This is a genomic window from Shinella sp. R2-11, from assembly GCF_055330205.1.
Genome location: NZ_JBVAPC010000014.1, coordinates 1 through 52,708 on the forward strand (window position 1 = coordinate 1; position 52,708 = coordinate 52,708).

Annotated in this window: 48 protein-coding genes and 2 pseudogenes; 19 read left to right on the top strand and 31 right to left on the bottom strand. The window is 62.9% G+C overall.

What is annotated here, in order from left to right; genetic code table 11:
* From ACZ1A1_RS23735 to ACZ1A1_RS23790, 12 genes are all read right to left on the bottom strand, one after another.
* Positions 1–252, bottom strand: a 252-nt coding sequence (locus ACZ1A1_RS23735) for an electron transfer flavoprotein subunit beta/FixA family protein (RefSeq protein WP_463621860.1), incomplete at its 3' end; no start/stop codon positions are given.
* Between the two features lie 10 nt (positions 253–262).
* A complete protein-coding gene (locus ACZ1A1_RS23740) occupies positions 263–1,693 on the bottom strand; it encodes an aldehyde dehydrogenase family protein (protein ID WP_463621861.1) in 1,431 nt (476 codons plus the stop codon).
* A gap of 12 nt (positions 1,694–1,705) precedes the next feature.
* Positions 1,706–2,425 carry an ABC transporter ATP-binding protein gene (locus ACZ1A1_RS23745; protein WP_415214980.1) on the bottom strand — a complete coding sequence of 240 codons (720 nt, stop codon included), beginning with the start codon at positions 2,423–2,425 and terminating at the stop codon, positions 1,706–1,708.
* A complete protein-coding gene (locus ACZ1A1_RS23750; protein ID WP_463621862.1) occupies positions 2,422–3,240 on the bottom strand; it encodes an ABC transporter ATP-binding protein in 819 nt (272 codons plus the stop codon). Before ACZ1A1_RS23750 ends, ACZ1A1_RS23745 begins: the two co-directional genes overlap by 4 nt.
* Positions 3,237–4,544 (bottom strand): high-affinity branched-chain amino acid ABC transporter permease LivM, encoded by a 1,308-nt coding sequence (gene livM / locus ACZ1A1_RS23755; protein ID WP_463621863.1) that lies wholly within the window; start codon positions 4,542–4,544, stop codon positions 3,237–3,239. The genes ACZ1A1_RS23750 and livM overlap by 4 nt, the downstream gene beginning before the upstream one ends.
* 8 nt (positions 4,545–4,552) lie before the next feature.
* A complete protein-coding gene (locus ACZ1A1_RS23760) occupies positions 4,553–5,470 on the bottom strand; it encodes an ABC transporter permease subunit (protein WP_463621864.1) in 918 nt (305 codons plus the stop codon).
* Between the two features lie 71 nt (positions 5,471–5,541).
* Entirely contained in the window at positions 5,542–6,657 is a 1,116-nt protein-coding gene (locus tag ACZ1A1_RS23765) for a branched-chain amino acid ABC transporter substrate-binding protein (RefSeq protein WP_463621865.1), read from the bottom strand.
* Between the two features lie 318 nt (positions 6,658–6,975).
* Entirely contained in the window at positions 6,976–7,737 is a 762-nt protein-coding gene (gene surE, locus ACZ1A1_RS23770; RefSeq protein WP_463621866.1) for a 5'/3'-nucleotidase SurE, read from the bottom strand.
* Between the two features lie 39 nt (positions 7,738–7,776).
* On the bottom strand, positions 7,777–9,453 hold the full coding sequence (locus ACZ1A1_RS23775; RefSeq protein ID WP_463621867.1) for an ABC transporter permease subunit: 1,677 nt from the start codon (positions 9,451–9,453) through the stop codon (positions 7,777–7,779).
* Entirely contained in the window at positions 9,450–10,457 is a 1,008-nt protein-coding gene (locus ACZ1A1_RS23780) for an ABC transporter ATP-binding protein (protein ID WP_463621868.1), read from the bottom strand. The genes ACZ1A1_RS23775 and ACZ1A1_RS23780 overlap by 4 nt, the downstream gene beginning before the upstream one ends.
* Positions 10,458–10,551: 94 nt before the next feature.
* Positions 10,552–11,571 carry an ABC transporter substrate-binding protein gene (locus tag ACZ1A1_RS23785; RefSeq protein ID WP_463621869.1) on the bottom strand — a complete coding sequence of 340 codons (1,020 nt, stop codon included), beginning with the start codon at positions 11,569–11,571 and terminating at the stop codon, positions 10,552–10,554.
* Between the two features lie 58 nt (positions 11,572–11,629).
* A complete protein-coding gene (locus ACZ1A1_RS23790) occupies positions 11,630–12,439 on the bottom strand; it encodes an inositol monophosphatase family protein (protein WP_463621870.1) in 810 nt (269 codons plus the stop codon).
* A 253-nt stretch (positions 12,440–12,692) separates the two neighbouring features.
* On the opposite strand from ACZ1A1_RS23790, the gene ACZ1A1_RS23795 reads away from it, so the two are divergent.
* Positions 12,693–13,478, top strand: a complete 786-nt coding sequence (locus ACZ1A1_RS23795) for a DeoR/GlpR family DNA-binding transcription regulator (RefSeq protein ID WP_415214990.1) — start codon at positions 12,693–12,695, stop codon at positions 13,476–13,478.
* A 34-nt stretch (positions 13,479–13,512) separates the two neighbouring features.
* On the opposite strand, the gene ACZ1A1_RS23800 is transcribed toward ACZ1A1_RS23795, so the two are convergent.
* Positions 13,513–14,244 (bottom strand): FadR/GntR family transcriptional regulator, encoded by a 732-nt coding sequence (locus ACZ1A1_RS23800; protein ID WP_463621871.1) that lies wholly within the window; start codon positions 14,242–14,244, stop codon positions 13,513–13,515.
* Between the two features lie 35 nt (positions 14,245–14,279).
* Complete coding sequence (ydiJ, locus tag ACZ1A1_RS23805; RefSeq protein ID WP_463621872.1) at positions 14,280–17,336, bottom strand: D-2-hydroxyglutarate dehydrogenase YdiJ; 3,057 nt, start codon at positions 17,334–17,336, stop codon at positions 14,280–14,282.
* Between the two features lie 97 nt (positions 17,337–17,433).
* On the opposite strand from ydiJ, the gene ACZ1A1_RS23810 reads away from it, so the two are divergent.
* The 4 genes from ACZ1A1_RS23810 (at position 17,434) to ACZ1A1_RS23825 (ending at position 19,415) form a co-directional block, all read left to right on the top strand.
* Entirely contained in the window at positions 17,434–18,183 is a 750-nt protein-coding gene (locus tag ACZ1A1_RS23810; protein WP_463621873.1) for an SDR family NAD(P)-dependent oxidoreductase, read from the top strand.
* Positions 18,176–18,919, top strand: coding sequence for an SDR family oxidoreductase (locus ACZ1A1_RS23815; RefSeq protein WP_463621874.1), 744 nt, complete (start codon positions 18,176–18,178; stop codon positions 18,917–18,919). The genes ACZ1A1_RS23810 and ACZ1A1_RS23815 overlap by 8 nt, the downstream gene beginning before the upstream one ends.
* 21 nt (positions 18,920–18,940) lie before the next feature.
* Positions 18,941–19,132 (top strand): hypothetical protein, encoded by a 192-nt coding sequence (locus ACZ1A1_RS23820; RefSeq protein ID WP_463621875.1) that lies wholly within the window; start codon positions 18,941–18,943, stop codon positions 19,130–19,132.
* Positions 19,133–19,244: 112 nt separating this feature from the next.
* Complete coding sequence (locus tag ACZ1A1_RS23825) at positions 19,245–19,415, top strand: NAD(P)-binding domain-containing protein (RefSeq protein ID WP_463621900.1); 171 nt, start codon at positions 19,245–19,247, stop codon at positions 19,413–19,415.
* Positions 19,416–19,805: 390 nt separating this feature from the next.
* On the opposite strand, the gene ACZ1A1_RS23830 is transcribed toward ACZ1A1_RS23825, so the two are convergent.
* The 6 genes from ACZ1A1_RS23830 to ACZ1A1_RS23855 form a co-directional block, all read right to left on the bottom strand.
* Positions 19,806–20,876 (bottom strand): ABC transporter ATP-binding protein, encoded by a 1,071-nt coding sequence (locus tag ACZ1A1_RS23830; protein WP_415214996.1) that lies wholly within the window; start codon positions 20,874–20,876, stop codon positions 19,806–19,808.
* Between the two features lie 55 nt (positions 20,877–20,931).
* The gene (locus ACZ1A1_RS23835) at positions 20,932–21,891 is read right to left on the bottom strand and encodes a hypothetical protein (RefSeq protein WP_463621877.1); all 960 of its coding nucleotides are present in this window, start codon (positions 21,889–21,891) and stop codon (positions 20,932–20,934) included.
* Positions 21,892–21,903: 12 nt separating this feature from the next.
* Positions 21,904–22,782: a carbohydrate ABC transporter permease gene (locus tag ACZ1A1_RS23840; RefSeq protein WP_463621878.1), complete on the bottom strand. Its 879-nt coding sequence runs from the start codon at positions 22,780–22,782 to the stop codon at positions 21,904–21,906.
* Positions 22,782–23,858 carry a carbohydrate ABC transporter permease gene (locus ACZ1A1_RS23845; RefSeq protein ID WP_463621879.1) on the bottom strand — a complete coding sequence of 359 codons (1,077 nt, stop codon included), beginning with the start codon at positions 23,856–23,858 and terminating at the stop codon, positions 22,782–22,784. Before ACZ1A1_RS23845 ends, ACZ1A1_RS23840 begins: the two co-directional genes overlap by 1 nt.
* A 134-nt stretch (positions 23,859–23,992) precedes the next feature.
* Positions 23,993–25,255: a sugar ABC transporter substrate-binding protein gene (locus tag ACZ1A1_RS23850; protein WP_463621880.1), complete on the bottom strand. Its 1,263-nt coding sequence runs from the start codon at positions 25,253–25,255 to the stop codon at positions 23,993–23,995.
* A gap of 26 nt (positions 25,256–25,281) precedes the next feature.
* Positions 25,282–26,328 (bottom strand): LacI family DNA-binding transcriptional regulator, encoded by a 1,047-nt coding sequence (locus ACZ1A1_RS23855; RefSeq protein ID WP_463621881.1) that lies wholly within the window; start codon positions 26,326–26,328, stop codon positions 25,282–25,284.
* Positions 26,329–26,410: 82 nt separating this feature from the next.
* On the opposite strand from ACZ1A1_RS23855, the pseudogene ACZ1A1_RS23860 reads away from it, so the two are divergent.
* Positions 26,411–26,764 (top strand): annotated as a pseudogene (locus ACZ1A1_RS23860) (molybdopterin cofactor-binding domain-containing protein); the annotation flags it as partial.
* Positions 26,759–27,029: pseudogene (locus ACZ1A1_RS23865) on the top strand (IS66 family transposase); the annotation flags it as partial. The pseudogenes ACZ1A1_RS23860 and ACZ1A1_RS23865, both read left to right, overlap by 6 nt.
* 112 nt (positions 27,030–27,141) lie before the next feature.
* Here ACZ1A1_RS23865 and hisD read toward each other — a convergent pair.
* The 8 genes from hisD to ACZ1A1_RS23905 all read right to left on the bottom strand — a co-directional run bounded on the left by hisD (position 27,142) and on the right by ACZ1A1_RS23905 (position 36,905).
* Positions 27,142–28,485 (bottom strand): histidinol dehydrogenase, encoded by a 1,344-nt coding sequence (hisD, locus tag ACZ1A1_RS23870; protein WP_463621882.1) that lies wholly within the window; start codon positions 28,483–28,485, stop codon positions 27,142–27,144.
* Positions 28,486–28,495: 10 nt separating this feature from the next.
* Positions 28,496–29,779 (bottom strand): NAD(P)/FAD-dependent oxidoreductase, encoded by a 1,284-nt coding sequence (locus tag ACZ1A1_RS23875; RefSeq protein ID WP_463621883.1) that lies wholly within the window; start codon positions 29,777–29,779, stop codon positions 28,496–28,498.
* A 3-nt stretch (positions 29,780–29,782) separates the two neighbouring features.
* A complete protein-coding gene (gene ggt / locus ACZ1A1_RS23880) occupies positions 29,783–31,363 on the bottom strand; it encodes a gamma-glutamyltransferase (protein WP_463621884.1) in 1,581 nt (526 codons plus the stop codon).
* Positions 31,360–32,136: an ABC transporter ATP-binding protein gene (locus tag ACZ1A1_RS23885; RefSeq protein ID WP_463621885.1), complete on the bottom strand. Its 777-nt coding sequence runs from the start codon at positions 32,134–32,136 to the stop codon at positions 31,360–31,362. The genes ggt and ACZ1A1_RS23885 overlap by 4 nt, the downstream gene beginning before the upstream one ends.
* A complete protein-coding gene (locus ACZ1A1_RS23890; protein ID WP_463621886.1) occupies positions 32,136–32,939 on the bottom strand; it encodes an ABC transporter permease in 804 nt (267 codons plus the stop codon). The genes ACZ1A1_RS23885 and ACZ1A1_RS23890 overlap by 1 nt, the downstream gene beginning before the upstream one ends.
* A gap of 107 nt (positions 32,940–33,046) precedes the next feature.
* A complete protein-coding gene (locus tag ACZ1A1_RS23895) occupies positions 33,047–33,775 on the bottom strand; it encodes a UTRA domain-containing protein (RefSeq protein WP_463621887.1) in 729 nt (242 codons plus the stop codon).
* A 52-nt stretch (positions 33,776–33,827) separates the two neighbouring features.
* The gene (locus ACZ1A1_RS23900; protein ID WP_415215008.1) at positions 33,828–34,823 is read right to left on the bottom strand and encodes an ABC transporter substrate-binding protein; all 996 of its coding nucleotides are present in this window, start codon (positions 34,821–34,823) and stop codon (positions 33,828–33,830) included.
* A 54-nt stretch (positions 34,824–34,877) separates the two neighbouring features.
* Positions 34,878–36,905 carry a N,N-dimethylformamidase beta subunit family domain-containing protein gene (locus ACZ1A1_RS23905; protein ID WP_463621888.1) on the bottom strand — a complete coding sequence of 676 codons (2,028 nt, stop codon included), beginning with the start codon at positions 36,903–36,905 and terminating at the stop codon, positions 34,878–34,880.
* Between the two features lie 212 nt (positions 36,906–37,117).
* On the opposite strand from ACZ1A1_RS23905, the gene ACZ1A1_RS23910 reads away from it, so the two are divergent.
* Positions 37,118–37,930, top strand: coding sequence for a helix-turn-helix transcriptional regulator (locus ACZ1A1_RS23910; RefSeq protein WP_463621889.1), 813 nt, complete (start codon positions 37,118–37,120; stop codon positions 37,928–37,930).
* A 179-nt stretch (positions 37,931–38,109) separates the two neighbouring features.
* On the opposite strand, the gene ACZ1A1_RS23915 is transcribed toward ACZ1A1_RS23910, so the two are convergent.
* On the bottom strand, positions 38,110–39,183 hold the full coding sequence (locus ACZ1A1_RS23915; protein WP_463621901.1) for an ROK family transcriptional regulator: 1,074 nt from the start codon (positions 39,181–39,183) through the stop codon (positions 38,110–38,112).
* 53 nt (positions 39,184–39,236) lie between these two features.
* The gene (locus ACZ1A1_RS23920) at positions 39,237–39,887 is read right to left on the bottom strand and encodes an SGNH/GDSL hydrolase family protein (RefSeq protein WP_313527643.1); all 651 of its coding nucleotides are present in this window, start codon (positions 39,885–39,887) and stop codon (positions 39,237–39,239) included.
* 264 nt (positions 39,888–40,151) lie between these two features.
* Here ACZ1A1_RS23920 and ACZ1A1_RS23925 point away from each other — a divergent pair, with 264 nt between their 5' ends.
* From ACZ1A1_RS23925 to ACZ1A1_RS23945, 5 genes are read left to right on the top strand one after another with little or no spacing between them, the layout of a single operon-like run.
* A complete protein-coding gene (locus tag ACZ1A1_RS23925) occupies positions 40,152–41,228 on the top strand; it encodes a substrate-binding domain-containing protein (RefSeq protein ID WP_463621890.1) in 1,077 nt (358 codons plus the stop codon).
* 58 nt (positions 41,229–41,286) lie between these two features.
* Complete coding sequence (locus tag ACZ1A1_RS23930; RefSeq protein WP_463621891.1) at positions 41,287–42,780, top strand: sugar ABC transporter ATP-binding protein; 1,494 nt, start codon at positions 41,287–41,289, stop codon at positions 42,778–42,780.
* A 16-nt stretch (positions 42,781–42,796) separates the two neighbouring features.
* Positions 42,797–43,768 (top strand): ABC transporter permease, encoded by a 972-nt coding sequence (locus ACZ1A1_RS23935; RefSeq protein WP_463621892.1) that lies wholly within the window; start codon positions 42,797–42,799, stop codon positions 43,766–43,768.
* A gap of 2 nt (positions 43,769–43,770) precedes the next feature.
* Entirely contained in the window at positions 43,771–44,721 is a 951-nt protein-coding gene (locus tag ACZ1A1_RS23940) for an ABC transporter permease (RefSeq protein ID WP_463621893.1), read from the top strand.
* A gap of 28 nt (positions 44,722–44,749) precedes the next feature.
* Positions 44,750–45,406 carry an SGNH/GDSL hydrolase family protein gene (locus ACZ1A1_RS23945; RefSeq protein WP_463621894.1) on the top strand — a complete coding sequence of 219 codons (657 nt, stop codon included), beginning with the start codon at positions 44,750–44,752 and terminating at the stop codon, positions 45,404–45,406.
* 429 nt (positions 45,407–45,835) lie between these two features.
* On the opposite strand, the gene ACZ1A1_RS23950 is transcribed toward ACZ1A1_RS23945, so the two are convergent.
* Entirely contained in the window at positions 45,836–46,531 is a 696-nt protein-coding gene (locus tag ACZ1A1_RS23950) for a GntR family transcriptional regulator (RefSeq protein ID WP_463621895.1), read from the bottom strand.
* Positions 46,532–46,665: 134 nt separating this feature from the next.
* Here ACZ1A1_RS23950 and ACZ1A1_RS23955 point away from each other — a divergent pair, with 134 nt between their 5' ends.
* The 6 genes from ACZ1A1_RS23955 (at position 46,666) to ACZ1A1_RS23980 (ending at position 52,600) form a co-directional block, all read left to right on the top strand.
* Positions 46,666–47,445: an SDR family NAD(P)-dependent oxidoreductase gene (locus ACZ1A1_RS23955; RefSeq protein ID WP_463621896.1), complete on the top strand. Its 780-nt coding sequence runs from the start codon at positions 46,666–46,668 to the stop codon at positions 47,443–47,445.
* Between the two features lie 10 nt (positions 47,446–47,455).
* Positions 47,456–48,655: an AGE family epimerase/isomerase gene (locus ACZ1A1_RS23960; protein WP_463621897.1), complete on the top strand. Its 1,200-nt coding sequence runs from the start codon at positions 47,456–47,458 to the stop codon at positions 48,653–48,655.
* Positions 48,656–48,662: 7 nt separating this feature from the next.
* The gene (gene dgoD, locus ACZ1A1_RS23965) at positions 48,663–49,802 is read left to right on the top strand and encodes a galactonate dehydratase (protein WP_463621898.1); all 1,140 of its coding nucleotides are present in this window, start codon (positions 48,663–48,665) and stop codon (positions 49,800–49,802) included.
* A 20-nt stretch (positions 49,803–49,822) separates the two neighbouring features.
* On the top strand, positions 49,823–50,593 hold the full coding sequence (locus ACZ1A1_RS23970; RefSeq protein ID WP_415215015.1) for an ATP-binding cassette domain-containing protein: 771 nt from the start codon (positions 49,823–49,825) through the stop codon (positions 50,591–50,593).
* Complete coding sequence (locus ACZ1A1_RS23975) at positions 50,590–51,573, top strand: ABC transporter permease (protein WP_415215016.1); 984 nt, start codon at positions 50,590–50,592, stop codon at positions 51,571–51,573. Before ACZ1A1_RS23970 ends, ACZ1A1_RS23975 begins: the two co-directional genes overlap by 4 nt.
* Positions 51,574–51,640: 67 nt before the next feature.
* A complete protein-coding gene (locus ACZ1A1_RS23980) occupies positions 51,641–52,600 on the top strand; it encodes an ABC transporter substrate-binding protein (RefSeq protein ID WP_463621899.1) in 960 nt (319 codons plus the stop codon).
* The last annotated feature ends 108 nt before the right edge of the window (positions 52,601–52,708 follow it).

Here is a 52,708-nt window from a genome sequence, read left to right on the forward strand (position 1 = left end):
TACCGCCCGGTCGGCGCCCATGGCAAGGGCCGTGCGCAGCGTCTCCTCGGCCTTCGCGGGACCGATCGACACCACCACCACTTCCTCCGCCTTGCCGGCTTCCTTCAGCCGCAGCGCCTCTTCCACCGAAATCTCGTCGAACGGGTTCATCGACATCTTCACATTCGCAAGCTCGACACCCGAGCCGTCAGACTTCACACGGATCTTAACGTTGTAGTCGACGACACGCTTGATAGGCACAAGCAATTTCATGGATCGATCCTCAGGCGAGCGTATAGGCGGTCTTGACGGTGGTGTAGAATTCGGCGGCGTAGCGGCCCTGTTCACGCGGGCCGTAGGACGAGCCCTTGCGGCCGCCGAACGGCACATGGAAATCGACGCCGGCGGTTGGCAGGTTGACCATGACCATGCCGGCTTCCGAGTTGCGCTTGAAATGGGTGGCGTGCTTGAGGCTCGTCGTGGCGATGCCGGAGGAGAGGCCGAAGCTGGTATCATTGGCGACGGCCAAGGCTTCGTCATAGTCCCTGACGCGGATGACGGCGGCGACGGGGCCGAAGATTTCTTCGCGGGCGATGCGCATGTCGTTCGTCGCCTGGGTAAAGAGGGCGGGCGCGAGATAGAAGCCGGGGGTGTCCCGCTCCAGCCGTTCGCCACCGAAGGCGAGCTTAGCACCTTCCGCGCGGCCGATATCGATATAGTCGGCATCCTGCTTCAACTGGCTTTCGTCGACGACGGGGCCGATATGGGTGCCTGCCTTCAGCGCGTCATCGACGACGAGGCCCTTCAGGCGCTCCGTCAGCGCGGCGACGAAACGGTCGTGGATGCCCTCGGTGACGATCAGGCGCGAGGAGGCGGTGCAGCGCTGGCCGGTCGAGAAGAAGGACGAATTGGCGGCGGCCTCGACGGCGACGGCGAGATCGGCATCGTCGAGCACGACGAAGGGGTTCTTGCCGCCCATTTCGAGCTGGAATTTGCGGTTATGCTCGATGGAGGCGAGCGCGACACGCTTGCCGGTGCCGGTAGAGCCGGTGAAAGTCAGGGCATCCACATCCGGGCTGTCGAGCAGCGCCTGGCCGACGATGCTGCCGCGGCCCATGACAAGGTTGACGACCCCGGCCGGCGCGCCAGCGCGGTGCAGGATATCGACGAGCGCCCAGGCGGAGCCCGGTACGAGATCGGCGGGTTTCAGGACGACCGTGTTGCCGTAGGCGAGCGCGGGCGCGATCTTCCAGGCGGGAATGGCGATCGGGAAGTTCCAGGGCGTGATGATGCCGACGACGCCGACGGCCTCGCGGGTGATCTCGACACCGATATTGGGACGCACGGACGGCAGGACCTCGCCGGAAAGACGCAAGGTTTCACCGGCGAAGAAATCGAAGATCTGGCCGGCGCGCGTCACCTCGCCGATTGCTTCAGGCAAGGTCTTGCCCTCTTCGCGGGCAAGCAAGCGGCCGAGTTCTTCCTTGCGCGCCATGATCTCGTCGCCGGCCTTCTTCAGGATGGCATGGCGTTCGAGGATGCTGGAGCGCGACCAGGCCGGCAGGGCGGTCTTGGCGGCGGCGATGGCGGCCTTCGTATCCTCGGCGCTGGCGCGGGCATAATCGCCGACGACGTCGTTGATGTTGGAGGGGTTGATGTTCGCCGAAGCGTCGCCGGAGACCCATTCGCCGGCAATCAGGTTCTTGTGCAGCATTGTCTTTTCCGTTCAGTGCAGGCCGAGATAGGCTTTGCGGACGTCCTCATTGTCGAGAAGGGCGGCGCTTTCGCCGGAGAGATGGATACGGCCATTGACCATGACATAGGCGCGCTTCGACAGTTTTAGCGCGTGGTTGGCGTTCTGCTCGACGAGGAAGATCGTCTTGCCCATGGCGGCGATCTCGCGCAGTACCTCGAAGACGCGCTTGACGACGAGCGGCGCAAGCCCGAGCGAGGGTTCGTCGAACAGGATCAGCTCCGGCCGGGCCATCATGGCACGGGCGATGGCCAGCATCTGCTGCTCGCCGCCCGACATGGTGCCGGCGGTCTGGTTACGCCTTTCCTTCAGGCGGGGAAAGAGGTCGAACATGGTGACCCGGTCCTCCTCGAAATGCGCCATGCCGATGGGTGTCGTGCCCATCATCATGTTCTCCTCGACGCTCATGTCCTGGTAGATCTGCCGGCCCTCCGGCACGAGCGCGATGCCGCGCCGCGAAATCCGGTTGGTGGGAAGCCTGGAAATGTCCTCGCCCTTGTGCAGGACCTTCCCGGCCGAGGCGCGGGGCGCGCCAAAAATCGAGGAAAGCAGCGTCGTCTTGCCGGCGCCGTTTGCGCCGATCAGGCTGACGATTTCGCCTTTGAAGATATGGACGTTCACATCCTTCAGCGCCTCGACAGGCCCGTAGTGGGCGTGAACGCCGGAAAACTCCAGCAGGGGGGCCTCGCTCATGCATCAACCTCTTCTTCGCTGACGCCGAGATAGGCGGCGATAACGGCGGGATCGTTTGCCACATGCTCCGGCACGCCGTCGGAAATCACCTCGCCGTGGTCGAGCACGACGACGTGGTCGGAAATGCGCATCACCAGTCCCATGTCGTGCTCGATGACGAGCACGGTCTGGCCATGCTCCTTGCAGAGCCGCTGGATGACCTCGGAAAGCTCACGCGTTTCCGACGGATTGAGGCCGGCGGCCGGTTCGTCGAGGCAGATGAGTTTCGGCCCGGTGCACATGGCGCGGGCGATCTCGAGGCGGCGCTGGCGGCCATAGGGCAGTTCGCCTGCCAGCCGGTTGGCGTCGTCGGTGAGGTTCATCTCGCCCAGCCAGTGATAGGCGCGGTCGACGGCCTCGCGCTCGGCCCGGCGGAAGGCGGGCGTGCGGAACACGCCGCTGACGAGATTGTTGGCCGTCACCAGATGCTGGGCGACCAGCAGATTTTCGACGACCGACATTTCCTTGAACAGGCGGATGTTCTGGAAGGTCCGGGCGATGCCGGCGCGCGTGACGAGGTGCGAGCCTCCGGTGACCGGCCTGGTGATCAGCATGCCGATATCCTGCGGCCCATCGGGACCGTTGAGCAGGATCTGGCCGCCGCTGGCGCGGTAGAAGCCGGTGATGCAGTTGAACATCGTCGTCTTGCCGGCGCCGTTCGGGCCGATCAGGGCCGTGACGCCGCCGGGCTCGACGGCGAAGCTCACATTGCGGTTCGCAACGATGCCGCCGAAGCGCATGGTCACATTTCGGACCTCGAGGAGGGGCGCGTTCATCGAGCTGCCTCCGGGCTTGCGGAAAGCGGCGCCGTATCGCTGCCCTTGGGCGCGGCGCTTGGGAAGAAGGCCGGGCGCTGGATGCGCACGAGACCACGGGGCTTCCAGATCATCATCACCACCATCAGCACGCCGAATATCAGCACGCGGTACTCGGCGAAATCGCGCAGCAGTTCCGGCAGGACGGTCAGAACGAGGGCGGCGGCGATCACGCCGACGGTCGAGCCGAGGCCGCCGAGTACGACGATTGCAAGGATCAGGGCGGACTCGAAGAAGGTGAAGGATGTGGGATTCACGAAACCCTGGTGGACGGCGAAGAACACGCCGGCAAGACCACCGGTGGAAGCACCGAGCATGAAGGCGGTGAGCTTGGTGAAGACATGATTTACGCCGAGCGAGCGGCAGGCAATCTCGTCTTCGCGCAGGGCTTCCCACATGCGGCCGAGCGGCATCACGCGCAGTCGCTCGACGGCGTAGACGACTAGGCAGACGACGAGGAACAGGACGAGATAGATGAACCAGAACTTGTAGTTCGCGCTGTAGGCGATGCCGAAATAATCATGCAGCGGCACGCCGCCCTGCTTGGCCGTGCGGGTGAATTCGAGGCCGAAGAGCGTCGGAGGCGGGACGGAGGCGCCATTCGGCCCGCCGGTGAATTCTAGCCAGTTGTTGAGGACGAGGCGGATGATCTCGCCGAAGCCGAGGGTGACGATGGCAAGGTAATCGCCGTGCATCTTCAGGACCGGGAAGGCCAGGATCATGCCGCAGAGGCCGGCGAGGAAGGGGGCGATGATCAGCGCGCTCCAGAAGCCGAGGCCGAGATATTGCGCGCCGAGTGCGAGGAGATAGGCGCCGACCGCATAGAAGGCGACGAAGCCGAGATCGAGCAGGCCGGCAAGGCCGACGACGATATTGAGCCCGAGGCCAAGCAGGCAGTAGATCAGCGCCAGGATCGCGATGCCGAGGAAATACTTGTCGGCGAAGAAGGGCAGCGCGAGGCCGGCGAGAAAGATCAGGCCGAGGATCAGGGCGGGCGATTTCTCCTTGCCGGTCATGACCGTGACGCCGCTGCCATTGCTGGCGGCCTTGCCCGCGATCTTCCGGCCAATCGCCGTCATGCCGACCAGCGACAGCGCGACCCGTCCGGCTGCGACAAGTGCGGCGAGCAGCACGGCGCGCGTCAGTTCGTTGCGGAACGAGAAGCCTTCCAGCACGAGGCCGGAAATCGGCGCAAAGAGGATCAGCGAGACGGTAAAGGTGAGCAGCGCCTGCTTGGCGAGCGTGAGGAGGCGGTTCGTTTCCATGTCTCGCCTCACACTTTCTGGATTTCCGGTCGGCCGAGCAGGCCATAGGGGCGGAAGAACAAGAGGGTGATGAGCAGTGCGAAGGCGAAGACGTCCTTGTAGTCGGTGCTGACATAGCCGGCGAACAGCGCCTCCGTCAGGCCGAGCAGCACGCCGCCGAGGACGGCGCCGGGCAGCGAGCCGATGCCGCCGAGAACGGCCGCGGTGAAGGCCTTGATGCCCATGACGAAGCCGATGAAGAAATTGAACGAGCCGTAGTTGAAGGTGACGAGCACGCCGCCGACGGCGGCCGTCGCGGCGCCGATGACGAAGACGGTCGAGATGATGCGGTCGGTGTTGACGCCGAGCACGGCCGAGATGCGGATATTCTGCTGTACAGCGCGGCACTCGCGGCCGATCCGCGTGTGATTGATGACATAGGTGAGGATACCCATGGCGATCAGGGAGGCGAAGAGGATCACGGTCTGCATATAGGTGATCTGGGCGAAATGCACGCCGTCGCCGAAGCGGAACGCGCCGCTGATGAGGGTGGGTACACCCTGGTCGCGGGCGCCCTGGGCGATCTGCACATAGCTCTGCAGCATCAGCGAAATGCCGATGGCCGAGATCAGGGGGGCGAGTTTGGTGGAGCCGCGCAGCGGCCGATAGGCGACGCGCTCGATCGCCCAGCCATAGACGGCGGTGATGGCGCAGGTGACGACCAGCACAGAGATCAGTGCGAAGGGTACGGACTGGATGCCGAAGAAGGTGAGCACGGCAAGGGTAATGGCGGCGATGTAGGCCGAGACCATGTAGACGTCGCCATGGGCGAAGTTGATCATGCGGATGACGCCGTAGACCATGGTGTAGCCGACCGCGATCAGGCCGTAGATCGTGCCGAGCGTGATACCGTTGAACAATTGCTGGATGAGGATGTAGACATCCATACGCGGACCCCCTGAGATTTGGGCACGGAGAGCCGGCCGGACAGCGGTCCGACCGGCATGGACGGATGTCCTTACTTGACGAGAACGGGGGTTCCTTTGTCGTCGAAGTTATAGAAGACGAACTTGAAGTCCTTGATGTCGCCCTTCTCGTCCCAAGTGATCTTGCCGATAGCAGAATCGACCGTGTTGCCGCGCAGCCAGGCTGCCTGGGCATCGAGGTCCTCGCCGGCCTTCAGCGCCGCGACGACGGCCTGCGCATTGGCGTAGCCGTAGAGCACGTAGTTGGCGGGCGTCACGCCGGCCTTGGTCAGCGCGTCCTGCACGCCCTTGGTCGAGGGATCGGCGAGCGGGTCCGGGGTCGCGGAATAGTAGACGTCCTTCAGGTTGGCCGGTCCGCCAGCGGCGGCGACCAGTTCGGCCTGGGCGAAGGCGTCGCCCGTGACGAAGACAACGTCGACACCCTGTTCCTTCAATTGGCGCACCAGCGGGCCGCCTTCAGGAATGAGGCCGCCGAAATAGACGGCGTTGGCGCCGGTGCTCTTGATCTTGGTGACGAGCGCGTTGAAGTCGCGTTCGCCGCGCGTCAGGCCTTCATAGAGGACGGGCTGCACGCCGCGTTCTTCCATGGTCTTCTTGACGGCATCGACGAGGCCCTGGCCATAGGTGTCCTTGTCGTGGATCAGGGCGATCTTGTCCCGCTTCAGCGTGTCGAGGATGAAGCCGGCGGCGACGACGGCCTGCTGGTCGTCACGGCCGCAGCCGCGGAAGAGATTGTCGAAGCCGCGGTCGGTCACGGTCGGGTTGGTGGAGGACGGGGTCATTTCAAGGATGCCGGCGTCGTTGTAGATTTCCGAGGCGGGAATCGTGCTCGACGAGCAGAAGTGACCGATCACGGCCTGCACCTTGTCCTGGTCGACGAAACGGTTGGCGACGGCCACGGCCTGCTTGGGCTCGCAGGCATCGTCGCCCTTCACCAGCTCGACCTGCTTGCCGTTGATGCCGCCCGCGGCATTCACTTCGTTCACATAGGCGGAGACGCCGTTGTATACCTGCTCGCCGAAGGTGGCGTTGGCGCCGGTATAGGGGCCAGCGACACCGATCTTGATGGTGTCGGCGGCAAAGGCCGGCGCGAGAAGCAGGGCGGAGGCGATGGCAGTCGCCGCCAGGAATTGCGAAATCTGGGTCATGTGCGGGGCTTCCCTCTGGTTAAGCCATGAAACTCTTCAGTGGGATGCGGTTCGGTCCACATCTCTTGTCGTTGCAGGGGCGAGTGCCGGCCTTGTGCTCCGCGCTCACCCCTGGAGGGACGGGAAAACAGGAGATCGTGATGTTTCCACCCTGATCTGCGCCCCACACGCTCGCCGCATGGAGATCGCCTGCAAGTTTCGTCGCCACTGAAAAGAGTATATGGCTGTCCCAGCCACGGGCCTGCGTAAGAAATTCCATCGATCGACAAGCTATCCTTGATACCGCGACGATCCCCCGCAGGCCGTACGATGGGGCGTCTATGCGCCGAAGAGCGAGACGAGAGCGTGGTTGGTCTCGTAGTCGGTCATGTCGATGCGCAGCGCTGAAACGGAGGGCGCCTTCAGCGCTAGGGCCTCGGCGTCACTTCCGACTTCGTACTCCGCCATGTCGTGTACGGAATGGATCCAGTAATAGGGGAATTTCCTGCCATCGAGGCGCTGCTCGACCTGGTAGCCATGGGCGCGCTTGCCCTGCGAGACGACGCGCACCGCCTGAAGCTCCTCGTTGCGGCAGTTCGGGAAGTTGATGTTGTAGAAGACGCCTTCCTTGCGCGGCAGCGAGAGCAGCTTGCGGATGATGGCGGGGGCGTTCTTGCGGCTGATATCCCAGTTGAACACGCGCTCACCGTCGACGAAGTCGTAGTGCTGCGAGAGCGCGATGGACGGAACGCCGAACAGCGTGCCTTCGATCGTGCCGCCGATCGTGCCGGAATAGATGATGTCGTCGGCGATGTTCGCGCCGGAATTGACGCCGGAGAGGATAAGGTCCGGCGGTTCGGGCAGCAGGTCGCGCACCCCGACGATCACGCAGTCGGCGGGCGTTCCAGTGACGGAATAGCGCTTCTCGCCGTATTTGCGCACGCGCAGCGGCTCGAGCTGGGTCAGCGAATGGGCAAGGCCGCTGCGATCCGTTTCCGGGGCCACGGCCCAGACATCGTCCGAAAGCACATGGGCGATCTCCTCAAGCACGCGAAACCCGTCGGCGTGGATGCTGTCGTCGTTGGTAAGCAGGATTCTCATGTCTTTTCTCGCAAGGTGAAATGGTTCGAGGAAGAAGGATCAGCGGGCCTTCGGCCGGCCGACGAAGGCGAGGGTTGCGTGCATGACGAGGGTTGCGACGAGCACCGTCGCCATGATGCAAACGGAGAAGGCGGCTGCCTGGGTGCTCTTACCGCCCTGGTCGAGCCGCATCACCGTCACCGCCGCGACGGTCATCGACGGCGTGATGAGGAAGATGACGGCCGAGAGCGTTACCATTGCCCGCATGAACAGGAAGAAGAACACCGAGACCAAAGTCGGCGTCATGACGGGCATCACGGCATCGCGCAGAGCGTGAAGATTGCTGCCGCCCATGCAGGTGACGGTTTCCTCCAGGCTCTTCGGGATCGAGCGGATGCCCGTCACCATCGTCAGGAAACCCTGTGAGTGGTAATGGTAGAAGTTGCAGATGGCGATGATGAAGGCCGAGCCGTAGAGCGCGCCCAGCACCGAGCCCGGCACGTTGAAGGACAGGACATAGGACAGGCCGAGCACCAGTCCGGGTACGCCGACCGGCACGATCGCCAGGAAATAGACGATACGGGCGGCAGCCGGCCCAAGCTGGCGCTGGGCAAGCGCCAGCAGGAACAGCGCCAGTGTGCCGATCGCCGCCGTTTCAAGCGAGATGGCGAAGGTCGCCCAGAGGGAATCGTAGCCGCCGGCCATGGAGATGTCGTAGTTGGCCAGCGTGAAGTCCAGCCGGTAGGGCCAGAGCTTCACGAAGCTCGCATAGACCACCGTCGCCACCACCGCGAGGATGACCACGCCGGCCGCATGCACGACGAAGCCGAGCGGCAGGTCGCGCAGCGGCACGAAGTCCCTCGCGACCGGCACGGCACTTTCCGAGGAGCCACCGAACTGGCGCTGGTTGGCGACGCGCTGGATGTAGATGGCGAGCAGGGTCGGCAGGAGCAGCATGATGCCGACGACGGCGCCCATGTTGAAATTCATCTGGCCGACGACTTGGGTGTAAATTTCCATTGCCAGCACCTGATAAGTGCCGCCGATGACTGCCGCATTGCCGAAATCCGTGACGGACACCGTGAAGACGACGAAGGCGGCGCTGATCAGGCCGAACTTGGCCGAGGGGAAGGTGATGTCGACGAAACGCCGCCAGCGCGACGCGCCGAGCAGCAGAGCGGCGTCGTAGGGACGGGCATCCGACCGGCGCAGCGAAGTTTCGAGGATCATCACTGCCTGCGGCAGGGCATACATGCAATTGGCGATGAGCAGGCCCCAGAAGCCGTAGATCTGGATGTCGAGATGCAGGTACTTGTTGATGAGGCCGTTGCGGCCGAAGAGGAAGATCAGGCCGAGGGCCTGTACCAGCGAGGGAGCGAGCATCGGCAGGAGCAGGATGACGCGGATCAGCCGCTTGCCGCGGATCTGCGTGCGCTGGAGCATGAAGGCGATGGAAAAGCCCAGCACCACGCAGACGAGCGTCGTCGCGCCGCCGATCAGCAGGCTGTTGCCGATGACGCGCGGGATATGGGAAAGCTCGAAGACGCCGGCATAGTTGCCGAGCCCGAGCGAGCCGTCGCCTTGCGTCAGGCTGCGCCTGATGATCTGCGACAGCGGGTAGAGGAAGAAGAGGGCGAGCGCGGAAAGCGGCGTGACGAGGCAGAACAGGAAAAACAGCCGGTCCTGTCCGGCAAGCCGTTTCGGCGCGGCTTTGGAGAGGGAGGGAAGGATCGTCATGGCGCCACCCAGCGGCCGCAGCCGTCGTGAAGCGAAAGGGAGACCCGGTCGCCGGGGGCAAGGCGCTGGCCAAGCCGCAGTTCGCTGGTGATGGTCCGTCCGTTGAGGCCGAGCCGCACATGGCTGACATTGCCGAGGAAGGTCACGTCGGTGACGGTCGCTTCGCCGGCCGGATCGGCCGTGAGCACCAGTTCCTCGGGCCGCACCACGAGCAGCGCGTCCGGCGTTCGGCCCTCCTGCGGCACGGCGGAAAGGCGTTCGCCGAACACCGCGCTGGCCTGCGTGACGTCGAGGAAATTGCTGGTGCCGATGAAGCTCGCCACGAGCTTCGTGCGCGGCCGGAAATAAAGCTCGTGCGGCGTGCCGACCTGTTCGATGCGGCCATGGTTCATGCAGACGACCTTGTCGGCCATGCTGAGCGCCTCCTCCTGGTCGTGCGTGACCATGATGGTGGGGATGGCCAGCCGGCGCTGGAGGTCGCGGATCTCGCCGCGGATATCGAGGCGCACGCGGGCATCGAGTGCCGAGAGCGGTTCGTCGAGCAGCAGTAACGAGGGGCTGACGGCGAGCGCACGGGCGATGGCCACGCGCTGCTGCTGGCCGCCCGAAAGCTCGTGCGGATAGCGGCCGATCAGGTCGGGAAAGCGGATAAGGTCGAGCAGGGCGCGGACCTGTTTCTCGATCTCTGCCCTCGGCACGTTGCGGATCTTCAGGCCGTAGCCGATGTTCTCGCCGACGGTCATGCCGGGAAACAGCGAATAGGACTGGAAGACGATGCCGAAATTGCGGTTGCGCACGTCGATCGCGTTGAGGTCGCGCCCGTCGAACAGGATCTCGCCGTCGCTGTAGCTCTCCAATCCGGCGACGATGCGCAGCAGGGTCGTCTTGCCGCAGCCGCTCGGGCCGAGCAGACAGACGAACTCGTCGCTGCCGGCGCTGACATTGATGTCGTCGAGCGCGTGGTAGTTGCCGAATTTCTTATGCAGATGGCGTATGTCCAGCATGCCTTGACTCCACGGGGAGATGCCACCGTCCGGCGGGCATCAGACGAAAGGGAAGTGTCCGCCCGCTACGGCGGGCACTTGATGTGAGGAAGGCTCAGCGGCCCGTCACCTTGGACCAGTGGGCGAGGATCTGCTCGCGGTCGCGCGCCATGGCGGCGAAGTCCATCTTCGACAGCCTGTGGGCAATATCGGCCGGGAAGCCGGATTTTTCCGCCGCGTCCGACTGGGCGGTGCCGGCAATGGTGGTGACGGGCTTCAGCGAAGCGTAGATGGCGAGCGGGCTCGGCGTCAGCATCCAGTCGAGGAATTTCTTGCCGTCGTCGGGGTTCTTCGCGCCCTTCATGAGGCCGATGCCGGAAATCTCGAAGCCGGTCCAGTCGCTCGGCAGCACGATCTCCATCGGATAGCCCTCGTTGACGGCCTGGATGGCCGGCACCTCGTAGCTGACGCCGATGGCGAACTCGCCGGCCTGTGCCATGCGGCAGGGGCGGGAACCGGAACTGGTGTACTGCGCCATGTTCTTCGTCAGCCGGCCGATCAGGTCCCAGCCCTTTTCCTCGCCGAGGCCATAGATGAGCGTGGTGATGTTGACGAAACCGACGCCCGACGAAACCGGATCGGGCATCACCACCTCGCCCTTGTATTTCGGATCGGCAAGCTCCTCCCAGGACTTCGGCACCGGTAGGCCGAGGGTGGAGAGGCGATCGGTATTGGCGCAGAACACCTCGACATAGCCGGCCAGCGAGAACCAGCGGTTCTCCGGGTCTCGGAACTGCGCGGGCACCTGGTCGATGCCCTTGGCGGCATAGGGTTCGAACATCTTCTCGATGGCTGGGTTCATGATGTTGGTGACGGGCAGGCTGAGGACGATATCAGCCTGCGGATTGTCGGCTTCGGCGATGAGACGGGCCGTCAGATTGCCGGTCGAAAGGCGCAGCACGTTGATCTTGGTGTCGGGAATTTCCGCCTTCGCCTTTTCGACGAAGAGGTTGATTTCCTCTTCCTCCAGCGCGGAATAGACGGTGATCTCGCCGGCCGCCGCTTGGTGAAGGAAGGACGTGCCGGCGAGGAGCGCCGCGGCGGTGAAGGTTTTTGCGCGATTCCAGAAGGTCATCTTATTCCCCTTTCTCTTTTGGTGGATCGTGGCTTCCCGGTATGCTGGGCATGTGAATTCAGGGCATGCCCGCTTCGGCGCGGCATTGCGCGATGATGGCAAGGGCTTCGCGATGGCGGGTCGGATCGCCAGCGCCCAGCAGCGTGCCGGGGCTTTCCAGCGTCAGCGGCCGGCCTTCCCAGTCCGTGACGATGCCGCCGGCCCCTTCAACGATTGGCCGGAAGGGGGCGAAGTCGTGGACCTTCTGGCCGCCGTCGAGCGCGATGTCCGTACGTCCTTCGGCGAGCAGGCCGTAGTTGAGGCTGGCCCCGCCATAGATGCGTGCGCCGGTTTTTTCGCGTAGGGCATCGAGGATCGGCCGCCCATCCGGCGGCAGGTAGTCCTGGTTACTGTTCGTCAGGATAGCCGATGAGAGCGCATCGCAGCACCGTGCCTCGACCAGGCGCCCATTCCTGGTCGTCCGCCGGCCAGCCGCACCGATCCAACGGGCGTCGATGGCCGGGATATCGATCAAGCCAAGGGCGGGTACGCCGTCGATCGCGAGGCTGATGAGCGTGCCGTAGACCGGCATGCCTGCGATGAACTGGGCTGTGCCGTCCAACGGGTCAAGCACCCAGACATGGCTTGCCCCGGCGTTTTCCGTTCCTGCTTCCTCGCCGATGATGCCGTGTCCTGGGAACCGTGCGGTGATGAGGCCACGCATCTGCCGTTCGATCTCGACGTCGATCTGCGTGACGAGGCTGCGATCGGGCTTCACCTCCACCGCAAGCACGGTATCAAGAGCGCTTGCGAGGATCTGGCGTGCGATATCCGCCAACGCGACCGCAAGTTCAATGTGACCGTCCAGGACGAGGTCTTTCTGTCCCATTCTATCCTCATGGCTCAACAAGGGCGTCGGCAGCAGCCAACGCCTCTTTGCGAGGTTGAAGTTTTTCGGAGAGGTCCGTCTTGCGGGCCGGTTCCGTTTTTTTCGGGTTCGGCCACTGCATCGGACTCGTAACTCGATTTAATCGATGTGGCAATATGTGGATGTGTGGGGAAATGTGTTTTTATGGATTTTTTTGGACTTGAGGCAATTTGTGGGGTTCTGTATTGAAGACGAAAGGGTGGAGTCTCCAGGCATGTGGCAGGAAGAACGGCAGCAGAAAATTCGGACGCTCCTGGCCGCCTATGGCCAGGTCTCCGCTGATCGTGTCGCCGATGAGTTTGGCGTTTCGCGAGAGACGATCCGCCGCGATTTCGTGGAAATGGAAGCGGCAGGCGAGTTGAAGCGACTGCGCGGCGGCGCCGTTCCGGTTACGCCCGAAGATCCGGCCTTCGACGTCCGTATCACGCAGCGCCTCAAGGAAAAGCGGGCAATCTGCGTCCGGGCGCTGTCGCTCTTGCGCGATGGGCAGACCATCTTCATGGACGGCGGCTCGACATTGTCTATCATGGCCGAGGAGATAGCCGGGCGATCAGGGCTCAGGGACCTGACGATCATCACTAACTCGCTCGAAATCGCCATGACGATCGCGGAAAAGCCTGGCGAACCGTCGCGCGGATTCCGCGTGGTGCTTTTGGGTGGGGACGTGAAGCATGATCCGGTGGAGACCTTCGGCCCGGCGACTATCCTCGAAATCCAGCGCTTCCGTGCCGATGTCTCCATCATTTCGCCTTGGGGTATCGAATTGCGGGGCGGTGCCATGGATCACTACCCGCACAGTACCGAGGTCGCGCGTGCGATGGTTAGCAATGCGGCGACGAAAATCATCCTTGCCGATCATTCGAAGCTGGGCGTCGCTGCGCGGACGGTGTTCTGCCCGATCGAGGATATCGATTATCTCGTGGTTGACCCGAAGGCACGGGAAAACCCGGCCTTCGATTCCTTCGCCGCCGCGGTCCCGGGGTTGATCGTCGCCGAATAGCGCATCGCCGTGCTCGCGACGCGACAGCGCACGATCACTTCGTAGCTTTCAAGTCTTTCGGCTCCGCCAGCATCGCCTGGTACCGGTTGAGGCTCTCTTCGAGGTGGGCAGAAAGCGCCTGTTTTGCGGCCTTGGCGTCGCCTTGCGTGATCGCGGCGAGAATGGCGGCGTGCTCCTTGTTGATCTTCTTCAAGTAGGCGTTGTAGGAGCGGCCGGACTGGCTGTGCTTCAACACGAGATCGAAGTTGATTTCGCCCATGACGGCTTCCAGAAAGCGCGGGAAATGCGGGTTGCGTGTCGCCTTGGCGATGGCGAGGTGGAACTCGAAATCGGCGCGCGCTTCGATCTCGGCATCGCTGGTGTCCAGGTTTTCGATGTGGTCGAAGGCCCGGGCGATTTCGGCAAGCGCTTCCGGCGTTCGCCGCTGGGCGGCAAGCGCCACGGATTGCAACTCCACGCCCAGCCGCAGTTCGAGGATCTGCATCGCCGAGCGAATGTCGTCGATGCGGCTGATCTCGAAGTTCAGTGTCCTTGCGTCCTTCTCCGTCACATAGACGCCGGCTCCCTGCCGGGTGATCACGCGGCCAGCGACCTTGAGCGAGGTCAGCGCCTCGCGGATGACGGTGCGGGAAACGCCGAACTCCTCGCAGAGCTGTGCACTCGACGGAATCTTCTCGCCCGGAACGTAAAGCCCGGAATCGATGCGCTCGCTAAGTTTGGCGACGACGATCTCACCGAGATTTCCGCGCTGCGTGATAACCGACATTCCGATACAGCCTTTGCGTTAATTCTTCTAATTTGTCACATATCATACGTCGCATCTCCACCCAAGGGAAGTGTGAGGCGCTCCTGGAGGGCGGCTCGGATGGCCTGAAAAGGATGGGGAAGTCTTACGCCATCCATGAGCTTGACCTGCGACCGGCAGGAGTAACCCGTCGCCATCACCAGCTCGGCGCGGTCCGGCGTGGCCAGGGCGGGCTGCCAGCTCATCGCGTAGAGTGTCTCGGAAAGTGCACGGTTGCGCACTTCATGACCAAAGGTGCCTGCCATGCCGCAGCACCCGGCCTCGCCGACGACGAGCTCCATGCCCAGTTTCGCGAACACAGCCTTCCACTGGGCGGTTGCCACCGGCGCATTGGTGCGCTCGGTACAATGGGCCATGAGCTGGACGCGCTTGCGCTCTCCGCCGGCCGGCGAGGGGAGGCGGTCGAGGACGGTGGCCAGCCATTCCTGCGGCAGGAGGACACGCGCTTTCATCCCGGTGCCGGAATATTCACTGCGGAAGGCAAGGGTCATGGACGGATCGATGCCGACCAGCGGCACGCCCGCTTCCGCCAGCCTGTCGATGATTGCCGCGGTGCGGCGGGCGGTTTTCTCGAAGGCGCCGAGATAGCCGTGCACATGCAGCGCCTTGCCGTTGACCAGCGGCGGCGCGATGAAGGGTGTCAGCCCGAGCAGCCGAGCTACCTCCACCGCATCGAGGAGCACGTGCGGATCGAAATGCTCGGTAAAGGCATCCGGCACGAAAACGACGGCTCCGGCCCGCGCCGCCTCATCGAGGCGGCCCAGTCGCGCCGGGGTGGCGACGGATACGTTCTGCCGGGCAAGTGTTCGGCGCACCGATATCGACGGGAGCGTGGGCAGCGCCGTGAGGCCGGCGCACCGCATCGCTGCCTTTCCTGCCGAGGAGCCGGCAACGAGATTATAGAGCGGCCGCACCCGCGCCATCAGCGGCAGGGTGGTTTCGATGGCGGCGACCAAGGGATCTTTCAACGGCCGCAGATAGCGTTTGTAATAGAGCGCGAGGAACTTGGCGCGGAAGGCGGGTACGCTCACCTTGACGGGACATTGCCCGGCGCAGGCCTTGCAGGCGAGGCAGGTATCCATCGCCGCGCGCACCTCATGGGAAAAGTCGTCACGATTGGCGGGATTGAGGCTGTTCCATAGACGGTTCACGAAGCCAAGCGGTTGCGGCCGCGCGGCTTCGCGGCGCGGGTCGATGCCCTTCTCGGCAAGCCGCCGCAGCCATTCGCGCATCAGCGAGGCGCGGCCTTTCGGCGAGAAGCGCCGGTCGCGCGTCGCCTTGTAGGAGGGACACATCAGCCCGTCCGCATCGAAATCGAAGCAGGCGCCGTTGCCGTTGCAATAGGCGGCATTGTCGAAGGCGGCGCGAATGTCGTTGCCGATGTCGCGGTCGAGCGTGCCGCGCAGCGGGATGGCGTCGATCTTCGGCAAGGTGCGGCCGGCCGGCGCGACGATCTTGCCGGGATTGAGCTGGCCGAGCGGATCGAAAGTGGCCTTGATCTCCTGCAGGCGCGGATAGAGCGGCCCGAAAAACGCCGGCACATATTCCGAGCGAACGCCCTTGCCATGCTCGCCCCAGAGGACGCCGCCATGTTTTCGCGTCAATGCCACGACGGCATCGCTGATCCGGCGCACCAGCGCCGCATGTTCGGGGCGGGTGAGGTCGAGTGCCGGGCGCACATGCAGCACGCCGGCATCGACATGGCCGAACATGCCGTATGCGAGGCCTTCGCTGTCGAGCAACGCCCGGAACTCCCGGATATAGGCGGCGAGGTTTTCTGGCGGAACGGCAGTATCCTCGACGAAAGGCACTGGCCGGACCGGACCCTCGACATTGCCGAGCAGGCCGACCGCGCGCTTGCGCATCGTCCAGACGGCCTCGACCTCGGCCTTGCCATGGGTCGTCGTAAAACCCTTGCGGCCGGGAAATGGATTGTTTTTCAGCGCCGTCGTGACCGCCGAAAGCTTCTCCGCCAGCTCCTGGGGCGTATCCGCTAGGATTTCGGCGATGTTGATGCCGTTTGACGGGCCGATGGCATCGTCGGGAAAGAAGGCGGTGATACGGGGCCATACGATATCGCCCTTGGCAAGCCGCAGCACCGTTTCATCGATCGTCTCGACCGAGGCGACATCGAGCGCCACGAGATTGCGCGCATCCTCGAGCGCGGCATTGAAATTGTCGTAGCGGATATTGACGAGCGCCGCGCAAGCCGGGATCGGCAGCAGGTTCAGCTCCGCCTCGGCAATCATCGCCAGCGTGCCTTCCGACCCGCAGAGCACCGCGTTGAGGTCGAAAACGCCATCGCCGCGTTGCACATGGGCGAGGTCGTAGCCCGTCATGAAGCGGTTGAGCTTCGGGAAGATGCGTTCGATCTCGGCGCGATCGTTGCTGGCGATGCGGGTGAGGGTGCGGTGGATATCGCCGATCCGGTCGCGCCGCGCCTGGAGCGCACGCAATTCCTCCTCGCGCACGGGGCGAGAGAGGAAGTCGGTGCCGTCAGTCAGCACGACGCGCAGGGCCAGCACATGATTGCTCGTCTTGCCATAAAGGCAGGAGCCCTGGCCGCAAGCGTCGGTCGAGATCATGCCGCCGATCGTTGCCCGGTTTGAGGTCGAAAGCTCGGGTGCGAAGAACAGGCCGTGCGGCGCCAGCGCCTTGTTCAGCTGGTCCTTGACGACGCCTGCCTCCACCCGCGCGACGCGGCGCACGGGATCGATCGCGAGAATGCGGTTCATATGGCGCGAGCAATCGACGACGACGCCCGATGTCAGCGACTGGCCGTTTGTACCCGTTCCGCCGCCGCGTGGGGCAACGCTGATCTCGGCGAATTCCGGTCGGGCCAAGGCTTTGGCTATGCGCTTGAGGTCGTCAGTGTTTCTGGGAAACAGAATGGCCGCTGGTTCGACCTGATAGATCGAATTGTCCGTGGCAAAGACATTGCGCTCTGCCGTGGATCGGCCGATCTCTCCTTCAAGGCCCGCGCTCGCGAGATACGACAGGAACGCCTCGGCTGGTGACGCGGTGTGGTGTTCTGCGACAAGGCGAGGGATCATCTCGAAGTCCAAAAAGGGGCTTGTGCTTCATATAAGTTGGCATATAAGTGATAACATGCCAATATGGCGGCGCAACCCGAAATCGTGAGGTCGGAACATGAAGAACCAGTCTGTTGTCATCGTCGGCGGCGCTTCCGGGCTGGGGCTGGTGACCGCCCGGCTGATGGTCGCCCACGGCGCGACGAAGATCGGCCTTATCGATCGCAATGAGGCGCTGCTGGCCTCTTCCGCCGCGGAGCTCGAAGCGCTCGGCGCCGAAGTGGTGACGGCCGTTGCCGATATCTCCCGCGCCGAGACGGCCCATGGCGGCTTTGCGGCCGTGGCCGCCAAGCTCGGCCGCATCCATGCGCTGGTCAATAGCGCCGCGATCTATCCGCGCAAGCCGATCCTTGAAATCTCCGACGAGGACTGGGACCTCGAAAACGCCATCAACGTGAAGGGTACCTATCACATGATGGTCGCGGCGGTGCGCCATATGCGCCAGTTCGTCAACGCGCCCGAGGTGACCGGCCGCATCGTCAACGTCACCTCCGTCGATGCGTTCAAGGCGCATCCGCAGAATGCCCATTATGCCGCCACCAAGGCCGCCGTCGTCAGCCTCACCAAGTCCTTTGCGCAGGAATGTGCCGCAGACCAGATTCTGGTGAACTCGGTCGCGCCCGCCGGCTTTGCCACCGACCGCGCCAAGGAGCTCGGCTTCCTGCCGGAGCTTGCCAAGGCAAGCGCGCTCGGCCGCGCCGCCGAGCCCGTCGAAATGGCCGAATGGATCGTGATGATGGCGTCCAGCCGCAACACCTACGCCACGGGCGAGAATGTCGTGATCAGCGGAGGCTACATCTATGTCTGACGCCTATCGCGTCGCCGTCGTCACCGGCGCCACCAGCGGCATCGGCAAGGCCATCGTGCCGGTGCTACGCGCCCGGGGGCTTGCCGTCTATGCGGTGGGCCGCAACGCGGCGCAGCTTGCCGAACTTGCCGACGCGACCGGTGCGATCCCGGTGCAGGCTGATGTACGCGATACGGCCCGCATCGCCGCGGCGCTCGACGGCGTCGAGGTCGACGTCCTCGTCAACAATGCCGGCATCCTCTCCACCCGCGCGGCCTTCCAGGACATCGATCCCGCCGAGATCGACGCGATGATCGACGTCAACCTCAAGGCGCCGATGCATCTGACGCGTGTCGTTCTGCCGGGCATGGTGGCGCGCAAGCGCGGCCATCTCATTTATATCGGCTCCAGCGGCGGACAGGCGCCTTACCCCAGCATGGGTGCCTACGGCGCTTCGAAGGCGGGCCTCAGCCTGTTCTGCGACAATCTGCGCTGCGACCTGCTCGGCACGTCCGTCCGCGTGAGCGAGATTGTCCCCGGCCGTGTGCAGACGGAGCTTTACCGCACCTCCATCGCCAACAACCAGGCGCAGGCGGTGCTCTATGACGGCTACCGGCCGATCCAGCCGGAGCACATCGCCCGGATCGTCAATGATGTTATCGCGCTGCCGGTCTATGTCGACGTCGCCCGCGTCGAGGTCTTCCCGACCGATCAGGCGACCGGCGGCGGAACGATGGTGAAATTCGAGGCGCAATGAACTCAAGCGGGAGGAGAGGCCATGAACGACAAGACTTCCGAGGAGGAGCGCCGGCCGGACCTCGTCCGCAACTATCGCCCCGTTGCGATCCGCTCCGTCATCGCGGCGCATGCGATGATCCCGAAGCCGCGGCCGGACGCCAACGCGGAACCGCTGGCACCCGCAGCGGGCTTCGCCCTTCCGGGCGGTTTCCACAATCCCACAGAGGATTGACGTTTCATGGCGTTACCAAAGCCCTGGCTTGGCTTCATAGGCGCCGGTACAATCACCGAAGTAGTCGTGACGGGCATCGCCTCCCCGGGGGAGCCGTCACCCGAATCACCGTATCGCCTCGCTCCGAAAAAAAAACGCCGCGCGCCTCACGACCTTGTCATCGCAGGTGACTGTTGCAGCTGATAACCAGCATGTGGTCGATACAGCGGATATGCTCTTCCTCGCGGTCCGGCCGAATGTCGCCGAAGAGGTCGTGCGCGCCCTCCGATTCCGGCCCAGTTAGCAGGTCGTCAGCTTGTCGCGACGGTCCTTGACATTATCGGCTTGCCGATACTGACGCTTTGCGGAGAACTTATTATCCTTCCACACGGCATGAAGCTGTCTCCAACATGTACGTCTTGCTCCTTCGAACTTGCCCGAAATGCTAAAGCGGGCAAATCTACTAATGGAACGCCTCGTGCTGAGTAGGCGATTACGATCGCAGCAAGAGTTCACTATAGGCGGCAGACCAAACTGGCGCCCCCTACATCTTCATCCGATCCGCGTCGCTTCAATTCTCGATGATGAGATTTTGTAAACGATCGCGGTCCTCTATGACGCTGTGGAGGACACAGCTGTTGCCTTGGCCGACCTTGACGTCATACTCTTTTTGACCACGGCAGCGATGGGTCCGTCAGGCTGTTTCGAAGAGATGGGCTTTTTCGGGCTCGAAGCCGACGAGCAGTTCCGCGCCGAGTTCAAACGACTGGTCTCCATTGAGGGCGACCACGACGCGGCCGCCCGTGGTCAGGTCCACATTGACAACCGTTTCCGTTCCCAGCCGCTCGACCAGCGAGATGCGGCCGTGAAGGTGGCCGCGATCCGCGCCCTTGCCCGGATGCAGGAACTGCGGGCGGACACCGAGGATCGCGCGACCGCCGGTATGGAAGGAGCCGATGGCGCGGGGAATAGCCACGGGCTCCAGCGCCGATGAGGTGACGACCACGCCGCCGTCGGAAACGTCCTTCACCTCGACTTCGAGGAAATTCATCTTCGGGCTACCGAGGAAGCCGGCGACGAACTGGTTGGCCGGCTGGTGGTAGAGTTCAAGGGGGCTTCCCACCTGCATGACCTCGCCGGCCCGCAGCACGACGATCTTGTCGGCGAGCGTCATCGCCTCGACCTGGTCGTGGGTGACATAGACCATCGTCGCGCCGAGATCCTTGTGGAGCTTGCCGATCTCCATGCGCATGTCGACGCGCAGCGCCGCATCGAGGTTCGACAGCGGCTCATCGAAGAGGAAGACCTTGGGCTTGCGCACGATCGAGCGCCCGATCGCCACGCGCTGGCGCTGGCCGCCGGAAAGTTGCGAGGGCTTGCGGTCGAGCAGGTGTTCCATCTGGAGGATGCGCGCGGCTTCGCCCACCGCGCGCTCCTTCTCGGCCTTCGGCGTGCCCGCGAGCGTCAGGCCGAAGCCGATATTCTCCCGCACAGTCATGTGCGGGAAGATGGCATAAGACTGGAAGACCATGGCGATGCCGCGCTCGCGCGGCTGCTCGTCGTTGACGCGCGTGCCGTCGATATAGAGATCGCCGCCGGAGATTTCCTCCAGCCCGGATATCATCCGCAGCAGGGTGGACTTGCCGCAGCCCGAAGGCCCGACGAAGACCACGAACTCTCCATGCTTGATATCGAGGCTCACGCCCTTGATGATGTCGACGCTGCCATAGCTCTTCTTCAGGTCGACGAGTTTCACATCAGCCATGCCATTTCCTCCACTGTGAGCCTCCGCGAGGGGCCCTCCTCCAGTCCCTTTGGTTTCAGCCGAGGCGCAGCCACCCGTCGGCGTCGATCGTCACCGTCACCGGATCGGCGATCTCGCCCACGAATTCGCCGCCGTTCGGATTCGCGATGAAGCCGAGAAGCACCATGCCGTCGTCCGTATCGACGATGCGCGCCGCGTAGCGGTCGACGGCCGGATCGCCGTCGAGGAAGAGGCCGGGCGCCACCGTCCACGGCCCGCGGGGATCGTCGGCGACAAGATAGTGCGTTCCGTTCACCGGCGTGCCCGGATAGGTCGCGCGGTAGGCGTCGGCGTAGTGCTGCGGGGCGGTGCAGAACAGGCAGTACCAGCGCCCATTCTTCTCGAAGACCTGCGGCACTTCCAGCTGGCCGAATTCTCCGGCCGTGTAGACCGGATCCTGAAGCGTCCAGTTGTAGAGGTCCGGCGAGGTGGCGAAACCGATGGCACCGCCGGCATTCGGTTCCTCGCGCCCCGGGACGCGCGCGGTGAAATACATCATCCAGCCACCCTTCGGATCGCGCATGACCCACGGGTCGCGCATCGCCCGGTCCGGCCAGTGGCCGGGTGTAAGCTCCTCGTACCGTTCATCGATGTCGAGGGCGAGGCCGCCGTTGACACGGGTCCAGTTGTGCAGGTCCGTGCTAGTGGCGTGGCCGATGCGCTGCTTGAGGCCGTCTTCCGAGCGGGAGCCGCCGGTGTAGAACAGATGCCAGAGGCCGTCGTCGCCGCGTACGACCGAGCCAGTCCAGGTGGTATAGTCGTCCCAGGCTGCCTCGATGGAAGGCGCGAAGGCTGTGCCCTTGTGCTCCCAGTTCTTCAGGTCGCAGCTGACGGCGTGGCCTTGGCTCACGTTGAAATGACGCAGGTCCGGATTCTTCAACGCCTTGTCGGCCTGGAGGAAGAAGACGTGCCACAAGTCGCCGTCGCGAACGTACCAGCTATCCCAAACCCATTTGGTCGGAAGAGAAATCGTCATGCTTGTCAGTCCTTAGCCTTTCACGCCGGTAGAGGCGATCGATGAGATGAAGGCGCGTTGCAGCACCAGGTAGAAGGCGAGCACCGGTACGGTGATCACCGAAAGGTAGGCCATCAGCTCACCCCAGACGGGGTTGAGCTGGAAGAAGTATTGAAGGCCGACCATGACGGGGCGGAAGCCCTCGGCCTGCGTCACCATCAGCGGCCAGAGATACTGGTTGTACATGGCCAGGAACTTCAGGATCGCCGCCGTCGCCAGCACCGGGCCGGAGAGCGGCATCACCACCCTGCGGTAGATCTGGAACCATGTCGCACCCTCGACGCGGCAGGCCTCGATCAGTTCGCGCGGCAGATCCTTGAAGAAGGAGACGAAGAGGAAGATCGTCAGGCCGTCTGCGACGAAGGGCACGATCTGCACCCGGTAGCTGTTGAGCCAGCCGAGCGTCAGCCCGTCCGCCGAGACCCAGGGCAGGTTGTTGACGACGATCAGCATCGGGATAGCGATCGTCTCGAAGGGTACGATCAAGGTAGCGATGATGACCGCCAGCACCACGTCCCGTCCCCGCCAATTGAGGAAAACGAAGGAGAAGGCGGCGAGCGAGCAGACGAAGAGCGACAGGATCACTGTTATCCCGGTCACCAGCACCGAGTTGAAGATGAACAACGCCACCGGCGCGCGGTGGAAGGCCCCGACATAGTTCTTCAGCGATATGTCGCCCACCGGAAGGAAGGCACGCAGGCTCGATGTGTCGGCGAGCAGCTGTGGATCCGGCTTCAGCGAAGACATGACCATGAAAAGCAGCGGTCCGATGAAGATCACCGCGCCGATCACCAGGAGGGCATAGCGCCATGCCCGGTCGAAAGTTGCATTCTTGCCTTGCACGGTAGCCATCAGTTTCTCTCCCGGGTGAGGTAGCGCTGGGTGAGCGAGATCGTCAGCACGATCAGGAACAGGACGACCGAGATGACGGAGCCCGCGGCGATGTCCTGCTTGCGGTAGCCGCGCTCGACCGCCTGGAAGACCATGGTCTGAGTCGAATCGATCGGCCCGCCCCGCGTCATCACATCGATCTGTGCGAACAGCCCGAAGGCCTGCATGGTGATGACGATCAGCACCAGGACGGCGGTGTTCCTGAGCCCCGGCCAGGTGACATAGCGGAAAGCCTGCCAGCGCGTCGCCCCCTCGATATTCGCCGCCTCGTAGAGCGTCGGCGAGATCGATTGCAGGCCGGCGAGCCAGATGACCATGTGGAAACCGACTGCCTGCCAGATCGACATGGCGATGATGGCCGGCAGCGCCGTTGAGGGATTGCCCAGCCAGTCCACCGGCTTGAAGGCCCCGAAGGTCAGCCAGGAGAGCACGTTGTTGAGAAGCCCGTTGTCGCCGTCATAGATGAAGCGCCACAGAAGCGAGACGACGACGATCGAGACCACGACCGGCATGAAATAGACGGTGCGGAAGAAATTGATGCCCTGCAGTTTCTGATTGATCATCACTGCAAGCAGCAGCGCGAGCCCGCCTTGCAGCGGCGCGACCAACAGCACGAAGAGGAAGGTGTTGCGCAGCGCCTTCATGAAGACGACGTCGCTCGCCAGCACATAGACGCGGTTCTCGCCCCAGCTGAAGCTGAACCATTCCTGCTTGCCGGCAAGATGCGGATAGTCGGGATTGTTGCGGGTGTAGCCGCGCAGCCGCGGATAGGTGGGTTGGCCGTCGTCACCCCGCACGACGGCGCCGGCCTCGTCGCGCTCCGGCGCGAGCGTCAACGTGCTGACGCCGAGCAGCTTCTCGAAATTCGCCGTGCCGACCCATTGTGTCGGATTGGGCGAGAAGAGCCGCTGGTTCGTGAAGCTGAGCCCGAAGGCGAGTGCGAAGGGCACGATGATGAAAAGCAGGATGAGGCCGAAGGCCGGCGCGGCCATCGCCCATCCGGCCCCATTGGAAGACAGCAGGCGGGTTTTCGTCATTGCCATGGGTCTCCTCCCCCGAAACAAGGTTGCACGGGCCCGCTCCTTTGCGCGGGAGCGGGCATGCGGCATCGATGCGCCTGCGGCCACAGGGACTTCAGGCGCTCCACGTTGAGTTTGCAGGCGAGGCTTTTTTACTGGCCGTAGCCCTGGTTGTTGGCGATGTCCGCGTCGATCTCGTCAACGGCGGCATCGAGCGTCGTGGCGACCTCCGCGCCGTCGGCTATGTCGGCGAGCGCCTTCTGGAAGACGCGGGCCTGCACCACGTAGCCGGGCGTGACGGGCCGGACCATGGCCTGGCGCGCGCTAAGGTCGTAGAACACAGCCATCTTGCCGCCGGCCTTGTAGTTTTCGGTCATCTGGGCGGCCGAGGCGGTCGCAGGCACGAGGCCTGATGCATCCGAGAACATCGCCTGGTACTTGTCCTGCGTCGCGAAGCGGATGAAGGCGCTGGCGCCGTCCTTATGCTTGCTCTTCTGGGAAACGGCAAGCTGCCAGGAGGCCGCGCCGATCTTCGAGCCGTGGCCGAAATTCGGTGCGGGCAGGAACAGTACGTCGTCGCCGAAGGCCTTGATCTGGTCGGCGGCCATCCAGTTGCCGCTCCAGATCATGGCGTACTTGCCTTGGAGGAAGCCGGACGCCTTGTCGGCCGGATCCTGGGAGGTGCCGGGCACCATACCGTCCTTGAAGAGGCTCTGCCACCACTCGCCGAATTTCAGCGCCGCATCGCCGTTCAGCACGTTGTCGGCGGACTTGTAGGTGGCGCGGTCGACGATATCGCCGCCGAAACTCTGCAGGAAGGGCGAGAAAGCATAGGGATACCATTCGCTCTTGTCGGCCATGGCAAGGTCGAGCGGATAGTCGAAATCGCCGCTTTCCTTGATCTTGGCGAGCGCTGCGTTGAACTCCTCGCCGGTCCACGGCTGGTCGAGCGTCGGTACGCGGATACCGTATTTGTCGAGCGTCGACTTGCGCGTGGTGAGCGCCACGGCCGCATCCCACAGGCCGACCGAATAGACCTTGCCCTGCCACTTGCCGATCGTGCCCGGCAGGAAGCCCTTCAGATCGGCGTCGGAGATTTCGAGCGGCGCGAGATAGCCGGCCCAGGCCCAGTTCGGCATGACCGGCCCATCGACGTCGATGATGTCAGGTAGCTCGTTGGAGAGCGCCGCCGCCGTCACCGAGTCGTTATAAGCGTTCTGCGGAAACTGCTGGAGGCGGACTTTCCATTCGGTCTGAGAGGCGTTGAAATCCTCCACGATCTTCCCGAAGATAGGGCCTTCCCAGGGATTTCCGGCCCCGTGCTGCCAGAAAACCAGCTCGGCCTGTGCCGCCGCGCTGCCGGCAAAGCAGGCAGTCGCTAGCAAGCCTATGCCGATCTGTTTGAATATCTTCATGCCTTTTCCTCCTGTTGATGGATCTATCAGCGTGCCGGTCCCGGGATCACCGAGTCGCGCCAGCACAGTTCGCCCGGAACCTCCTTCCGGGTTCCCGCCACAATCGGCGTATCCCCGCGCAGCTCTCCGAGCATGAGCCGCGCCGCCATCTCACCCATGCGGGCATAGGGCAGCTCCATGGTGGTGAGCTGCGGATAGAGCGTTTCCGAGATCACTTGGTAGTCGTCGTAGCCGGCCACAGACATGCCGTCGGGCACGGCGATATTGCGCGCGCGCAGTAGACCGTAGACGGCAACCGCCAGCCGGTCGTTGCCGCAGCACAGCACTGTCGGCGGCTCGTCGAGCGCAAGCAGCCTGTCGAGTGCTTCGTCGAGGGCCGCCCGTTCTTCCGGCGCGCCATAGCGGTCGGCATCGATCACCAGCGCCGGGTCATAGGCGATGCCGGCTTCCTCTAATGCGCGCCTGTAGCCATCGAGCCTGAGGCCCTGCGCGACCAGCGCGCCCGCCAGCGTGAGGAAGCCGATGCGGCGATGGCCCGCAGCGACGATCCTCGCCACCAGTGCATGCTGCCCGTGGCTGTCCTCGGGCACTACACATGGCGTGCCGGCCGCGTCGAAAGCGTTCACCAGGACGAGTGGATCACCGTGCCCCGCAAGCGGAAGGTCCACCTGCATGTGATGCTTTGCGACATAGAACAGCCCCTCGACCCGATGCTCCCGGAGTGCGCGCGCCAGTGTGGGCACGCGCTCGATATCTCCTCCGGTGTCGGAGATCAGCAGCGTCAGCCCCTCGGCAGCCAGCGTCCTCTGGATTGCTTGCACGATGAAGAGGTCGGGCAGGCCGCCGCCGCCCACCTGGCTGCCACTGATCGCGCCCGTTACCAGCCCGACAAGACCGGTGCGTCCCGAGCGCATGGTTCGCGCCGCGCTCGACGGCACATATTCGAGCTGGCGCATGGCTGCCTCGACAGCCTCTCTGGTGCGAGCGTTGACCGGCGCGTCGCCGTTCATCACACGCGAAACGGTTTTTGAAGAGACGCCCGCAATCTTGGCGACATCGTAGATCGTAGCCATCGTTCACCCCTCCCTACAGTATGACACCGGTGTCATGTCATCGGTGTCATACTGTAGGGAGGGAATTTTTGCAAGAGGTGAAAACGGGGGCCAGTTTGGTGGCAGCTACTCGACGTCGGGCGTTCATGCTGCCTGCGTCAAGCTGCGAGAGGCGGTGGCGAAGAAACTGGGCCTAAACTTGCAGGGGTCAGCTTCGAAAATGTTGAAGTGGGCTCCGGCAACCGCTCGATTGCGCTGTCCTAGGCGGCAGGCCGGGAGGGCTGACGGGGTGAAGAAAAGACCGAGTGGGGCAAGCTTTCAGAAACGAGCCGGCAATCGACATTCGGTACCCATTTCGTCGAGGTTGACATCGATACGGCAACCGGTGAAACGCGCATCCGCCGGACGCTGGCGGTGCGTGTGACCGGGGCGGGTCCTCAATCCGATCAGAGCCCGTGATGATAGACCCTGCGGCGCAACCAGCCCCTAGATCGTCGCCTATCGTTTTGAAGACAACCGAGGCACTAAGCTGCATGGTGCGTCATTTCGCTGGGCTCAGCAGCATCCTTCAGGGCGATGGGTACTCCGCCTATAGCACCTGACCAACCTGCGGGGACCGTGACCGGGAGCAATGAGAGGATCCATCTCGTAGGCTGCTGGGGCCATCTCCGGCGCAGGTTTTATGACCTCATATCAACGGGTGCTCGCAGGTGGCGACGGATAACTTCTGTCGGAGACTGTGGTGCGATCCCGCGCAGTTCAATATGCGCGAGATCTTCCTCTGGTGGTCCAGAGCCTGTTCCGAAAGAGGCATGAACGCGAAGGCTGGCCGCTTCAAGCCACGCTGGCAAGCGGATGAAGGGCCTTATTTCGGAGTGGTGAAACCGCGTTGGCATGGCCGTCGAAGCCCTCGTACCTTGCCAGCCGTTCCGCGTGGCCCGCAAAGCCATGATAGGCTTCTTCGGATAGCGAAGCGATCGACGTGCGTTTCAGAAAATCGAAGACCGCCAGCGGCGACATGGTTTTCGCAGCAGCACCCGTCGGCAGAACGTGGCTCGGCCCCAGCACGAAGTTGGCGACGCTGATTGCGGAATGCGGCCCCAGCAGAATCTCTCCGGCATGCTCGAAGCGGCTGAGATATTGCCAGGCATTGTCGGCGAGAACCGCGAGATGTTCCGGTGCGTAATCATTGACGAAGGCAAAAGCCTCCTCGCGCGTGTCGGCAACGACGATCCCCCCTCTTGGGCCGGTCAGGACGGTTTTGGAGTATTGCGCGCGCGTGTCTCCCATCTGTGCCCATAAGCCGGGTATGTGGGCAGCAACCGTATGCGCGAACTCTTCGCTATCAGTCACGAAGAAAACGGAAGAATCCGGGCCGTGCTCGGACTCCACGCAGAGGTCCAATGCCACCAGCTCTGCTGGTACGGTGCCATCCGAGAAGACGATCAGTTCGCTCGGGCCTGCGGGGCTGCCGGGATCGATGACGGACGAAAGCTGCTTCTTTGCCGCGACCACCCACGGGCTGCCGGGGCCGACGATCTTGTCACACTTGGGAACCGTCTTCGTGCCGAATGCGACGGCCGCAATGCCTTGCGCACCGCCGCACTTGAAGACGTCAGTAATTCCTGCAATCTCTGCGGCAACCAGGGTTGCCGGATCAACGGTTCCGTCTGGGCCGGGCGGCGTAATGACGACCACCTTCTTCACTCCGGCCACCTTCGCCGGAATGGCGGTCATCAGGACGGAACTGGGGAAGGAGCCTTTGCCACGAGGGACATAGCAGGCGACGGAATCGATTGCGTTCCAACGGTCACCGACAAGGACGCCAGGATGCGTTTCATGCAGCGCCAGGGTTTCGGGCATCTGCCTTTCATGGAAGTGGCGAATATTGCCGGCGGCGAATTCGAGGGTTTCGGTCAGTTCCGGGGCAACGGATGCGCGTGCGGCGGCGAACTCCTCGGGTGTTGCACGAAGCTGGCTTGAAGTGATCGGTGCCTTGTCGAACTTGTTTGCAAAGTCCGCAAGCGCCTTGTCGCCATCCCGCCGGACTGCCTCGATGATCGGGATGACCTTCTCCATGAAGGAGCTCAGGTCGTTTTCCGTACGCTGCAAGAGGCCTTTGCGCTGGACTGCGGTCAGTTCCGAGAGCCTGTGGATGGAAATAGGGGTATCAGACATGGGGTCCTCTTTAAACCGTGCGACTTGCGCGCATGGAGAAGCGTTGAGGGGAGAAGGGTGAGATTTCGGGTGAAAGAAGGCGATTGGATTGCAGCGACTGCCCCGCAAGCACTGCGGTGGCCGGCGCTGCGCCTAGTCCCGTGAACCCGTGTCCAAACGCGAAATGGACATTTTCTATTGCCGTCGCGCGTCCGATGACGGGCAGTTCGTCGGCGATGGCAGGCCGGTGGCCCATCCAGACGGAGACACCCGGTTCCTCGATGCCGGCGGGAAGCGTGCCGAAGTACCGTTGGGCAAGGTCCAGCAATGCCTGGGCACGCGACCAGTTTGGCGGGCTGTCCGGTTTCGTTATCTCGACCTGGCCCGCGAAGCGAATGCCGTCGAGCATGGGAGTTGCGACCATTAGGGCGTCGTTGAACATGACGGGCCGTTTCAATGAATGGGCCGTCGACACCGTCACATGGTAGCCCCGTTCGCTGAGCAGCGGCGGGTCGTCGCCGATCTGACGTGCCAGATGCCGTGAATGCGCACCGCCGCAGATCACCGCAGCGCCGAACGCCAGCATGCCCTCGCTCGTTTCCAGTCCCACCAGTCGCCTGTCGGCGTGCATCAGCCTTACGACGTCAGCCTTGATGAATTGGACCCCGGCTTGTCGGGCATAGTCGGCAAGTCCTTTGACATAGGCTGCCGGGTCGATGCAGTGGCCCCCATCGGTGACCAGGACCGCGCCAAAGCAGTCCCGTTCGATACCAGGCTCTTCTGCCCGCAGCGTTTTTTGGTCGAGGAAGGTCCATTTCACGCCGAGATCGCGGCGCAGGTTCCACCAGCGGAGTTCCTGGCGAAAAGCATGCTCGCTGTTATACGTATAGAGGAGGCCGTTCTTTTTGATCAGGTGCCGCAGTCCAGCTTTCCTCGCCAGCGCAAGATGCCGGTCGGCGCTGTCGGACAAAAGCGCGGACAGGGCCTCGGCCTTGTGACGAACCCGCCCGAGCGTAAGCCCGGAGGTGACGAACCGCGCGAAGTGGCGTGCGTTGCCGATGGCAAAGAGCAGGTTGCCGCTGAGCGGAGCCGATTTCCCGAACAGGAAGGTAGGCCAGCGCCAGATTGTCGAGGGTACGGAAACGGGCATGATGGAGGCCGGACAAAGCCAGCCACCGTTGCCGAAGCTCGCCGCCTCTCTGCTGCCGGGCTCATTGCGGTCGAGCACCACGACGTCGTAGCCAAGAAGATTGAGTTCGATGGCCGTGGTGATGCCGATCACGCCGCCACCGATGATTGCGACCCTGACGCTCATCGATCACATTCCAATCGCCAGGCCGTCCTTGCGGGGATCCGAACCTCCCGCAAGCGTGCCCCGAACCGGATCGATCAAGATGGCCTGGGCTCCGCCAATGGGAAGATGCGCCACCTGGACACTGTGTCCCCTCTTGGTGAGGCCCTCTACGATATGTGCCGGCATGGAACGTTCGATCTCGGCAAAACCCTTGAAGTAAAAGGTTCTCGGGAGGTCGATGGCCTGTTGTATGTCGAGGCCGAAGTCGACGACATTGGTGACAAGTTGCGCATGTCCGATCGCCTGATAGTCTCCGCCCATCACGCCATAGACCAGGGATGGCTTTCCGCCCTTCAGCGTCATGCCGGGCATGATTGTGTGAAGCGGGCGCTTTCCCGGCCCGAATTCGTTCGGATGGCCAGGAACGAGGTTGAAGCCGCTCCCGCGGTTCTGCAGCATCACGCCCGACTTCGCGGCGAGCACGCAACTGCCGAAATGATGGTAGAGCGAGTTGATAAGCGTCACCGCGTTGCCCGAACCGTCGACTACCGAAATGGTGGTGGTATCGGATTTGCACGTGGCAGGTTCCCCGAATTCCCTGGTCGTCCTCTCCCGATCGACCATGGCTGCAAGCTCCATGGCATAAGCATCGCTGGTGAAGCGCCAGTGATCGATATCGTTGTGATCCGGATCTCCGATCAAATGGTCACGCTCGCGATACGCCAGCCGCGCGGCTTCGAGCAGCACGTGGAAGCGCTCCGCGTTGAAATGATCTGTCGTCGGCAGATGCTTGAGAATGTTCAGCAGAAGCAGGGCCGTCGCACCCTGATTGTTGGCCGGAAGCTGAAGGACCTGAAAGCCCTTATAGTCGATGCTTAAAGGGTCGACATAGAACGATCTGGTTTCTTCGAGGTCGTCCTGCGACAAAGACGAACCGCCCTGCTTGAGTGTCGCCACGATGTCGTCCGCCACCCAGCCGCTATAGAAACCGTCACGCCCCTTTGCCGCAATCTCGCGCAGCGTCGTGGCAAGTTCGGGCTGCCGGTGGATTTCCCCGGCGCGGAAGGCGCGGCCGTCCGTGAGGAACCGGGCGGCGGCCTCCGGCGTCGTTGCCAGCGCCGTCTCGAAGGAGCGCCAGTCGAGCGCCACACGGTCCGCAACGACATAACCTTCGGCGGCTGCCTTGATGGCGGGTTGAAAGAGCTTGTCCCAGTCGATCCAGCCGTGGTCGGCGTGGAGGCGGACCCACGTGTCCACCGCCCCCGGTGAGGTGACGGAAAGCGCGCCGCGCAGCGGCATTTGCGTCATTCCCGATGCGCGCAACGCATCGGCGGACGTCGCACGGGCGCTCTTGCCCGATCCATTGAGGCCGAACGTCTTGCCGGAGGCCGACGCATGGCCGAGAACAAAGCTGTCGCCACCCACACCGCTCGCCTGCGGCTCCACCACCGTCAGCAGCGCAGCGGCGCAGATGGCCGCATCGAAAGCGTTTCCACCTGCTTGAAGGATGCCGAATGCGGCGGCGGACGCTGCCGGATGTGCCGTTGCGACCATGCATTCCTGGCCGCGAACGACTGATCGTCCGGGGAAATGGAAATCTCTCATCGGTCACGCATCTCCGAGCGGATGCTGCCGAGGACTTCGGCCTGAAGGAGCGCGAATTCCGGCAGCCGGTGCGTTTCGGGCGTACGTGGCCGCGGCAACGGCACGTCATAGATTGTCTTGATCCGGCCGGGATTCGACGCCATCACGAAAATTCTGTCAGAGAGGAAAACGGCTTCCTCGACGTCATGCGTAACGAAGATCACCGTCAGTTTTTCCCGTTCCCAGACGCTCGTGAGCAGCTCCTGCATCTGCACGCGGGTAAGCGCGTCCAAGGCTCCGAAAGGCTCGTCCATCAGCAGCAGTTTCGGTTTGTATGAGAGTGCCCGGGCAATGGCGACGCGCTGTTTCATTCCGCCGGAGAGTTGCGCGGGATAGCGGTCGGCGAATGCTTCCAGGCCCACCAGCTTCAACTGTGTCAGAGCAAGTTCCGTAATCTCGGATTTCGGATATCCGGTCGCTTCCAACGCAAACTCGACGTTCTTCCTGGCCGTGAGCCAGGGCAGCAGCGTATAGCTCTGGAAGACGACGCCGCGGTCCGCACCCGGGCCGAGGATATCGTTGCCATCTACCTTGAGTTCGCCCTCGTCGTGGGGTTGCAAGCCGGCGATGATCGAGAGCAGCGTGCTCTTGCCGCAACCGGAGGCGCCGACCAGCGAGACGAACTCGTTTTCGCGGATCGTGAGCGAGATATTGTCGAGGACGGTGACACGATCCTTGGTGGAACGTCCGGCCGGGAAGGTCTTCATCATGTCGCGAATAAGAAGCTTTTCCATCAGTGCTTTGCCTCGTAGCGGAACATGCGCTTGCCAAGGGACTTCATGACCTGATCGCTGATCAGACCGAGAACGCCTAGTACGACGATGTATCCAATAGCTGTATCGGTCTGGAAATAACGCTGGGCGACAGTGATGCGGTAGCCGAGGCCGCTGCTGGCCGCGACGAGCTCGGCAAGCACAACCCACGTCCATGCCCAGCCAAGCGAAATTCGGAGCGTGTCCCAGATCTGCGGGGCGGCGGAAGGGAGGATGATTTTCGTGACGATCTTGGCGTCGCTCAAGCCCACTGTCCGACCAAAGCCGATGAAATCCGGCGGGACACGCTTTATGTTGTCCATGAACATCAGGGCCTGCTGGAAAAACGTGCCAATCCAGATGACCAGAAATTTTTGGGTATCCGTCGTGCCGGTCCACAAGATCGTCAGAGGCACGAATGCCACGACGGGCATGTAGCGTATGAAATCGAGGAACGGCTCGATTGCTGCGTCCCAGAACTTGTAGTTTCCAATCAGAACGCCGACTGCAAGTGCCGTTGCCGACGCTGCGATGAACCCCACGCCAATACGATAAACACTCGCGGCAATATCCGAAAAGAGTGTGCCGTCAGCGCCAAGCGCCCATAGGCGGGTAATGATCGCAACGGGGGAGGGGAGGAAGATCGGGCGCACGATACCGGATTGCACGATCAGGGCCCAGACTGCGAAGAAGATCGCAAATGAGCAGATCGAGATGACGAGGTAGGTCGATGAAGAAATCTCAGCCTGCATGCTGAGAAGGGATTTCTTTCGGGGCTTGGCCATAGGTCTGCCTTGCTCGTTCGATTGGAGGATTGCAGCCGCTGACCGGCGCCTGCATAGATTTGTATGTACAAGTTACGGGATCGTGAGAGATCCCACGGTGATGGATTTCATTCGATGGTGCGGCGGCTGACGAGGCTGTAGGTGTCCCCGGGATAGGTGAATACGCTGCGGCTTACCGCCATGTCTCCGACCCAGGTTCGGCGCGTCAGGATCATCACACTTCTGGGTTCATCGAAATCCAGAAGGTCGCATGTCAGGGTGTCAGCCATCGATGCGTAGACCGTGTGTTCCACCCTCGTCGCGTCGGCGATCGAGCGCAGGTAGCGCGTGGAGGGCACAGCATGAAAATCATGGTCGAGATAGTTCGGGGCGAAGCTCGGCCGGATCAGTCTGTTTTCCACCTGCACAGGAATCCCGTCCTCATAGTTCACGATGATAGAGTGAAACAGGCGGGAACCGCGCTGGACTTCGAAATAAGAACACTGCTCCGCGCTGGACTGGATCGTCTCGAGAAGCTTGACGGCCTGCGTATGAACATTGCCCCGAGCCTTGATGTCATCGGCAATATCCTTCAGTTCCATGAGCTCGGTCTGCGCCGGAGGGGCCGAGACGAACGTTCCCAGCCCCTGGATACGATCGACAACGCCTGCCGCCGAAAGTTCCCGCAACGCGCGGTGGACCGTCATGCGCGACACGCCAAAGCGTTCGACCAACTCGGCCTCGGATGGAAGTCGCATGCCGTGTTTCAGCTGGCCGCGCCGAAGCTGGTCAATGATATGGTCTTTGACCCTCTGATAGAGCGGAAGCGGAATGTTACGATCAAGTTGCTGACGCATTGTGCTATCCCGATTGGCCCTGCGGAGGCACCGCAGGGCCAATCAAACGGGGTCAGAGAGACGAAAGAGCGGTCGTGTCGATAACGTCCTTCGCCTCGAAAGTCTTCTTGATCAGGCCAAGCTCGAGGCTCGCGGCGTTCACGGCCGGGAAGGTCTTCGTTGCGTAGTCGCCGGTCAACAGGGTCTTGTTCTCCGCGAGGGTGTAATAGTGCACGCCCTCGAATGTCGTCCCCAATTCGCTGGGATCGGAGCCGACGCCCCTGGCGATGATTGCCTGGCATTCCTCGGGGCTCTTGTTGTAGAGGTCGACCGCATCGCCCCAGCTCTTGACCATCGCGCGGACCTGGCCGGGCCGTTCCGTCAGCGTCCGGGTCGTTACGACGAAGCAGTCGCTGATGAGGCCAGGATTTTCCGCTGCCGTATAGAGGAGCTTGAGGTTCGGGTCGGCCTTCAGCGCGGTCGAAATATAAGGCTCATAGGTGACCATCGCGTCTGTCGAGCCGGATAGCAGAGCGGCGGCGGCTTGCGATGCGGGCGTGTTGGTCCAGTTAAGGTCGCTCAGCTTCAGCCCAGCCTTCTTGAGCGCGTCGGCGACAAGGAGGTGACTGGTCGTGCCCTCTTCGAAGGCGATGGATTTTCCCTTGAGGTCGGCGACGGAGTTGATGCTCTTCGGGCTGACGATGGCGTCGGCGGTGGTGCTGTAGTCTTCGATCAGAGCGATGTGGTAATCGGGCGATTCCTGGAGGTGCTGCAGCACGTTATGCGTGGCGCTGTTCGTTCCCTGGATCTCCCCGCTTGCCAGAATTGCCAGATTGGCCGCGTCTTCCGTATAGGGAATGAACTCGACGCCTTCGAGCCCGTTCGCCTGGAAAATCCCCTTCTCCTGCGCGACATACCACATGCCGTAGCCGATCCACGGCTGGATAGACATCTTGAAAATACCCGGCTCCGCCGCCGGAGCCGCGCTGGCCTTCGAGGTGATGATATAGGGCGCTGCGAGCGTTCCCCCCATCAGTGCAAGCATGTTGCGGCGAGAAATGTTGATCATGTCGTTCCCTTTCTTGTTGGCGATGTCGATGTATTTTGATCCGAAAAGAGGCTTCTACCCACAGGCTTGTCGACTGAACCCTTCTGCGAGGTTCTTCATGATTTGTCCGACAGCATTGCTTTCACCCGGTTCGGGCAAGGAGCCTATCCATGCCACCGAGCCCGTGCAGAAGACCTGTCCGCCGCCTGCGTGGCGGTAGATCGTCATGTCGGCGCGCCGCAGTGTTTCTCGCTCCACGCTTCCATCGGCAAGCCATACCTCAGGCCGAACCTGGAAACTGTCGTCGAAGCCGTCCGCCGTGGCGAGCCGAACAAGATTGCCCGGTGTTTCCTGCGAGCGGACCACGGCGTCGATCTCATAGCCAGCCGCTCCGCCGAGCACCGTTCCGCTGTCTCCAATCGGACCATGGGATACACCTTCGAAGAGCCAGCCATATTCGGACGAGAAGCTCTCCTTCAGTCTATGGTAAGGCCGGCTCGGCCCGAAGCTCATGATCAGGTAGGTTACGCCCAGGTAGGATTGGGGGTTCCTCAGTCCCCGGTCTTCCCAGTTTCCACCCGGCTCCCCCGTTATCGACATGTGGGACTCGCCCGGGCGGCCGGTCCAGATGTCGCTCTTGAAGCGCCGGAGTTCCATGGTCTCGCCCTGATAGGCGACGACCCAGTAGAAGCCGTTACCGCCAAGATAGGCCAGATTGCCCCCGGTATCGAGATATCGATCGAGCGCCTTCATCATGTCGGAAGACCAGTATTCGGGATGGCTCCCCGTCAGCAGCCCCCTATAGGGGGCAACCGCTTCGTATCCTTCATCGTGAAGGTCGCGATCCGTCACGACGTCGATGTCGGTGCCTTCCCGCGCATAGAATTTCAGAAGCTGGAGATCGACCGGCAGCAGATGCGGGCAATCGGAAAGCGGGTAGTGATAGTCGTCGCGCAGCGTCGCGCGCGGGCGGCGAGCCGATGTCAGGCTCACGCCGCTGAGGTCGCTGTGCACGTCGTAGAGACACAGGAAGCCATTGTCTATCGAGAACAAATGCCCGCGATCCGATCCATGCCAGGGATACCGGACCGGTGGGAGGCGTTCGTCCGCATAGGCAAGATAGGTCGAGGTCGGAATGAGGAACGCGAGCGCTGCCTTCGGCTTCGCCGCCCTGACAAAGAACGGCAGGCGCTCAACGCCGCGCTGCGTGGTTACCTCCAGGGCGAAAACACCCGATCGTGTATCTTGGGGCACGTTGATCGCCAGGTCGGCCGGCCAGTCGAAGCCGCCGAAATCGTCGTCGTGAAGGTGGATCGCATCGAAATGCGAAGGCTCCAGCCTTGGGTCGTGCACCTCCGAGGTAAACCGCGCGGATGCCACACAGAATGTAGGCATATTGTGTATCGTCAACGCAAGGTCGCTGTCTTCGACCGTGCCCAAGCGCTCCACTGGCCCGCGGGTGGGAAAATGCCAGGAATAGCTCCGGCCGGCCGCGTCGAGTGATATCCGGCCAACTCGGCCGTTGAACGACATTGCCTCTTCACTCCCATCCGAGCCGATGCAGATACGGCTGGGACGGCGAACCGCGAAAGGAAATTCCGCACGGCCGATTTCGCCTTGCCGCGGCAAGGCTAGTAGCTGAACCGTTACCCCGGTGGAGGAGCCGGAGACGATGATCTCGTACCAACGTTCATTGGGAACATTGGCAAGCGCATGGACGACATCTGCCGCTCCGACTTCCAAGTGACCGTCCGCATCGATAGAGACGCTGAGGTCGCCGAGATGGCAGATGGTTTTCCGGGTGCCGTTCTTCGTTGGAAGGAATTCAAAGCGGAACTGCCATTCAGTCTTATCGACTGCGGGAAGTTCCGGGAGTTCGACCCAGGAGCCCAGCGAAAAATCCCGGACCTGGGGAGTGTCCGAATGGATCCGCAGATCCCAATTCGCCACCTCCTGCTCATCCCTGTCAAGAGATACGATGCGGAACGAGGCAAGAGGATCGACGCAGGAAAAATAGGCACGGGTCGAGGCGCCGGCTCTGACGCTCCACGGCTCGATATAGCCAGCAACCGGCATGGCTGAATGGTTCAGCGATTTTCTCATTATGTTACCCTCGTTGCTTGGCACTTTTGGCTGTGCCTTAAGCGGATGTGCAGGCTTGTCTATACGGGCTTGAATGCGGGGATTGCCTCCGACCGAGGTCAGATCCGAACGTCCTCGGATTGCCGAGCTTGGATTTTATAACCCTTCCATCTATGGTTTTTGACTTTAAGGCATCCTTTGGAGGGGCATATAACCCCATGGGGGTATAGGTAGTGAGATTCTCTGCGCTCGACAGCCTTGCTGCAGCAATCGACGCCATTGGCGCGGATCGGTTCTATCCCTTGATGTGCGAATATCTGCGTGAATGTATGGAATTCGACAATGTGATTGTCGTCATATTCGTGGGGTCCAATGTCCCCCACATCGCCTATACACGCCACTATGGGCCGAACGTGTTTCGGCTTCTCGATGATCAATATCTCTCCGGCGCCTATCTCCTGGACCCGGTCTATCATTTTCATCTGAGGCGCGGAGATGCCGGGCTCTACCGACTGCTGGATGTGGCACCGGATCAATTCCGGAGCAGCCGTTATTACAAATGGTACTATGGGCGGATCGGTATTTGTGATGAGATCTCCGTAATCCTCCCCGTCTCCCGGAACGCGACTATCACGATCTCAATGGGTAAGGATTCGTCCTCGGGAACAAATTTCTCGCAAAAGGCTGAGGTGAGCCTTCGAAAACACGATGCGGTTATCATGGCGGTCCTCAGGGCGCATTGGAATGCGCTCGATGCACCACACTTTAACATTTCTCGCGCGACGTCCTTAGCCGATAGCCTTCGCCAGGAACTAAGAAGCAATTATGGGGTTTCCATTAGCACCCGTCAGGCAGAGGTCGCTCTCCTGATTTTGCAAGGGCATTCCTCGCCCTCCATCGGCTTGCAGCTCCGGGTGAGCACCGAAACCGTAAAGGTGTTTCGAAAGCAGCTCTACAGCCGATGTGGCATTTCTTCACAAGCTGAACTCTTTAACTTGTTAATGCCGACGTTGGGAAAAGCTAACGTTCGAAAGGATAGCAAATGAACCGATTTAAGTTCAACTAGGGCTCTAAAACGGAACGAGCGCCGGTAGGGTACTGGGCCGTAATTTGATGCGGGAGCTGTTGCAACACGAGCATCGTATGTTCAAATATCTTCAAGAGCAAAAAATACCATTCGGCGAAATCGATTGTTGGCAAGACGGAAAAGTCAAACGCGTATCCGCTACTGGACCATGAAGCGCGAGCTAAACGGTAGGCTTGCTGCACCGACGGCTTTCGGGGCTGCGGATGCCCTGCCGACGACAGCATTCACCGAGGGGATTTCTTGTCGGATGAGCGCGCAAAGCGCCGCACAGATATCGGCAGGCACGAAAGACGAGAGAACGATCGTTTTGAGTTCGATGAATTGCAATAGCGACTGCGTCGACTTGACGAGCCTTTCGGCGCAGGCCTGTTGCCAGTCGGCAAGCGCCGGCCCGATGGCTGGCCATGCGGGATCCTGACCCCAGAGCTTCTCGGCCACCGCCGCGCCTGCAGGCAGGACGCGCTCCAGCGCAAGCACGCCGACATCGTAGCTCAGTGGGGAATTGCCATTGTAAATCTGATGATTGAGCACAAGGCGGCCATGCAGGCGGGCGCCGAGATAGAAGAACAGGTAGTCCTGTAATTGCCGCGCCGCGCCGAACAGGCTTTCGCCGCCGGCTGCGGCCGTGATGTCGTTCTGCACGAAAACAGGAAGGCCGAGCTCGGTTTCCAGATAGTGGTGCAGCACGTCATGATCCGGACCGGAGCGGATCGGCGGGGTCGGCAGCGCAAGGCCGACGCCGGCAACACGAGCCTGGCGGCTTTCCGAAAGGCCGGCAATGGCCTCGTGGATTTCAAGCGCCAGCGCCTCAGGCGCATCGAATGTGTCGGCTGTTTTGTGCGGCATAACGCGCTGGTGCTGCACCGTGCCGATGAAATCGACCACGACGATATGGGTGTTGCGGTAGCCGACGCTGACGCCGACGGAATAGGCACCCTCCGAATTCAGCATCAGCGGTGTCGTAGGCGGCCCGACACGGCCCTTCTGCGCCTCGCCGCGCACGACGAGGCCCTCCTGTTCGAGCGAGCGCACGATGACGGAAATCGTCTGTGCCGAGAGGCCGGTTTTCTCGCCGATTTCTAGCCGGGTCGTCGCCTCGTTCTGCAGAAGCAGTGAGAGCACCAGCCGCTCGTTGTGGCTGCGCACGCTCAGCGAATTGAGGCCGCTGGCACGGTCGGCGATGCGGAGCGGATTGGGTGGCGCGAAACGCATATCAGGCAAGGGCGCGCTCCTTCCCGGAAAGGACGATGATCAGGGGGCAGGGCTTATGCATCGGCCCACCCGATGGCCAGAACTTCCTGTGCCAGCGCTTCGCCGAGCTGGCGGTGCGCTGCCTCGTCGATATGGAAGCCATCGGCCGGCGAGCATTGGCAGACCGTGCCGGCATCGAAAAAATGCGCCTCCAGCGAATCCGCCATGATCTCGAATTCCAGCGCCAACTTGCGGGATTTTTCCTGCGCGCCGGAAAAGATCGATTCCCATTCACGCAGGTCGTCGAGCATCGGCGGCGGGGCGACGATCATGATTTCCGGGTCGTGGCCGGCCGGTCCCGGCGAGAGTTCACGGATATCGTGCACGAGGCAGCCGATGCCCATGGCGACCTCCGACGGCGGCATGTTGAAGCGCCGCTTCAGGTCGTTGGTGCCGAGCATGATGATGATGAGGTCAAGCGGCGTGTGGCTTTGCAGGCAGGGGCGCAGATAGGTGCGACCGTTTTTTAGCGCGCCCTCGATCGGGTCGTCATGCACGGTCGTGCGCCCGCTCAGGCCTTCCTCGATCACCTGCCAGCCGGGCCCGAGCAGGCTTTCCAGCACGCCGCCCCAGCGCTGCCCGCGGGCATAGCGTTCAAGCGGCCCGCGGCCCGGAATCTGGCCGTGCGTGTTGGAATCCCCGAAGCATAGAACGGTCCGCGTCACTGTCTCCTCCACCGGGCCGCATGCCCGCTTTTCGGGTTCAGACTTCGCATCCGGATGGGCAATTTGCAAGGATGACCTATTATTCATTCAGTCTGAATAACTATTGACAGGCAAAAGCGCCAGTGCTTTTGTGATGCTCGGAGGAGAGTTTCAGGTCGTTTCAAAGGCTGTGCACGAGCACCGGACATGCGTCGCGGGCTGGCGATGCTGCATGCCTTTCGACGAATCTTCCCTCTCGTTGGACGCCTGCTTTGGAGGAGAAGTATGAGCAGCATCATCAGGAAAATCGGCCTGTCGGTTCTTTTGGCCGGCGTGGTCTTCGCGACGAACAGCTTTGCGCAGGAGGTGCCGCTGCTCGAGGGCGTCACGACCCCTGCGGACAACAATCCGACGGTGGAAGAGGGCAAATACAAGAAGGATGCGCCGTGGGTCATCGGCATGAGCAGCTTCGGCGTCAATGCCAACACCTGGACGGTGCAGGTTGCGCATGAGGCGCAGGCCGCTGCCGACCGCGACAAGCGCATCGCCAAGTTCATCCTGCTCGACGCCGGCTTCGACCAGAAGAAGCAGGTCGCCGACATCGAAGACCTGATCGCCCAGAAGGTGGACGCGATCATCGTCCAGCCGGTGACGTCCACCTCCGCCAATGCCAGCATCGAAAAGGCCGTCGCGGCGGGCATCCCGGTCGTGCTGCACACCGGCCGCATCGAATCCGACGCCTACACGACGGAGATCCAGGGCGGCGCCGAGCATTTCGGCAAGGTCATGGGCGACTTCCTCGTCAAAGAGCTGGGCGGCAAGGGCAACATCTGGGTGCTGCGCGGCCTTGCCGGTCATCCGGAGGATACCAACCGCTACAACGGCCTCAAGCAGGCGCTCGAAGGCAGCGAGATCAAGATCGCCGCCGAGGAGCATGGCGACTGGCAGTACGACAAGGCCAAGAAGGTCTGTGAGACGCTTTACCTAAACGATCCGAGTGTCGACGGCATCTGGTCGTCTGGCGCGGACATGACGCGCGCCTGCGTCGACGTCTTCAAGCAGTTCGGCGCGCCGATCCCGCCGATCACCGGCGAGGGTAACAACGGCTTCTTTGGCCAGTGGATCGCCGACGGCTTCAAGTCGGTCTCGTCCGAATACAGTCCCGCCCAGGGCGCGGCCGGCATCCGCGCCGCCGTCGCCCTGCTCGAGGGCAAGGCACTGCATAAGCACTACGACTACAACCCGCCGGGTTGGGACATTGACAAGGCCAAGAAATACTACCGCGACGACCTGTCGGCCAATGTCTGGTGGCCATCGGAACTGTCTGAGGAACAGCTCAAGCAGTTCTACGCCAAGCAGTAGTCGGACGGGCCGGGCGGCGGGTCGATGCCTGCCGCCCGCAATTCGGATGGGAAAATCTATGTCGCATCTCATTGAAATGGCCGGCATCTCCAAGGCGTTCGGCGGCAGCGTCGCGGTGCGCGACGTGTCGCTCGCGCTGGCGCCGGGAAGCGTGCATGCCCTGATGGGCGAGAACGGCGCGGGCAAGTCGACGCTGATGAAGATCCTCGCGGGCGTGCACCGGCCCGACGGCGGCGAAATCCGCAAGGCCGGGCGCACTGTCGGCTTCGCCAATCCGCGCGCGGCGCTGGAAGCCGGCATATCGACGGTCTTCCAGGAACTCTCCCTCCTGCCCAACATGACCATCGCGGAGAACATGTTCCTCGGCCGCGAGCCTGCCGGGCGCCTCGGCGGCATCGACCGACGACGCATGTGTGAGGAGACGAGGGGCGCGCTCGCCCGTCTCGGCCTGACACTCGATCCCGACATGCTAGTCTCCGAGCTGTCTATCGCCGAGCGCCAGTTCGTCGAGATCGCCCACGGCATTGATGCGGACGCCGACGTCTTCATCCTCGACGAGCCGACCGCGGCATTGAACGCCGCTGACGTCGAGATCCTCAACCGGCATATCCGCGCGTTGCGCGAGGCCGGCAAGGCCATAGTCTACATCTCCCACCGCATGGACGAGATATTCGCCATCTGCGACGTGGTGACGGTGCTGAAGGACGGCAGGCTCGTCGGCACACGGCCACTTTCTGAGATGACGCCGGCCTCGCTGATCGCCATGATGGTCGGCCGCGAGCTGGAAGACCTCTTTCCCGAGCGCGGCGAGGGACAGGGGGAAGCGGCGCTCTCGGTGTCGGGCCTCAAGCTGGAGGCGGATTCCCAACCTTTCTCCTTCACGGTGAAGAGGGGCGAGATCGTCGGTTTCGCCGGGCTGGAGGGGCAGGGCCAGCAGAAGGCGCTACGCGCGCTGGTCGGCCAGTTCGCCCCTGTCGAGGGCACGGCCTCGCGCCGCGGCAGGACCATCCGGCTTCCCTTGGCCAAGGAGAGCGGTGTGCGGCGCTGGCAGGCGCTTGGCGGCGCCTTCGTGCCGGAGGACCGCAAGGACGAGGGCCTTTTCCTCGGCCATTCCGTTGGACAGAACATTGTTGCAGCCCTGTACGCCGGCCGGCCCGCGCTGGCGGCGGCGAAACGCTACAGCGCGCTCGTCGCCGAGACAATGCGCCGGCTGAACGTCAAGGCGGCGGGGCCGTTCGCAGTCGTCGGCGCGCTCTCGGGCGGCAACCAGCAGAAGGTACTGCTCGGCCGCTACCTTGCCACCGACGCCGACCTTCTCCTCGTCGAGGAGCCGACGCGCGGCGTCGATGTCGGCGCCAAGGCCGAGATCTACCGGATACTGCGCGACTTCGCCAAGGTAGGTGGCGCCGTGCTGGTGCTGTCGCGCGAGACGGTCGAGCTGATCGGACTGTGCGACCGGCTCTACGTGATCCACGGCGACACCGTCGTTTCGGAAATGCCGGCGCGCGACGCCACCGAGCACGGCATTCTCGACGCGGCCCTCAGCGCATGACGGACTGGAACGCCCGATGACACCTTTCTCCTTTTCTCTCGCAAGGCTACTCACCGGCCGCGGCAGCCGGCAGGGCCTCTGGCTTTTGCCGCTCCTTATCGCGCTCGCGATGACGGTGTGGCTGGCCGCCAGCACCGCCCAGTTCGGCCAGTGGAGCAACCTTGCCAATCTCGTCGCGCAGGGCATGCCGTTGCTCATCACGGCGGTCGGACAGACATTCGTCGTCCTCGTCGGCGGACTCGACCTGTCGATCGGCTCCGTCGTCAGCTTCACGACGGCGATCCTCGCGCTCGATCTGCCGGGCTACGTTACCGCGCCCGGCGTCTTCCTGCTCGCGGCCCTGATCGGCGCCACGAACGGCTGGTGCGTCACCAGGCTCAACGTGCATCCGATCGTCGCGACGCTCTCCATGCAGTATGTCGTGCTCGGTATCACCCGCGTGCTGCGTCCGGTCTCCGGCGGCACGGTGCCGGACGGGGTGCGCTGGCTGGTGGAAGGTGCGCTTTTCGGCCTGCCGCTACCGCTCTTCTGGGGCATCGTCACGCTACTTGCCGCTTGGAAGTTGCTCTACGGCTCGCGCTACGGCCTGCATCTCTTCGCCATCGGCGGCGGCGTCGCGTCCGGCTCGGACGATGCGGCGCGCAATTTCGGCATCCCGGCGAGCCGCAACATTCTGCTCGCGTATGTGATCTGCGCGCTCTTCGCCGCACTTGCTGGTGTGTTCCTGGCTGGCCGCATCGTCTCCGGTGATCCGAATGTCGGCCTCCTGATGGAGCTCGACGCTATCACCGCCGTCGCCATCGGCGGCACGCAGCTTTCCGGCGGCGTCGGCAGCTTGCACGGCACGGTGATCGGCGTCGCGGTGCTGGCGCTGTTGTCCAACGGCATGAACCTGCTCAACGTCACGCCATTCGTGCAGACGGCGATCAAGGGCATCCTGCTCATGGCCGTCGTCGCGCTCCAGTCGCGCAAGAAGATCGGACTCTGACCATGTCGGCTCTCGTCAATTCGCCCCTCTTCCGGCGTATCTCCCGGCTTCCGCCGTCCTACTACCTCCTCGTCGTGCTGCTGGCGATCCTCTTCCTCGTGCGCCCGCAGATGCTGAACGCCAACGTGCTCGGCGTCTTCGTGCGCCAGGTCGTACCGCTCGGCATCCTCGTGCTCGGTCAGTTGCTGGTGATGCGGGTGAAATCGATCGACCTGTCGGGCGGCGGGGTCATCCTGCTCATCAACTATTGCATTTCGTCCGGCGTGTTCCCCGGCGCCTCGCTCGGCTTCTACATCGTCATGGCGCTGGCGATCGGCTTTGCCATCGGGTTCTTCAACGGCGTGATGGTAGCCAAGCGCCGAGTCTCCGCCGTCATCGTCACGCTGGCGCTATCCATCGTGCTCATCGGCTTCGTGCAGTATTTGTCGAGCGGCAAGCCGCCGGGCGACGTGCCGAAGATCTTCGCCGATCTCTTCAACACCCGCTTCATCGGCGTGCCGAGCCCCGTCCTCTTCTGGATCGCGCTCACCGCACTCATGGCGCTGCTGCTGTCGCAGACCGTCTTCGGCCGCTTTATCGCCGCAGTCGGGGAGAGCATGCCGGCCGCGCACTTCTCCGGCGTGCCGGTGGAGCGCACGGTCATCCTCGCCCACACGCTGGCGGGGCTGATGGCGGCCGTGGCCGCGCTCGTTCAAACCGCGTCCATTGCCGTCGGCAGTGTGCGCGTCGGGCTCGACCTGCCGATCCTGTCTGTCGCCGCCACCATTCTCGGCGGCGTCGTCTTCGGGCGGGGCGAGGGGGGTGTCTGGGGGCCGTTCTTTGGGGTGCTCTGCTTCGCCTTCCTCTTCGTCGTGATGACGATGTTCGGCGTCGGCGATGCGGGAAAGCTCGTCGCCCAGGGCCTGATCATCCTGTTCGCGGCCATCTTCTACGGCCTTCGCGCCGGCAAGTGAAAACCAAAGCCATTCAAGGAGGACATCAATGGCCGAAAAGCGCTCAATCTTATGTTTCGGGGATTCCCTGACTTGGGGCTGGATCCCGGTGAAAGAAGCCGCGCCCACGCTGCGCTACCCCTACGAGCAGCGCTGGACTGGCGCCATGGCCGCGCGGCTCGGCGCGGGCTACCATGTCGTCGAGGAGGGCCTCAGCGCCCGCACCACCAGCCTCGATGATCCGAACGACCCGCGGCTGAACGGCAGCGCCTACCTGCCCGCAGCGCTCGCCAGCCACCTGCCGCTCGACCTCGTCATCCTCATGCTCGGCACCAACGACACGAAGTCCTATTTCCGCAGGACGCCCTACGAGATCGCCAACGGCATGGGTAAGCTGGTCGGCCAGGTGCTCACCTCGGCCGGCGGCGTCGGCACGCCTTATCCGGCGCCGAAGGTGCTGGTCGTCGCCCCGCCGCCGCTCGCCCCGATGCCCGACCCGTGGTTCGAGGGCATGTTCGGCGGCGGCTACGAAAAGTCGAAGCAGCTCGCCGGTTTCTACAAGGCGCTCGCCGATTTCATGAAGGTCGAGTTCCTCGCCGCCGGCGACCATGTGACCACCGACGGCATCGACGGCATCCATTTCTCCGCCGAGACCAACGTCAAGCTCGGACATGCCATCGCCGACAAGGTCGCGGCACTGTTCTGAGCAAAGCCACTCCGGCGCCTCCCTTGCCGGAGTGGCTCCCCATGTGCGATTTGAAAGCGGCCGTTCAGATCAATTTCCGTCAACGCCGACTGAAATGAATGCGGGTCCCATTCCAGCGGGACTGATAAGAGGGTAACCTTCCAACGAGCGATTCTGGCACATCAAAGCCAACGCGAGAGGCGCTTTTCCACGCCAAGTGGGACATATGCGATCTGCGCATAATGGGGAGTGCGATCGACGTCGAGAAAGGCAGGAACGCCTGATAGGCTCTCGCGGCCGATACACTCTACCTCAATCTAGCGAGAATGAAGTCGGTTGTCGGCCTCAACTTAACAGTTTGCCGATCTGAAGCTTGCACGTTTCGGAAATCAACCGCTGATTCAATGTGGCAATGATGGGGTTGTGGGTTCACATCCTTTCAAGAGCAAATCAGTCAAAATTCCTGACGACATCTCGTACAAATGTTGGGTTCGCGGCGATAAAGTCGTCGAAATGTTCCACGATGAATCCAAGGTGTTCATTCATGGCGGCTTCTGCGCCGTCTGGATTTCCCGCGCTGATGCCGTCCAGAATTGCCTTGTGCTGCTTCAGCAGGGTCGGAATATGACCCGGTCTTAGCGTCAGCTTTCTTGCACGATCCATATGAATCTTGATGTCGCTGATCAAAGGCCAGATATTTGGGCGTCCGGCGGCGGCGGCGATCGCCTCGTGCATCTCCTCATCCAATTTGAACAAGGCATCGAAATCTCCGCGCGAGGCAACGCGCTCCTGGGCTGCCAGATTCTCAAGAAGCAGGATGACGTCATGCTCGGTGCGCTTCTGGCTTGCCAGCCGCACCAGCGCGCATTCCAGCGATGCCCGTGCAAACTGCGCGTCCATGACGAGTTCACGCCGGATCGGCGACACGAAGGTCCCCTGTTGAGGGACGACATCTACCAGGCCTTCGTTCTCGAGCCGCTTGAACGCTTCCCGCACCGGCGTGCGGCTTAGCCCGAATTCCGCGGCGAGGCGCTGTTCGGAGAGAACTTCTCCCGGTGCCAACGTCAGGTCGAGTATGCGACGCTTGATCGAGGCATAGGCCTTTCCGGCGATCGGCTCCCGCGAAGAGTTGTTCTTGAAAGCCATGAGTTTCCTGTTCCCCGATATTTTCTCGATATCTCAGCCTAATATACTCAGTGGCCGGTACGTACACAAGTCGGTCTAGGCTACTTGTATACTAGTGCTCCATATGTTAACACACTGCTGTCAAGGAGGATCAAATGCGGGAATTTCAAGGAAAAGTGGCTTTCGTGATGGGCGGAACGACCGGGATCGGCCGGGCGGTAGCCAATCTGCTGCACGCCCGCGGCGCGGCTGTTTCGATTTTTGGTGCCGCACGATCCGCAGATGGCGTAGATGCCAAACTCGATGTGCTTGCGGCCGGCATGGCTGCTTTCATGGGGGATGGATCGGTCGGCAAGGATGTCGCCGCAGCGCTGGCGCGCACGGCTGAACAATTCGGCGGCATCGACGTGCTGATCTGCTCGGCAGCCATTCATCCCTACGGTACCGCGGAAACGACGGACGAGCCGACCTGGGACCGCGTCATGGCCGTCAACGTAAAGAGCGCTTACCTCGTCGCCCATCACGGCATCGACTATCTGCGCCGGCGCGGCGGCGGAGCCATCGTCAATGTCGCTTCCAATCAGGGCTCGTCCACCGTGCCGAATCTTGCGGCCTATGCCACCAGCAAGGGCGCGCTCCTCGCTTTCACCCGCTCGCTCGCGATGGACTACGGGCCGGAAAACATCCGCGCCAATACGGTTAGTCCCGGCCCGATCGATACGCCGCTGCTGCGCGTGGCTGCTGAAAAGTTCGGCGGCGGCGCCAGTCTCGACGCCGTCTATGCCGAGTGGGGCCAGAAGGTGCCGGTCCGTCGCATCGGTCAGGCTTCGGAGATGGCCGAGGTCATCGCGTTTCTCGCCAGCGACCGCGCCAGCTACGTGACCGGCGCCGACTTCGTCGCCGATGGCGGCCTTCTCGCCAAGCTCGGATTCTGAGGAGAGGCCGATGACCGATTTGCCGAATTTCCGCTCCCGCGCCTTCCTGCTCGAGCATCTGCAGAAGACCATGGACTTCTACCATCCGCGCGGCCTCGATCCGGCCGGCGGTTTCTTCACGACATTCGGCGCCGACGGCACAGTGCTCGACCGCCACGCGCGCTCGCTCGTGCATACCTGCCGCTTCCTCTTCAACGAGGTGAACGCCTATCTGGAATTCGGCCGCGCCGATTATCGCGATGGCGCGCGCCATGCGCTCGACTTCCTGGTTTCGCAGCACCGGGTGCCGGCAACGAGGGGCTATCGCTGGACCTTCCGCTTCGAGGGCGGCCGGCGCAGCGAGGAAGATGCGTCCAACATCACCTACGGGCTTTCCTTCGTCATCCTCGCCCATGCGATGGCGATCAAGGCCGGCTTTCCCGAGGCGAAATCCTGGCTCTCGGAGATCGTCGAGACCATGGAGACGCATCTCTTCGACGCCGGAAACCGCCTTTACGCCGACCAGGCCGACGCGACCTTCAGCGGCATTGCATCCTATCGCGGCCAGAACGCCAACATGCATGCCTGCGAGGCGATGATCGCGGCCTATGAGGCGACGGGCGAGCACTGGTACATCGACCGCGCCGAGACGATCGCCGCCGCCGTTTCCCTCCGCCTTGCCGGCCTTTCCCCGCTCGACCAGGTCTGGGAACACTACCGCGCCGACTGGTCGATCGACCTCGACTATAACAAGGATGACCACAGCGACGGCTACCGGCCCTGGGGTTTCCTCGCAGGACACCAGACGGAATGGGCGAAGCTCCTGCTGATGCTCGACCGGTACAGGCCGATGGACTGGCACCTGCCGCGCGCCCGCTCGCTCTTCGACAGGGCGATGGCGCTCTCCTGGGACGGCGAGCGGGGCGGCATGTTCTATTCCTATGGCCCCGACAAGGCGCTCTACGACCGTTCCAAGCAGCAATGGGTGCACGCCGAGACGATCGCGGCGGCGGCGCATCTTGCGGTGCGGACGGGCGAGGGGACGTATTGGGACTGGTACGAGCGGCTGTGGCGCTACGCCTGGAACCACCTCGTCGACCACCGCCATGGCGGCTGGTACCGGGCGCTCAACGAAGACAATTCCATCGCCAGCGCAGTGCGCGGCAATCCGGAGCCCGACTATCACAATATGGGCGCCTGCGTCGAAATCCTGAAACTGATCAAAGAGTAACCGCGCCATGAAGATCGCGAAAATCACACCCTATGTGTGCTACAGCCCGATTTCGGACCTCGTCTTCGTCAAGGTGGAGACGGACGAACCCGGACTCTTCGGCTGGGGAGAATGCTCCCTGCCGACTAAGCCGCACGGCGTCGCCGGCGCGGTACGCGATCTGGAAAAACTGGTCGTCGGCGCCGATCCCGAAAGGATCGAGTGGATCTGGCAACGCATGTATCGCCATGCCTATTGGCGCGGCGGGCCGATCCAGACATCGGCGCTGTCGGGCATCGACACGGCGCTCTGGGACATCAAGGGCAAGGCTGCGGGCAAGAGCGTCGCGGCGCTCCTCGGCGGGCCGGTGCGCGATCGCGTCAAGGCCTATGCCAATCTCGGCCTTTCGCTGGACCCCGGCGAGTTCCGCGAACGCGTCGCGGTGGCGCTCGACATGGGCTTCAAGGCGGTCAAGGTCTATCCGCTTCCCGCGGTGGCGATGACCGAAGGCCGGGCATCGATCCGGCAGATCGTCGCCTGCTGTGAGGCGGTGCGCGACGCACTCGGCAGCGATCTCGACTATGCAATCGACATGCACGGCCGCTCCAGCGCATCGCTCGCCGTCGTGATCGAGGACGCCGTCCGGCACACCGCGCCGCTCTGGATCGAGGAGCCGGTGCCGGCCGAATCCAATGCAGCGCTCGAACGCGTGGCGCAGCAATCGAAGACGCCGATCGCCGTCGGCGAACGGCTTTTCACGCGCTGGGCATTCCGCGAGGTGCTGGAGAACGAATGGGCCGGCATCATCCAGCCCGACGTCGCCAATGCCGGCGGCATCAGCGAGATGGTGCGGCTCGCGGCCCTGGCGGAAATGTATGGCGTGAACTTCGCGCCGCACAATCCCAACGGGCCGGTGCAGGCGGCGGCGAGCCTCAATCTGGCGGCCTATGCGCAGAACTTCTCCATGCTGGAGACCCGCCACACCAACGTGGAATGGACCGCGCAGCTCAGCAGCTACGTGCCGCGGGTCGATGCGGACGGCTATCTCGCGCTGCCGGCGGGACCGGGGCTCGGTGTGGACATCGACGAGACGTTCCTGGTGAGCCAGACCGAAGGCCAGTGGATCCCGGAATCTTTCCGCGCCGATGGCAGCATCGCGGATTGGTAAGAACAGATTGGAGGAAGACCGTGTCAGGAGCACCGCTTCTTGAAGCACGCAATATCGTCAAACGTTTCGGTGGCATCGAGGCCCTGAGGGGCGCGAGCTTCTCCATCGCCCGCGGCGAGGTCGTCGCCCTCATGGGCGACAATGGCGCGGGCAAGTCGACGCTCGTCAAGACCATGTGCGGCGTGCATCGCCCGGACGAGGGGGAACTGCTCTTCGAGGGCAGGCCGATACGCTTCGATTCACCCAAGGCGGCACAGGCCGTCGGCATGGAGATCGTCTACCAGGACCTCGCCATGGCGCCGGACCTCGATGCCTCCGCGAACATGTTTCTCGGCCGCGAGCTGAAACGCGAAGGTTTTGCCGGCCGCCTCGGTTTCCTCGACAAGAGGACGATGCGCGAGCGCACGCGCGATGCGCTCGCCTCCATGCAGGTGCAGCTCAAGAGCATCGACGCGCCGATCGCCACACTGTCCGGCGGCCAGCGACAGAGCATCGCCGTCGTGCGGGCCGTCACCTGGGCCGACAAACTCGTCATCATGGATGAGCCGACCGCGGCCCTCGGCGTGGCGCAGACGCGGGCCGTACTGGAGCTCATCGGCCGGGTGAAGGCCTCGGGCCGTGCCGTCATCATCATCAGCCATAACGTCCCGGACGTGATGGCGGTCGCCGATCGCGTCGAGGTCTTCCGGCTCGGCCGCCGCACGGCGCGCTTTTCGCGCGACCGCATGACCACCGAAAACATCGTCGGCGCGATCACGGGCGCCATCTCCACCGAGGAGCCCAAGCAATGACGACGCAGACTGCAACGCCTCTTTCGTCCCTCGGCGGTTTCCTGACCGGCGCCGGGCGCATCCTCGTCATCCTGCTGATCATCCTCGTCGCCTTCTCGGTGCTGCGCTTCGACAGCTTCGTTTCCGGCGCGAACATCCGCAACATCGGCATGGCCGCCTCGATCCTTCTGGTGATGGCGGTAGGCGCGACCTTCGTCATCGCCACCGGCGGCGTGGACCTTTCCGTCGGCGCCGTGCTCGTCTTTTCCGGCGTCATAGCCGCGAAGGTCATGGCCGCGATGGGAGCGGAAGGATGGGGAGCATCCCTCGTCGGCATTCTGGCCGCCTGCCTTGCAGGCACCGCCTGGGGCGTGCTGAATGGCCTGCTCGTCGCCAAGGCGAAGATCCCGGCCCTTGTCGCCACGCTCGGCACGATGGGAGCCGCGCAAGGGCTGAGCTGGATCATTGCCGGCGAGGACCTGAAGGACGTGCCGATGGAACTCGGCGACACCGTCGGCGTTGGCGATTTCCTCGGGGTCCCGATGCTGGTGCTCATCGCCGCGCTGGTGACCGTTGTCGGCGGCGTCTGGCTGCGCTCGACCCGTTTCGGCCGGCACACGCTCGCCATCGGCTCCAACGTCACCGCCTCGCGCGAGATGGGCATTCCGATCGCCCGCCACCTCATCTCGGTCTATGCGCTGGCTGGTTTCCTCGCCGGGCTGGCGGGCATCCTCTCGCTGGCGCGCTACGGCTCCACCACCATTTCCGGCCATGCGACGGATAATCTCAGCGTCATCGCGGCCGTCGTCATCGGTGGCACCAGCCTGTTCGGCGGCCGTGCCAGCGTCTTCCTTACGGCGGTCGGCGTGCTCATTCCGGCGAGCCTCGAAAACGGACTTATCATGGTGGGCCTCAACACCTTCTGGCGCGACGTCATGGTCGGCGTCGTCCTGATCGTCGCGGTTTACCTCGATCAGATGGGGCGCAGCCAAAGGCGCTGACCATTCTCGGCAATTGCGTCTGCCCGGAATGGGCCGGGCAGCGCGAAACTCAAATGGGAGAGAGAGTATGAAACTGACATATCGACTGCTGTCCGGCGCAACCCTGGTCATAGGCCTTGCCGCGGCTTCGGCCGCGCACGCCGAATACAAGCTCGCCTTCATTCCGGGCGTCGGCGGCGATGCCTATTACGGCTCCGTCCAATGCGGCATCGAGGCGGCAGCCAAGGCGCGGGGTGCAGCCGTCGACACGCAGGCGCCGAAATCCTTCGACCCTGCGGCGCAGATCCCGATCCTGGAAGCGATGATCGCCAAGAAACCGGACGCGATCGTGATCGCACCCACCGACAGCAAGGCGCTGTTCACCCCCCTGAAGAAGGCGGCGGACCAGGGCATCAAGGTGGTTCTCGTGGATACGACTCTGGAAGACCCGTCGATTGCCGTCTCCGAGGTCTCCTCGGACAATGTCGAGGCGGGCAAGGTCGCGGCCGCCGAACTGGCGAAGGTTCTCGGCGACAAGAAGGGCTCGGTGCTGACCGTAAACCTCAGCCCGGGCGTGACGACGACCGATGACCGCGAGAAGGGGTTCGCGGAGGCGATCAAGGCGGCGGGGCAGAATTACTTGCCGCAACAGTTCTCCAACAACTCGGTGCAGAAGGCCGACCAGATCGTCTCGGCGACGCTCCTGTCCAATCCGGATCTCGCCGGTATCTTCTCGACCGCGGCCTTCAACACGGAAGGCGCCGTTGCCGCCCTGCGTGCGGCTGGCCGCAGCAAGGACGTGATGATCGTCGGCTTCAATGCCAACCCGCCGGGCATCGACCAGCTCAAGAAGGGCCAGGTCTTCGCGCAGGTTGTGCTCAAGCCCTATGACGAGGGCAAGTTCGCAGGCGAGCAGGCGCTGAACGCGCTGGAAGGCAAGCCGGTCGAGAAGCAGATTCTGACCGGTTCGGTTGTCGCTACGAAGGACAATCTCGAATCTCCTGAAGTGTCGAAGTACCTCTACAGCTTCACCTGCCCGGCAGAGTGATGTTGCTGCATTGCCGGTGCATCCGTGCATCGGCAATGCCTCCAACAGCTTGGATTCCACGCACCCGTTCCCCGCCAGTGTCAAGTCGATTGAACGAGAGGCTTCCTG

What these genes read in the sequence shown, in the direction of transcription:
- ACZ1A1_RS23915 (WP_463621901.1), bottom strand. Translation starts at nt 39,183, where the DNA reads ATGCGTTTCGCGCCACCCAATCCGCTCCGCATCGCCGACCGTGCCAGC.
- ACZ1A1_RS23745 (WP_415214980.1), bottom strand. Translation starts at nt 2,425, where the DNA reads ATGAGCGAGGCCCCCCTGCTGGAGTTTTCCGGCGTTCACGCCCACTAC.
- ACZ1A1_RS23895 (WP_463621887.1), bottom strand. Translation starts at nt 33,775, where the DNA reads ATGCGTCAGCAACTTGATCGTAACATTCCGCTTCCGCTCTATCAGAGG.
- ACZ1A1_RS23900 (WP_415215008.1), bottom strand. Translation starts at nt 34,823, where the DNA reads ATGATCAACATTTCTCGCCGCAACATGCTTGCACTGATGGGGGGAACG.
- ACZ1A1_RS23775 (WP_463621867.1), bottom strand. Translation starts at nt 9,453, where the DNA reads ATGACGATCCTTCCCTCCCTCTCCAAAGCCGCGCCGAAACGGCTTGCC.
- ACZ1A1_RS23885 (WP_463621885.1), bottom strand. Translation starts at nt 32,136, where the DNA reads ATGGAAAAGCTTCTTATTCGCGACATGATGAAGACCTTCCCGGCCGGA.
- ACZ1A1_RS23945 (WP_463621894.1), top strand. Translation starts at nt 44,750, where the DNA reads ATGGCCGAAAAGCGCTCAATCTTATGTTTCGGGGATTCCCTGACTTGG.
- ACZ1A1_RS23890 (WP_463621886.1), bottom strand. Translation starts at nt 32,939, where the DNA reads ATGGCCAAGCCCCGAAAGAAATCCCTTCTCAGCATGCAGGCTGAGATT.
- ACZ1A1_RS23940 (WP_463621893.1), top strand. Translation starts at nt 43,771, where the DNA reads ATGTCGGCTCTCGTCAATTCGCCCCTCTTCCGGCGTATCTCCCGGCTT.
- ACZ1A1_RS23760 (WP_463621864.1), bottom strand. Translation starts at nt 5,470, where the DNA reads ATGGATGTCTACATCCTCATCCAGCAATTGTTCAACGGTATCACGCTC.
- ACZ1A1_RS23795 (WP_415214990.1), top strand. Translation starts at nt 12,693, where the DNA reads ATGTGGCAGGAAGAACGGCAGCAGAAAATTCGGACGCTCCTGGCCGCC.
- surE (WP_463621866.1), bottom strand. Translation starts at nt 7,737, where the DNA reads ATGAGAATCCTGCTTACCAACGACGACAGCATCCACGCCGACGGGTTT.
- ACZ1A1_RS23855 (WP_463621881.1), bottom strand. Translation starts at nt 26,328, where the DNA reads ATGGCTACGATCTACGATGTCGCCAAGATTGCGGGCGTCTCTTCAAAA.
- ACZ1A1_RS23930 (WP_463621891.1), top strand. Translation starts at nt 41,287, where the DNA reads ATGTCGCATCTCATTGAAATGGCCGGCATCTCCAAGGCGTTCGGCGGC.
- livM (WP_463621863.1), bottom strand. Translation starts at nt 4,544, where the DNA reads ATGGAAACGAACCGCCTCCTCACGCTCGCCAAGCAGGCGCTGCTCACC.
- ACZ1A1_RS23925 (WP_463621890.1), top strand. Translation starts at nt 40,152, where the DNA reads ATGAGCAGCATCATCAGGAAAATCGGCCTGTCGGTTCTTTTGGCCGGC.
- ACZ1A1_RS23980 (WP_463621899.1), top strand. Translation starts at nt 51,641, where the DNA reads ATGAAACTGACATATCGACTGCTGTCCGGCGCAACCCTGGTCATAGGC.
- ACZ1A1_RS23840 (WP_463621878.1), bottom strand. Translation starts at nt 22,782, where the DNA reads ATGGCTACCGTGCAAGGCAAGAATGCAACTTTCGACCGGGCATGGCGC.
- ACZ1A1_RS23815 (WP_463621874.1), top strand. Translation starts at nt 18,176, where the DNA reads ATGTCTGACGCCTATCGCGTCGCCGTCGTCACCGGCGCCACCAGCGGC.
- ACZ1A1_RS23800 (WP_463621871.1), bottom strand. Translation starts at nt 14,244, where the DNA reads ATGTCGGTTATCACGCAGCGCGGAAATCTCGGTGAGATCGTCGTCGCC.
- ACZ1A1_RS23950 (WP_463621895.1), bottom strand. Translation starts at nt 46,531, where the DNA reads ATGGCTTTCAAGAACAACTCTTCGCGGGAGCCGATCGCCGGAAAGGCC.
- ACZ1A1_RS23750 (WP_463621862.1), bottom strand. Translation starts at nt 3,240, where the DNA reads ATGAACGCGCCCCTCCTCGAGGTCCGAAATGTGACCATGCGCTTCGGC.
- ydiJ (WP_463621872.1), bottom strand. Translation starts at nt 17,336, where the DNA reads ATGATCCCTCGCCTTGTCGCAGAACACCACACCGCGTCACCAGCCGAG.
- ACZ1A1_RS23845 (WP_463621879.1), bottom strand. Translation starts at nt 23,858, where the DNA reads ATGACGAAAACCCGCCTGCTGTCTTCCAATGGGGCCGGATGGGCGATG.
- hisD (WP_463621882.1), bottom strand. Translation starts at nt 28,485, where the DNA reads ATGTCTGATACCCCTATTTCCATCCACAGGCTCTCGGAACTGACCGCA.
- ACZ1A1_RS23975 (WP_415215016.1), top strand. Translation starts at nt 50,590, where the DNA reads ATGACGACGCAGACTGCAACGCCTCTTTCGTCCCTCGGCGGTTTCCTG.
- ggt (WP_463621884.1), bottom strand. Translation starts at nt 31,363, where the DNA reads ATGAGAGATTTCCATTTCCCCGGACGATCAGTCGTTCGCGGCCAGGAA.
- ACZ1A1_RS23820 (WP_463621875.1), top strand. Translation starts at nt 18,941, where the DNA reads ATGAACGACAAGACTTCCGAGGAGGAGCGCCGGCCGGACCTCGTCCGC.
- dgoD (WP_463621898.1), top strand. Translation starts at nt 48,663, where the DNA reads ATGAAGATCGCGAAAATCACACCCTATGTGTGCTACAGCCCGATTTCG.
- ACZ1A1_RS23810 (WP_463621873.1), top strand. Translation starts at nt 17,434, where the DNA reads ATGAAGAACCAGTCTGTTGTCATCGTCGGCGGCGCTTCCGGGCTGGGG.
- ACZ1A1_RS23780 (WP_463621868.1), bottom strand. Translation starts at nt 10,457, where the DNA reads ATGCTGGACATACGCCATCTGCATAAGAAATTCGGCAACTACCACGCG.
- ACZ1A1_RS23875 (WP_463621883.1), bottom strand. Translation starts at nt 29,779, where the DNA reads ATGAGCGTCAGGGTCGCAATCATCGGTGGCGGCGTGATCGGCATCACC.
- ACZ1A1_RS23960 (WP_463621897.1), top strand. Translation starts at nt 47,456, where the DNA reads ATGACCGATTTGCCGAATTTCCGCTCCCGCGCCTTCCTGCTCGAGCAT.
- ACZ1A1_RS23740 (WP_463621861.1), bottom strand. Translation starts at nt 1,693, where the DNA reads ATGCTGCACAAGAACCTGATTGCCGGCGAATGGGTCTCCGGCGACGCT.
- ACZ1A1_RS23935 (WP_463621892.1), top strand. Translation starts at nt 42,797, where the DNA reads ATGACACCTTTCTCCTTTTCTCTCGCAAGGCTACTCACCGGCCGCGGC.
- ACZ1A1_RS23835 (WP_463621877.1), bottom strand. Translation starts at nt 21,891, where the DNA reads ATGACGATTTCTCTTCCGACCAAATGGGTTTGGGATAGCTGGTACGTT.
- ACZ1A1_RS23785 (WP_463621869.1), bottom strand. Translation starts at nt 11,571, where the DNA reads ATGACCTTCTGGAATCGCGCAAAAACCTTCACCGCCGCGGCGCTCCTC.
- ACZ1A1_RS23765 (WP_463621865.1), bottom strand. Translation starts at nt 6,657, where the DNA reads ATGACCCAGATTTCGCAATTCCTGGCGGCGACTGCCATCGCCTCCGCC.
- ACZ1A1_RS23830 (WP_415214996.1), bottom strand. Translation starts at nt 20,876, where the DNA reads ATGGCTGATGTGAAACTCGTCGACCTGAAGAAGAGCTATGGCAGCGTC.
- ACZ1A1_RS23850 (WP_463621880.1), bottom strand. Translation starts at nt 25,255, where the DNA reads ATGAAGATATTCAAACAGATCGGCATAGGCTTGCTAGCGACTGCCTGC.
- ACZ1A1_RS23790 (WP_463621870.1), bottom strand. Translation starts at nt 12,439, where the DNA reads ATGGGACAGAAAGACCTCGTCCTGGACGGTCACATTGAACTTGCGGTC.
- ACZ1A1_RS23905 (WP_463621888.1), bottom strand. Translation starts at nt 36,905, where the DNA reads ATGAGAAAATCGCTGAACCATTCAGCCATGCCGGTTGCTGGCTATATC.
- ACZ1A1_RS23955 (WP_463621896.1), top strand. Translation starts at nt 46,666, where the DNA reads ATGCGGGAATTTCAAGGAAAAGTGGCTTTCGTGATGGGCGGAACGACC.